Consider the following 57671-nt stretch of genomic DNA (forward strand, 5'->3'; position numbering starts at 1 on the left):
ATTTAATTGCTCGCTTATATGATGTTGATAATGGCGAAATACTAATTGATAATAAAAATATTAAAGATTTAAATTTAGATAATTTGCGCCAAAACATTGGTTTTGTTCCACAAGAAGCCTTTTTATTTTCAGACACCATTAAAAATAATATAAAATTTGGTGATGAAAATGCTTCAGATGAAAAAATTGAAAAAGCAGCAAAAGATGCTTATATCCATCATAATATTATAGAATTCAATCAAGGATATAGCACTTTTATTGGTGAACGTGGCGTTACTTTATCGGGTGGACAAAAACAACGGATTTCAATTGCCAGAGCCATTATTAAAGAACCTAAAATTTTAATTTTTGACGATTGTTTATCTGCCGTTGATACTGAAACAGAAGAAATTATTTTAAATAATTTATATAAGGTAAGCAAAGGAAAAACCACTATAATTGTTAGTCATAGAATTTCATCAATTAAAAATGCCGACAAAATTTTAGTAATAGATAATGGTGCAATTATACAACAAGGCACACACAATGAGCTGGTTAATATAAAAGGCTACTATAAAGAGTTATTTGAGCAACAACTTTTAGAAAAAGAATTATAAAAAAGTTAAAATAACCCAAATATTTTTATAGATTTGTGAATGAATCTAAATAAATACGATTAATTAAATAGAAAGTTTATTATGAGTGAAAACGAACATTTAGAACAAGAAGAGATATTCTCACAGGTTCTGAGAGCGGGAAGAAGAACTTACTTTTTTGATGTAAGAGCTACAAAAGCAGAAGATTATTACTTAACTATTACAGAAAGTAAAAAATTTACACACGACGATGGATCATTCCATTACAAAAAACACAAAATTTATTTATATAAAGAAGATTTTGAAGAATTTAATGAGATGCTAAAAGCTGCAACTGATTATATTTTAGATGAAAAAGGTGAAGAAGTAATTTCTGAGCGTCATCAAAAAGATTTTAAAAGACCTTCAGATGATGAAAGCGATGATACTGTAAGCACTGAAAGTTTTACAGACGTAAATTTTGAAGATATTTAATAAGAATTCAAACAGCATAAAAAACCCAACTTAATAAGTTGGGTTTTTTTATGAGTAAAAAAGCTATTTAAATAAAATCAAAACCGGCATTCTGAACTTGATTCAGAATCTCATCATACTGATCTTCATAATTTTGAGAACCTGAAATGAATATTCACAATTTCTTTAATAAAAAATAATAAAGGAATGAGTAATCAAGTTCAAGTTGACGAAAACTATACTTTTTAGATAACCTCTCTTTTGTTATTTTTATACTTTAATTAGCAAGTACTTGTTGTACTTTATCTGCAGCTTCTTGAAATTCAGTAGCTGAAATTACATCCAATCCACTTTCGTCAATTAATTGTTTAGCTTCCACAGCATTGGTTCCTTGTAAACGCACAATAATTGGAACTTTAATAGCATCGCCCATATTTTTATATGCATCAATTACACCTTGCGCAACTCTGTCGCAACGTACAATTCCACCAAAAATATTTACTAAAATAGCTTTTACATTATCATCTTTTAGGATAATTCTAAAAGCAGTTTCAACACGTTTTGCATCTGCAGTTCCACCAACGTCTAAAAAGTTTGCAGGTTCACCTCCAGATTGTTTAATTAAATCCATAGTACTCATAGCTAAACCAGCACCATTTACCATACAACCAACATTTCCGTCTAAATCTACATAATTTAAACCTGCTGCGTGTGCTTCAACCTCAATATCATTTTCTTCACGTAAATCACGTAAAGCAGCTAAATTTTTATGACGGTATAATGCATTATCATCAATAACAACTTTAGAATCTACTGCTAGTATTTTATCATCTGAAGTTTTTAACACTGGGTTAATTTCAAATAATGATGCATCAGAATTTACAAATGCTGTATAAAGCGATGTTACAAACTTTATCATTTCTTTTAAAGCATTACCAGACAATCCTAAATTAAAAGCAATTTTACGCGCTTGAAATGCTTGAATACCTAACAATGGATCAATATCTTCTGTAAAAATTAAATGTGGTGTTTTTTCAGCAACTGCTTCAATATCCATACCTCCTTCTGTAGAATACATAATCATATTTCTACCTGTTCCTCTATTTAACAGCACAGACATATAATATTCTTCCGGTTCATTATCTCCTGGATAATAAACATCTTCTGCAATTAAAACCTGATGTACTTTTTTTCCTTGTGGAGGTGTTTGAGGTGTTTTTAACATCATTCCAATAATGCTTTCAGAAATAGATGCTACTTCTTCTAAACTTTTTGCTAGTTTAACTCCTCCTCCTTTTCCTCTTCCACCTGCGTGAATTTGAGCTTTAACTACCCACCAACCAGTTCCAGTTTCTGTAGCTAATTGCTTTGCTGCTTCAACCGCTTTTTTATGATTATCTGCAACAATTCCACGTTGAATTCTAACGCCAAAACTGTTTAACAATTCTTTTCCTTGATATTCGTGTAAATTCATTAGAAATTAGGTTTATTTTTAATAAGTATTCGCAAATGTAATAAATCAAAACTGAACTATTATACTGATTTTTCAAAAGTTTACAATTTTGCAAGCTTTTTCAATAATCTTGTAGCCTATAATTTCAAACGATTTCATTAAAAAATATAGGAATCAACAACTCTAACCTAAAACACTTATTTGTTCTAATTTTTTGAAGTCTAAAATTTCAATTTTTCGATCATTTACATTTAAAATTCCTTCTTTATTAAATTTAGACAAGGTATTAATTACACTTTCTTTAGAATACCCTAAGATTTCAGCCAATTCCTTTCTAACAACAGGTACCGTAAAATTTGGCGATTTATAAATTGCTGCAAAATCTAACAATAAAATAGATAAAGCTCCATCAATGTTTTTTTGAGAAAGTCTGGTCATACTATGAAAGAGTCCATTTGCAATACCAGACATGTGTTTAATTAACGCTAAGGAGAATGATCCATTGGTTTTTATAAATTTTTCAAACACATCAATTTCAATAAAACTAACTTTTGTGTTTTCCAGCGCAACAGCCGTAAAGTCGAAGTTTTTAAAAGCAAAACAACATATTAATCCAACAAAACTATGAGATTGAACCAAGCCTAAGGTTGATACTTTATGATCATTCAAAACCTCTAACTTTACCAATCCTTCTGTTACATATAATAAGTTAGTTATTACCGCTCCTCTTTTAATTATTATTTCACCTGCATTAAATTCTAAATCTGTTTTATGTTGTACCAAAAGTTCTTTTTCTTCTTCTGATAACATATTTAAACATTCTTTTGCATTTAAAAAATTACATTCTAATGGTGGTTTTTCTTTTAAAAAATCAGGCATCTTTTTTCATTTACATTCTTAGCAATGTAAAATTACATCATATATCATAAATAAATACATAAAACCTCATAAAATTTACTGACCACAAATTCAAGGCAAGAGCCCTATTTCATTGTAATTTTACAGTACTATTTATAAGTATTTTTAATTCAAAAAAAAATGAAAAAATTAGCCTTAAAATCAGCACTATTAATACCTACTTTTATATTTTCCACTTTTTTAATTATGACAATTGTAGGCTGTACATCTTGTCTATTTGGACTTGATCACAACTATTTTAGTTGTGCATATTGCAATATATTTAAAGTAATTACCCTAATATCCATTGTAGCGTACTTAACCATTTTATATTTAGATATAAAATTGGTATATAAAAATTCATTTAAAAAATAAATGAAGTTATGTAAGGTAGTTTTTCAAATATTAAATAACTTTTAAAATGAAAAATTTAATTTTAAAAATAGCAATTTTAACTCCTCTAATACCAATAGCACTCTTTATTATAGGCATTTTTATACTTTCTTATGTTGAGTATGTAATTATGATTTTTAAATTGTATTCACAAGTTTTATAAAATACTTAATTTTATAAATTACAATTAGCTATTATTTTACAAAATTGTAGGTTAATAATTTACAATAAATGTTTTTATTAACATTTATTTAAGATGAATTCAGTGATATGTTAAATATTTTAGCACTCTGTATTCATACCAAAATCTACAATGAAGAAATTCATCATCCTTTTTTATATACTTTTTCAAGTAAACGCTAGTGCTCAAATAAATGTAAACCCAAAATCTATAAATGCTTTAAGAATTTCATCCCAGCCAACCATAGATGGTGTTTTAGATGAAACTTTCTGGAAAAATGCAGATACTGCTAAAGATTTTATAATGTTTAGGCCAGGAATTGGAACTATTGAACCCAGCGGTAAAAAAACCGAAGTAAAAGTAATTTATGATGATGAAGCAATTTATTTTGGCGCATTATTATATGATGATGACATAAAAAATATTCCTTTAGAATCTGCAACTAGAGATAATTTTGCCCAAACAGATTGGTTTGGAATTATGCTAAACCCTTTAAATGACGGGCAAAACGATACTGAATTTTTTATTCAAGCTACAGGAAATCAAGGAGATGCAAAAGCATCTATTAACGATGAAGATTTTTCTTGGAGCGCCGTTTGGGAAAGCGCTGTTAAAATTGACCACGAAAAATGGGTTATTGAAGTAAAAATACCTTATTCAGCTTTGCGTTTTTCAAATCAAAATGTTCAAACTTGGGGATTAAATTTTCACCGAAGAATGCAAAGCACTAAAGAGCAATATACTTGGAATCCAATAGATAAAACAAAAGGAAACATTCAACAATATGCAGGTATTTTAAATGGTATTGAAAATATATCTCCTCCTATCCGATTAAGTTTTTTCCCGTACACATCCTCATCATATTCTATGTATAACGGTGAAAATAGTTTTGATACAAATTTTGGTATGGATGTAAAATATGGAATCAGTGAAAGTTTTACATTAGATGCTACATTAATTCCTGATTTTGGCCAAACCGCATTTGATGATGTTACGTTAAACTTAGGACCTTTTGAACAACAATATTCTGAAAAAAGAGCCTTTTTTACAGAAGGAACAGAATTATTTAGTAAAGGTAATTTGTTTTATTCCAGAAGAGTTGGAAACAGGCCTTCCACCCAAATTGATGAAACTGATTTAGGTTCTAGTGAGGAAATTTTAGAAGAACCGGCTGACGTGAAAATGCTAAATGCCTTAAAAATTTCTGGGCGTACTAAAGGAGGTTTAGGAGTTGGCTTTTTTAATGCCATAACAGAGAAAGCTGAGGCTAAAATAAAAAATAATGACACTGAAGAAATAAGAAAAGTTGTGCTTGAACCATTTGCTAATTACAATGTATTAGTTATTGATCAACAATTCAATAAAAATTCATCCGTGAGTTTTGTAAATACAAGTGTTATGAGAGAAGGATCTTATAGAGATGCGAATGTTTCTGCATTACTTTTTGATTTAACCAACAAAGCAGATAAATTTAAAATTGAAGGTGGCGGTGGAATGAGCTATTTAAATGAATTTGATGAAACTACCAAAGGTTTTTTTACAGATATTGCAATAAGAAAAATTAGCGGAAACTGGCAATATGGTCTTGAACATCATTTACAAGATGATAAATTCAATAAAAATGATTTAGGCTTCCAGCGAAGAAATAATTTTAGCAATTTTGAGTCTTACCTTAGCTATCAAACATTTGAACCAACAGAAAAATTTGACAGTTATAATATGTCATTTTGGGTAGATGTAGATTATTTATACAAACCAAATACCTATACAAGTAATGAAATAGGAATGCGTTACGTTTTTCAAACTAGAAAATCTAAACTTGCATTTGGTGGAATGGCAGAAACTTCTATTGGTAACCAATTTGATTATTATGAACCAAGAGTTGCGGGTAGATTTTATAAGAAACCAGGAAGAATAGCAGGAAATCAATGGATTTCTACAGATTACAGAAAGAAATTTGCCTTTGATGCCAACTTTTTTATAGCATCTAGATTTAACGATGATAATTATTATATTGAAACTAGTTTCTCTCCACGCTATAGAGTAAACGACAGACTTTCTTTTATTTACAACTTAAATTTTTCAACAGACACTAACGACAAAGGTTTTGTAGATCTTTTAGATGATGATTCCATTATTTTTGGAAAAAGAGATTCAAAGTCATTTACCAATGCCATTTCTGGGAAATATAATTTTAGCACAAAATCTTCTTTAAACCTTACATTTCGTCATTATTGGTCGCCTGTTGAATATGATAATCAATACTATTTGTTAAATAATGAAGGATTACTTATTAAAAACCCGTATTCAGCAAATCATGACATCAACTACAATATTTGGAATTTTGATTTAAGCTACTCTTGGGAGTTTGCGCCTGGAAGCCAACTAATTGCCTTGTATAGAAATTCAATTTTCAACGAAGATCAATTGGCTGATTTAAATTTCAAAGAAAATTTAGACAACTTATTTGATGAATCTATGTTTCATAATTTCTCCTTGCGCTTAGTATATTATATTGATTATAATAAAGCTAAAAATTGGTTGTAATAAAATATAAATTGTATTTTCACCTTTTATTTTAAAGCATGATTGAAGCAAAGGAAATCCATAAATTTTATGGTGAATTAGAGGTTTTAAAAGGTGTTAAATTAACCATTAAAAAAGGTGAAGTAGTTGCTATAGTTGGCCCATCTGGAGCTGGCAAAACAACGCTTTTGCAAATCTTAGGAACATTAGATCAGCCAACCAAAGTTAAAAACGCCGAATTAAGCATAAACAACACCAATTTATTAGAATTAAAAGACAAAACATTGTCTAAATTCAGAAATAAACATATTGGTTTTATTTTTCAATTCCACCAATTATTACCAGAATTTACAGCTTTAGAAAATGTTTGTATTCCAGCATATATTGCTAATATTTCTAAAAAGGAAGCTGAAATAAAAGCCATTGAATTACTTACTTTTTTAGGCCTTTCAGACAGAGTGCATCACAAACCAAATGAACTTTCTGGTGGTGAGCAACAACGCGTGGCTGTTGCAAGGGCTTTAATTAATAATCCTGACGTTATTTTTGCTGATGAACCGAGTGGAAATCTTGACTCTGCATCCGCTAAAAATTTGCACGAACTCTTCTTTACTTTGCGCGATAAATTTAATCAAACCTTTGTGATTGTAACGCACAATCAAGAGTTAGCAAATATGGCCGACCGCAAATTAGAAATGAAAGACGGTAAAATAATTAACTAAAAACATAAAAATGGTTGCAATTATTAGTGCAATGCAAGAAGAAATTCAAGCATTACTGCATAAATTACAAAACGTTTCTACCATAGAAAAAGGAATGCGAACGTATTATACCGGAACGCTTTTTAACAAAAAAGTAGTGTTGGTATTTTCGCGCTGGGGAAAAGTTGCTTCCGCAGCAACCACAACACAACTTATTAACGATTTTGATTTAGAAGAAATTATTTTTACAGGTGTTGCTGGTGCCATTCACCCTAATTTAAATATTGGTGATGTAGTTGTTGGTAAAAACCTATTTCAACACGATTTAAATGCAAGTCCGTTTTATAAAAGATTTGAAATTCCAATTATTAAAAAATTGTTTTTAGAAACAAAAAATCCAACAAAATTAATAGAAGCTACTTCAACATTTTTAGAAAATTACAACAAGTATATTTTAATAGAAGACGCTAAATTATTTGAAATAACAGCACCAAAATTAGTATTGGGAGATATTGCCAGTGGCGATCAATTTATATCAAGCATAAAAAAAATAGCCAAGTTAAATAAACAAATTCCTTCTGCCATTTGTGTGGAAATGGAAGGCGCTGCTGTAGCGCAAATTTGCTATGAATACGCTATGCCTTTTTCCATTATTAGAATTATTTCCGATAAGGCCAATGATAATGCAACCATCGATTTTTCAAAATTTTCAAACTCAATTGCCAGCAATTATGCTTTAGGAATTTTAGAAAACTATTTTGCATAAGTTAAAATTGAATTTTATATCTTTGAAAAATCCTTTTAAAAAATGCAGTTTAAACATCCTGAAATTTTATATGCATTAGCACTACTTATCATCCCGATATTAGTCCATTTATTTCAGCTACAACGTTTCGAAAAAATACCATTTACAAACGTTCATTTTTTAAAAAATATCATTCAACAAACTCGCAAAAGTTCTAAGCTCAAAAAGTTCCTAATTTTACTTACCAGAATGGCAGCTTTTACTTGCTTAATTTTTGCTTTTGCACAGCCTTATTTTTCGGATAATTCATTACAACAAAATTTCAGTACAACTATTTTTTTAGATAATTCTTTTAGTATGCAGGCTAAAGGAGAAAGTGGAGAATTATTAAAAACTTTAGCACAACAAATTATTGAAAATACCAATTCAAAAAACAGTAAATTCTCCTTAATAACCAATGACCACGAATTTATAAATATTGACGAGAAAACGCTAAAAAACGAGTTAATAAGTTGTGAATATTCTACAAATAGATTAGATTTAAATACCATTTTATTAAAGTTAAATAGTTTAAATTCAAAATTAACTAACACTTTAAATAAAAACATCATATTATCTGATTTTCAATTTTTTAAAACGGATGACAAACTCAATTTTACAAATGTAAACAGCGCTGTAAACTTAGTAAAAGCAGTACCAAAAAAATTTACAAACATTTTTATTGATAGCATTTATACTTCTAATGAAAACACCTCTGAAATTGTACTTTCAATTGTTGTGAAAAGTACTAAAAATAGTGAACGCTCCTACCCAATTTCTTTATTGAATGGTTCAAAATTAATTGGTAAATCAACAGCTAAATTTAACAATTCTAATAGTACAATTGTTCAGTTTACTATACCAAATACGTCAAATTTTAAGGGTACAATTTTGTTAGTTAATGATGATTTAGAGTTTGATAACTCTTTCTATTTCACTATTTCAAAACCGGAAAAAATCAATGTATTTTGCATTGGTGAAAACGCTCCTTTTTTAAATAAAATTTATACTAAAAATGAGTTTAATTTCACTTCAAATCAGCTTCAAAATTTAAACTATAATATATTAAAATCGCAACATTTAATTATCATAAATGAGCTTGAAAATATTCCTATAGAATTGTCTAAATCGCTGAATGAATTTTCAAAAAATGGAGGAACTATTGTTGTAATTCCTTCAAATAATTCAAACATAAATTCATACAATAGTTTTTTTAATGAATTTAATATTGGGAAAATTTCAACCAAAATTGAAGAAGATCATAAAGTTACTTCTATTGTTTACGAGCATCCTTTATTAAAAAACGTTTTTGAAAACAAAGTGACAAACTTTCAATATCCAAACACATCTACCTATTACAAATCGCAATTTAAAAACCATGCTCCTATTTTAAAATTAGATAGTAACGAGCCTTTTATTACTTCAATTAACGGCTCTTTATATTGGATTGCTTCACCGTTGAATAAAGAAACTTCTAACTTTACACAATCTTCTTTAATAGTTCCTATATTTTATAATTTCGCTAAAAATAGTTTAAGAAGTGCTGAGCTGTATTACACTATTCAAACAGAAAATACAATTGAAATACTTACAACTATTGAGAAAGATAATGTCCTTAAAATTGCATCAGAAACATCCGAATTTATTCCGCTTCAAGAAATTTCACAAAATAAAGTTACTTTAAAAATGGATTCGGCTAATTTAAAAAGTGGATTTTACACTGTTAAAACAAACACAAATACTATAAAAACAATTGCTTTTAATTACAATAGAGAAGAAAGTAATTTAAATTATTTAGAGCTAGAACCTTTGATTAAAAATGCTGAAAACGTTTCAATTTCATCAAACCTTGACAATTTTTTTGATGAAATTTATAATGATCAGAAAATCAATTGGCTTTTTAAATGGTTTTTAGCTTTTTCTGTGCTATTTTTGTTAATTGAAATGCTGTTATTAAAATATTTCAAAATATGAATATACTCATAAAATCTGCTATCATTTTTGACTCATCTAGTCCTTTTCATCAACAAAAAAATGATATTTTAATTGAAAAAGGAACCATTACTAAAATTGCTAAATCCATCAACAACCCGAACAATTATCAAGAAATTAAACTTGATAATTTACATGTTTCTCAAGGTTGGTTTGACTCTAGCGTTTGTTTTGGAGAACCAGGATTAGAAGAAAGAGAAACCATTGCAAACGGTTTATTTACTGCTGCCAAAAGTGGTTTTACTGCTGTTGCCGTGAACCCGAATACAAATCCGGTAGCCGATAATAAATCTACCATAGAATTTATTAAGCATAAAGCTAGTGGTTTTGCAAGCAAATTATTTCCTATTGGAAATTTTACCAAAGGAGCTCAAAGTGCTGATCTGGCGGAATTATATGATATGCAAAACTCTGGAGCTATAGCTTTTGGAGATTATAACAAATCTATTTGCAATGCTAATTTGTTAAAAATAGGATTGCAATATGCTCAAAATTTTGATGGATTAATTTTAAGTTTTCCACAAGATAATTCAATTGCAACGGAAGGTTTAGTAAATGAAGAAGTTAACAGTACTAAATTAGGATTAAAAGGAATTCCTGGTTTGGCTGAAGAACTTCAAATTGCGCGCGATTTATTTATTTTAGAATATACCGGAGGAAAATTACATATTCCAACAATTTCAACAGAAAAAGCTGTAAAATTAATTAAAGACGCTAAAAAGAAAGGCTTAAATGTAACGTGCAGCGTTGCAGTACATCATTTAGTTTTAACAGATGATGAATTAAAAAGCTTCAATTCAAACACAAAAGTATTACCTCCTTTAAGAACACCAAAAGACACCAAAGCACTTATAAAAGCATTAAAAGAAGGTGTCATTGATATGGTTACAAGTGATCATAATCCCATTGATATTGAGCATAAAAAGGTGGAATATTACAATGCTAAATTTGGAACTATTGGGTTAGAAAGTTTATTTGGAGCATTAAACAGCGTACTAGATTTAGATACACTTATTAATAGCTTAACAACGAAGTCAAAAACTATTTTTAAGATAGAAACTACCACTATAGCAGAAGGACAAAAAGCAGATTTAACCTTATTCAATCCAGCCTTTGAATATGAATTTAAAGAATCTGATATTTTATCAACTTCTAAAAATTCACTTTTTATTGATAAAAAAATGAATGGAAAAGTGTACGGAATTATTGCAAACAACAATGTTGTTTTATAACATTAAAAACTTAAACATGGATAATTATACTATAAAAGAAGGAAAAACAATTGCTATTATTAGTTACATTACTTGGATAGGTACATTAATTGCCTTTTTTATGCATAATGAAAAAAGAAATCCGTTTGCAGCTTTCCATATTCGTCAATCAATAGGAATTTCTTTGTTTTCAATGGTAAATAGTGTATTTTTAATACGTTATATTGGTGTTTGGACTGCTGGACTTATAGGATTTGGTTTGTTGGTTTTATTGATTATAGGCTTAGTAGGTGCTATACAAGGTGAAGAAAAGAAAATACCATTATTTGGCGATATTTTTCAAGATTGGTTTAAAGGAATTGCATAAAACTATATTAAAACTTACTTTTGAAGTCGTGCCAAACAGCACGGCTTTTATTTTACATTTATGAAACAATTATCATTACAATACATTTCTAGAGAGCCTAATGCTATTTCAGAAAAAACATCGCTTTTAATACTTTTACATGGCTATGGAAGCAATGAAGAAGACTTATTTTCATTTGCAACAGAACTACCAGAAGATTTAATAATTATTAGTGCAAGAGCACCACAAACATTAGGGTTTGGTGGCTACGCTTGGTATACAATTAATTTCACCAGCTCGGCAGAAAAGTTTTCGGATATTCCAGAAGCAATTGCTTCAAGAGATTTAATTGCTAAATTTATTACTGAAATTCAAGAACATTACAATATTTCGCCAAATAAAACCTTTCTATTAGGATTTAGTCAAGGAACAATTTTAAGTTATGCAGTAGCTTTAAATTACCCTGAAAAAGTTCAAAAAGTTATTGCATTAAGCGGTTATATAAATCCAGATTTGTTACCTAAAGACTTAGATGCTTCTAACTACACTAATTTAGATTTCTTTATATCACACGGAAACGTAGATCAGGTAATTCCTGTTGATTGGGCAAATAAAGCGCCACAATTTTTAAATGAATTACATATAAAAAATTGTTATCAGGAATACCCTGTAGGACATGGTGTTGCACCAAAAAACTTCTTCGATTTTAAAAAATGGATTGAAGAAAGAATGTAACTATTTATTAAATAATTAAAAAAAACGAGCACTTAAATACAACAAATTAAGTGCTCGTTTTTTTTAATCTAACACATGCTTTTCTAACGAAAAACAAACAAATTCACCTTCAAAAACCAAAGTATCTTTTTTATTGAATACAGAAACAGAAACAACCGATTTTACATTGCTTATTTTTTCTTTAAAAATGGCCGTTGCAGTTAAAATATCTCCAACAATTGTAGGCTTCACAAATTTCACTTCTGCCTTACCTAAAACAACATTTGGCTCATTAATTAAAACCATTGCTGCATAATCCGCCAATCCAAAAGTAAAACCACCATGCGAAAGCCCGAATGTATCTACAATCATTTCTTCTGTTATGGTTAATTGCACCACAGCTTTACTTTCTTCAATAGAAATAACGTTTCCTACTAACTTTTTTGAAGTTTTTAAATGTGTATTTTGAGAAGTTGTCTTCATATTTCTTTATTTATTAGCAAAAATAAGTTGTTTTTATTTTAGAAACATTCTAATTAAGTATTTACAATTCAACTTAAACAATAAAGCAAAATTAAAATAGTAGGAATCAAAATGTTGTGAAGATAATTTGAATTTCAATTTAATTTCAAAATTTAAAAGGATTATTTTTTTAAACAATTTATAGCTTCTATAATTCTACATTTGATATTTTTTAATAAATTGTAACCTTTAAATAAAACATATGGTAATTTTAGGAATAGACGTTGGAGGAACAGGAATTAAAGGCGCATTAGTTAATACAGTAACTGGTGAACTTATTTCAAAAAGGAGAAGAATAGCAACACCTCAACCTGCAACACCAGAAGCTGTTGCGGAAACTATTCAAAAAATAATTCACCATTTTAAGTGGAAAGGACCTGTTGGTTGTGGATTTCCAACACCACTAAAAAATGGTAAATGTATAACTGCTGGCAATTTGCATAAAGATTGGAAAAATTTAAAGGTTGATGATTTTTTTAAAAATAAAACGGGTAATAGTTTTTCTGTATTAAATGATGCTGATGCAGCAGGACTTGCAGAAATTACCTTTGGAGCAGGAAAAGATGTGAAAGGAACGGTTATCATGATCACTTTAGGAACCGGAATTGGTTCTGCCTTATTTTTAGATGGAAAATTAATACCAAATACTGAATTTGGTCATGTACTTCATAAAAGTGGATGTATTTTTGAAAAATATGCTGCAGATTCTGTGCGAATTGAAGAAAATTTAAGTAGAAAACAATGGGGAAAACGCTTACACAAATACTTTAAACATATTAACTTATTATTATCTCCAGATTTGATTATTATTGGCGGTGGTTCTAGTAAAAAGTTTAGCAAATTTGAAGCCCAAATAAATATAGATACTAAAATTATTCCTGCAAAATCGGAAAACGAAGCTGGTATTATTGGTGCTGCTTTGGCTGCTATATAGGAAAGAATATTTAAACTTGAAAAAAGGAGAATTACTATAATTAATGCTGAACGTCTTCGTAACCCCAATTATCTAAACTTCTTAAAATATGTTCTAGAGATTTTCCTCTAGCGCTTAAATTGTACTCAACTTTAGGAGGAACTACAGGATAAACTTTTCTAAAAATAAGTCCATCTTTCTCTAATTCTCTCACTGTTTGTGTAAACATTTTATTAGAAATTCCATGGATTTTCTTTTGTAATATTCCTGAACGCATAGCGCCATCTAATAAATGAAATAAAATGAGAGGTTTCCATTTAGTTCCAATTAAATTCATGGTATAATTTAATGGACAATCAATTTTTTTATTCAAAATAAAAATTTTAAGTAACTGATAATAAATATTTTACTCTTTTAAGTCCCTATAGTACTTTTTAGTAAGTTAATGTTATAAAGGCAAATATAACTTAATTTTGCAATCAAAATATATAAAATATGAAAACTACTAATAATTATCCAAAATCTTTTTCACATATTGGACTTACAGTTCCAAATATTAAAGAAGCTGTAAAGTTCTATTCTGAAGTAATGGGATGGTATGTAATTATGGAACCTTCAACTGTAAAAAAAGAACGAGATACCGCAATTGGATTGATGTGTATTGATGTATTTGGTGAAGATTGGGAAGAATTTGAAATTGCTCATCTTTCAACTTCTGATGGTATTGGAATTGAATTATTTTCATTTCCAAATGGTGTAAAAAAAGCTCCGGAATTTAATCCTTTCAATACAGGTTTATTTCACTTTTGCATTCAAGACCCCAATATTGAAGATTTAGTTGCTAAAATTGTATCTTACGGAGGAAAACAAAGAATGCCAATTAGAGAATATTATCCAAAAGATAAGCCTTATAAAATGTGTTATGTTGAAGATCCATTTGGAATTGTATTTGAAGTTTACACACATAGCTATGAACTTACCTATTCTTCAGGTGCTTACTCAAAATAAAAATTTAAACTAAAAAGCTCATTTTAAATGGGCTTTTTAATTTCTTATTAGATAAATCCTTTCGCTTTAAATTCTAGGTATTTATTAATCACATTCACCGTTAAATGTTGTGGTTTTGTAAGTATGCCATAAATGCCTTTGCTTTCTAATTCTTTTACAATCAAGCGTTTTTCGTAGGCAAATTTTTCGGCTATGGTTTTATGATAAATGGTTTGTAAATCTTCCGCATCTTCATTAATTAAACTATCAAGCTCTGTATTTTCAAAAAATACAACTACCAATAAATGGAATTTAGAAATAGCTTGTAAAAAGGGCAATTGTCTTTTTAATGCAGAAATATGTTCAAAATTTGTATATAAAATTAATAAGCTTCTTTGTGTTACTTTTCGTTTTATAAGCGCATATAAATAACCAAAATCAGAATCGGTATATTGTGTATTTATATTGTACAGCGCTTCATTAATAGTGTTTAAATGCGTTTTTTTATTACTTGCAGCAACTATAGTATCAACTTTTTTTGCGAAAGTTAACAAACCTGCTTTGTCGTTTTTCTTAAGTGCAATATTTGAAAAAGCCAAGGTTGAATTAATAGCATAATCTAATAATTTAAGTTCTTCAAAAGGCATTTTCATAACTCTACCTAAATCTATAATAGAATAAATTGGTTGCGACTTTTCATCTTGGTACTGATTCACCATTAACTGATTTCGTTTTGCAGTTGCTTTCCAGTTAATAGTTCTCACATCATCACCGGCAATGTAATTTTTAATTTGTTCAAACTCTAGCGTATGTCCAATTCTTCTAATTTTCTTCAACCCGAATTCCGTTAACCGATTGCTCATGGCTAAAAATTCGTATTTTTTCATTTGAATGTAGGAAGGATACACTGCAACCATTTCATTTTCCTGAAATTTAAAGCGTCTGGCAACAATTCTTAAAGGTGTTGATACAAATACATTTAAGTTTCCAAAATGATATTCTCCGCGTTCAACAGGTTTTACTGAATATTCAAAATTATAATTTTCAGTACTTTTTAATTGAATAACTTTTTCAAAATCTCTTTTTTGAAATTGCACTGGCAATTCATCAATTAATTTTGCTTCAATAGTAAATTTATAATTATTTTTTACGGTGATTGGAATTGGATTTTCATCGGAATTGGAGAACTTTTCAGTTAAAATTCTTCTAGCAGAAACTCCTTTTTTTGCATTAAAAAGCATATAAATATCACCAAAAAATAACACCGCTAAAATGGTCACTAAAAACCAAGCAGCACTGTACAAAATTGGAATCCAAAAGGAGATCAAAAATGTGGCAGCTATTATGCTTATATAAACAAAAAAGCGTTGGTGAATGTATAAGTTTCTAATTATATTCATAATTAACGTGGCACTTCCACAGATTGCACAATCATTTCTATTACTTTATCTGCTGTCATCCCTTCCATTTCACGTTCTGGCGTTAAAATAATTCTATGACGCAACACTGGTGAAATTACTTTTTTAATATCTTCAGGAATTACAAAATCGCGTCCATTAATAGCCGCATATGCTTTTGATGAATTTAAAACGGCAATACTTGCTCTTGGTGAACCTCCTAAATATAAATGAGGATGATTTCTTGTTTTGGTAATAATTTGTGCGATGTAAGTCATTAATTTTTCATCAACTAAAATATCGAAAATTTTGTTTTTATACTCTAATAAATCAGCTTCAGACAGTAATGGTGAAATTAATGTTTGTGGCAACACTCCTTTTCTATCATGATGCGTTTTTAAAATTAAAATTTCTTCTTCTAAATTTGGATATCCAACATCTATTTTAAACAAAAATCGATCAAGTTGTGCTTCTGGTAAAGCATATGTTCCCTCCTGTTCAATTGGATTTTGTGTTGCCAACACCATAAAAGGTGGCTTCATTTTAAACGTATGTCCATCAATAGAAATCTGGCGTTCTTCCATTACTTCAAATAAGGCGGCTTGTGTTTTTGCCGGAGCTCTGTTAATTTCATCAATTAACACTAAGTTGGAAAAAATAGGACCATTTCTAAATTCAAATTCAGAAGTTTTCATATTTAAAATAGAAGTTCCCAAGACATCGCTCGGCATTAAATCTGGCGTAAATTGAATTCTACTAAAACCCGTATCAATAGTTTTTGAAAGTAATTTTGCCGTAATGGTTTTTGCAACACCTGGAACACCTTCAATTAATACGTGGCCATCTGCTAATAACGCAACAATTAGCAAGTCCATAAAATGTTCTTGACCCACTATTATTTTACCTAATTCAGCTTTAATTTGAATGACAGCATCTTTTAGTTTTTCTAAATCAACTCTATTATTAAAATTCAAATCGTTATTTTCTTCCATATTGAATTGTGTTTTTAAATTTTTCAATCATTTTATTTAATTTGATGAGTTCATCCATAGAAATTTGATTCTTTAAATGAATTTCATCACAAAATTTGAAGAGTTCTTCTACTTCTTCAAAATTATTTCCACTTCGTAAAGCAACATATTTATAAAAAGTTTCATCAATAGTTGTAGTTGGAATGTGTAGTTTAGTTCTTATAAACTCTAGTAAATAACTTATTTTAAATTCCGATAAATTTTTATGATCTTGATGCTCAAAATACATATTGGCAATAGTGCGAGTAAATGCCAATGTTTGGTTTTTTAAGGGTGTAAGCACTGGAATACTACGTTGCTTTCTTTTTCCTTCAAAAATTACAAAAAACAACACACCAATTAACGCCATATAATACGCCCATTTTAAATATTTTGAACTCAACAAATAATGCATTGGCGATGAAACTCCGCTTTTCCCAGTTTTATAATACGAATCCCATAATAGTGGTTTATTTGGATTTAAATACGACAACACATTTGCAGTATGCTGCTCATATTCTGGCTTTAAAATGTTATAATTTGTAAAAACTTCTGGAAATGTATGGAAATAAAAATGCCCTTTTCCATAATTAAATTTTACAAAATTAACACCTTCTTCTGTACGTTCATTTGTTGCGTTTACATAACCTGTAATACCTAAAACTGTAGTGTTTAAAGTATCTATTTTAGTAAAAACCTGATTTGTAAAAGCTCTGTCAAACGTAAATTCTTTTCCTTTAAAAGCTTTATTATAAAACTTAAAAAACACTTTTTCATCCAAATTATTACTTACCAAACGCTTGGTTTTAAATTTAAGCGTATCAATTTGAATTCCGTGCGTTGAGATAAAAACATCATTTCCTCTTTTTACAAATTGCATTAATCTATGAAACTCTGCATCTCCAAAGTTTAACGTTTCGTCTGCAAAAAAGTAAGTTCCGGTTCTTGTGGAATCTTCTAAATAAATATACGGTGAAATTTTAATTTCTTCAATAGGAGCTCCAGGCAAAAAAGTTTTTAACTCATTTCTTAAAACATACGTTCCAAGAGGAATTTTATGACTTTCTAAATAACTAGGAAACCAATTAATTGGTTGTTTTTTAGTGCTTTCAAGATATAAATATCCTAAAATTAGTACTAAAAAAACCGCAACATATATTTTAAGTGATTTATCCAACTATTTTTTATTCAATTGTTTAATTATACTTTCAAAATCTGATGAAACTTTACCAAATTCAAATTCATTAATATCAAAACTTCCATACCAAATAAAATCATACAACTTCGTTAATTTTTTAAACGTTGTTTTTAAATTGGCTTCATGAATTTCTGAAGAGTAATCTTCGTTTGTTTTTTGTAACTCCCAAACAATTAATTCTTTTTCTTCTAATTGCTTTAATAATTGCAAATAATAATAACGCACTGCTAATCGGTAATTTTTATTTTCAATAGCTTGTAAAATTAACTTAGAGAGATCTTTATTTTTAATCAATTCCTCTTCTTCTGTAATTGTTACTACAGATTTATTGGTAGCGTTGGAAATAATAGCATTTGAATTTACTCTTAAAAAGAATTTAAACAATAAAAATAATACCAATCCTGCAACAATATATGGTAGCGCCATTAATATTGTTTTAAAAATTCCCTGCGCATTTTTAGCTCCAAAAATCCATTCTAAAAAGCGCACTATTTGCCTACCAAACCAATTTAAAATCCGATCAAACATAGTAGGTTCTTTCACTTCTATGTTTTCTGTATAATCAAAATCTTTATCAGCTTTATAGGAATCTAACTTACTTTTATCGAATTTTTTTTGAGTTAATAGTTCCTGATCTTTTTGTACAGTAAGTGAATCTGATTGTGCAAAAACAGCCAATGAGATAAGTAAAAACCATAAAAAAAGAATTATTTTTTTCATAAAATTAAAAGCTTGAATCGCTTCCTATGCTATCAATTTTCTCAAAAGTTCCAGTTTGATTTTTTTGTTCATTTAAATCGTAATACACAAAAACTGTTGAAATTAATGGAATTGAATACAATACAAATTGAAAAACATACGATAAGATATTCAATGCCAAATAAATAGGATCTTTAAAAATTGAAAATACAGCTGTAGGATCTTCACTGCCAACCATGGTTCCCATTTTTATCATTTGATAAATAAATGCTGGTATTGAAAACGCTTGCCCTAAAATTACCAACAACATCCAAACAACAATTAGCACTCCAAAAGTATTCCACCATTCTCCTTTAATAAGTGTAAACGCATGTGAAAAAGTATCCCCAATACTTTTTTCTTCAAAAACCATAATTGAAGTTGCCAAAGATAAAACCGTTCCTAAGTAAATACCCGGAATGTAACAAAAAACCATTCCAACAATAGTAACTAGTGTAATTAAAAAGCCTAAACCAATAAATTTCCATATATTTTGTAAAATATTGGTTTTAATTTCAGAAAAAACTGCTTTACCATTATTAGTTATATACGATTTAATAAAGTATAAAGAAGCCATTGATAGTAATGTGTACAACAAAATATACACAAAAATTAATCCGAATACCCATGAAAATAACGTACCTAAAAATGTTCCTGGATTATTTTGAATTCCACCTATATCTGTAAACAAATCGGACATTGAAAACATATAAAAAACCAACACGGTAAGTGCAACCAATAATACGGGTCCAACAATTTTTAAAACTGTTAAAAAATACTCTTTCCAGTTTTCTCTAATAAATTTAAAAGTGTCTGTAATAATCGCACCTAAATCGCGCTCTTTTTTAAATTCAATAAAATTTTTAATTTCCATCTACAATTTGATTTTTTGATAATTTAATTGGGTATATAACATAATAGTACACAATAGCACTAAATGAAGTTAGTATGATAAAAAGTGCCAACCAATCTGGCATTTCGGTATGTCTAGTTACAAAACCTTCTAAAAAACCTGCTACAATAAAAAACGGAATGGTACTTACCATAATTTTCATTCCAGCCTTAAAACTTCTTTTAAAAGATTCTAACCTTGTAAATGTTGCGGGAAATAATAAGCCATTTCCCAAAACCAAGCCTGCACAACCAGCAATAATAATTACCGAAATCTCTATAGTTCCATGAATCCAAATAGTTCTTGAAGATTCCCAAAGCAATCCTTTATCGTAAAAAAAGTATAGAAATGAACCTAACATTATACCATTTTGTAGCATTACATACAGGGTTCCTACGGAAAGAAATATTCCAAAAACAAAAGCTGTCATAGCAACCTTAATATTGTTTAATGTAATTGCTATAAACATACTTGTTTCATCCATTTTTTTGTAAACCGCCATAGGATCGCCTTTTTCAATATTTTCAAGCGTAGTATTTACATAACTATCACTTAAAATTAAACGAACAAAATCACCATCTGTAGCTGCAGAATATGCTCCAATTATTCCAAAAAATACAAATGTTGAGAATGCAATGAGCAATTGTTTATGATATTTTACAAATTCTAAAGGGAATTCTGTTTTAAAAAAGGTAACTAATCTGTTTTTACTTTCCTTCTTAGTTTTGTAGATGCTTTGGTGCGCTCTAGAGGCAATTGAATTCAAATACAACGCGGTATTACTCTGAGGATAAAAGGTTTTAGCATAACTTAAATCATCTGTAATTTCAATGTATAAGTCCGATAATTTATTGGGGGAAACCTGTTCTTTTTTGTCGAGAACATTTTCAAACAATAACCACTTCTTTTTATTTGCTTTTACAAAGGATGCTTCGCGCATTTTTATTATTTTTGTCGTTTCAATATAACAATTTACATTATTGAAGATTCAAGTTAACGAAAGTAGATAATCAAATTGTATCAGCCAAAAAGTTCAACAATAAATAATGGATAATTTTCACATTGAAACTGCCCAAAATGTAACAATTCAACAAAATGTAGCCAATTTAAGTACACGTATTGGTGCTTTTTTTATTGATGCCTTTATTATAGGTGGTTATTACCTACTTATTTACTTAATTTTAGACAGTTTAAATTTAAATTCAGGAGGCGATTTATATTTAATTTATGGTTTATTAAGTTTACCCGTAGTTTTTTATAGTTTACTATTTGAAACCTTAATGAACGGACAAAGTCCTGGTAAATATTTAAATAAAATTAGAGTCACAAAATTAGACGGATCCAAACCAACATTTTCAAATTTTTTAATTAGATGGATGCTTAGAGTGGTTGATATATCCATGGCTTCTGGCTCTGTAGCTTTGTTAACCATTTTATTAAATGGAAAAGGTCAACGTTTAGGTGATTTGGCTGCTGGAACAACTGTTATTTCAGAAAAAAAGATTTTTTCTATTAATGATACTATTGTAGTTGAAATTCCAGAAGAATATACTCCTACATTTCCACAGGTTACTGTACTTACAGATAAAGATATTCAAACTATTAAAGAGTTGTACTTAAAAGCGAGACGAAAAGGAAATCACAAAATTATTGTAAAAATTCATCAAAAAATTGTGGATTTAACAGGTATTCAAACTGAAATGAAACCTATTGATTTTGTGGATATTGTGATTAAAGACTACAACTATTTTACCCAACAAATGTAATGACGCTTTTTAACGTATTAGATATTTTAGGAATTATTTCCTTCGCAATTTCCGGATCATTAGTTGCAATGCGCAAAAGATTAGATCCTTTTGGAGTTTTTATCATTGCATTTGCAACATCCGTTGGTGGAGGAACCTTACGTGATGTTTTAATTGGAGCGCAACCCGTATTTTGGATGAAAAATACCGACATCATATTTATAATTATGGGCTCGTATTTTTTTGCAGTTTTCTTCAGAAAAAAATTGAAGTATTTAAATAAATCTTTATTTTTATTTGATACTATTGGGCTTGGGTTATACACTATTATGGGAACAGAAATTGGATTAAAACATGGTTTTCATCCAGTTATAGTAATTTCAATTGCTACCATGTCGGCTTCATTTGGAGGGGTTATTAGAGATATTTTGTGTAATGAAGTTCCTGTAATTTTTAGAAAAGAAATTTATGCAACCGCCAGTGTTTTTGGGTCTATTACATACCTTGCTTTACATAATTTAGAGTTTAACGAAAACATTATTTATATTGCAACTTCTGCAATTGTAATATCTATTAGATTAATTGCTGTGTTATTTCATTTATCACTTCCAACATTTTACGCAAAAAAATAAATGGATTTTACGTATTTTAAAAATAATTTAAATCGCATAAATTCCTTTGAACTTGGAGGAACAGATGCACAATTTAAATTAGCCCCTAAAATAAGAACTAAATTTACCGAAGAAATTATTCATTCTAAAAATCCAAAAAAAGCGGCGGTATTGGTATTATTTTACCCTGACAGCAATAATAAAACCACTTTCTTATTAACACAAAGAGCAGATTATAATGGCACGCATGCTTCACAAATAAGTTTTCCCGGCGGAAAATATGAATCAAAAGATTTTTCATTAGAAAATACCGCATTACGTGAAACACATGAAGAAGTTGGTGTACTTATGCAGCACGTTTCAATTTTTAAACAAATGACAGATGTGTATATTCCACCAAGTAATTTTATTGTAACCCCATTTTTAAGCACCATTAATTTTAAACCTAATTTTATAAAAAATCACGAAGTAGCAGAGCTTATTCATGTTTCTATGGCAGATTTTTTAAATGAAAATAACGTTTCCTCCCAAGTTTTATCAACCTCCTATGCAAAAAACATAAATGTACCTTGCTTTAAATTAAACAATTATGTAGTTTGGGGAGCCACTGCAATGATGTTAAGCGAAATGAAAGAATTAATTAAAAAATTGTAAACATTTTTTTTACTAAATTTGTTTTAACCAAATCCAACTAAATGCCAATTTTTAAAACAAATCCGTTTGGGCACATCCTATTTATAAAAAGGTGGCTTATTCGTATTTTCGGTGTAGTTTCTCACGGAAGATATCGTCGTTTCAATAAACTTGAAATTGAAGGTTCTGAAGTTATTAGACAATTGCCCGAAACAAACGTACTTTTCATTTCCAATCACCAAACCTATTTTGCAGATGTTGCAGCCATGTTTCATGTATTTAATGCAGCATTAAAAGGGAGAGAAAATAGTATTAAAAATATAGGATACATTTGGAACCCAAAATTAAACATTTACTATATAGCAGCTTCAGAAACCATGAAGGCAGGCTTATTACCTAAGATATTTGCATATGTTGGATCTATATCTATTGAACGCACATGGAGAAGTCAAGGAAAAGATGTAAATAGGCAAGTAAAAATGTCTGACATTAGTAATATTAAAAAAGCTTTAAGTGATGGTTGGGTAATTACATTTCCGCAAGGAACCACTACACCTTTTAAACCTATTAGAAGAGGAACTGCACATATTATTAAAACATATAAACCTGTAGTTGTACCTATTGTAATAGACGGATTTAGAAGAGCTTATGACAAAAAGGGGTTAATGATTAAGAAAAGAAATGTATTACAATCAATGGTTATTAAACCTCCTATGGAAATTGATTATGAAAATGAAACTATTGAACAAATTATTGAAAGAATTCAATTTGAAATAGAACAACATCCTTCACATTTAAAAGTAATTTCTCCGGAAGAGTTTAAAAAACAAGAGGATGAATTAAATAAACAACGAAAATTTTGGAGTTAAAAACAAAAAAAGGGAAGTTAAACTTCCCTTTTTTGTTTTATTAAATTAACCTTTTTTAATTTAACCAAGAATTTAACATCCATATTGTTTTTTCTTGTTCAGCAATAAAATCGCTCATCATAGAATTTGTTCCTTCATCATTTGCTTCACCAGATTCTTCTAAAATAATTCTTTCAATTTTTATTAATTCTGCTAAAGAATTTACTACTAATTGAACTGCTTCAGTATCTTTTGATATATTTTTTCCAACTGGTACTTTTGCCATTTTGGTATAATCTTCAAAAGTATGCAATGGATGACCACCTAAAGTAAGAATTCTTTCAGCAATCATATCAATTTTTTCTTGAGAATCTGTATAAAATTCTTCAAACTTCACATGTAATTCAAAAAAAGATTTCCCTTTTATATTCCAATGTAACCCTCTTAAACTCTGATAATATACTTGAAAATTTGCTAGTAAATCATTTAAGCTAATTACTAACTTATCTGCTTTTTGTTTGTTTAAACCAATAATTGTTGTGTTCATATTTTTTATTTTTAATTTCTATATCAAATATCGTTAATAATATCTGTTATTTATTATAAGTAATATTGATTCTTTTAATATCTTTATCAAAAAAATTTATACCAATGACAATTACACAACTTAAATACGTTTTAGCGGTTGCTGAATACCAAAATTTCACTGTTGCCTCAGAACACTGCTTTGTTACCCAACCAACATTAAGTATGCAAATTCAAAAATTGGAAGAAGAATTAGATACTCAAATTTTTAACAGAAATAAAAAACCAATTCAATTAACTGAAGTTGGTGCAAAAATTGTTGAACAAGCAAAAATAATTGTTGATGAAAGCAATAGAATTACAGATATAGTTGAGCAACAAAAAGGCTTTATTGGTGGTGATTTTAAATTAGGTATTATTCCTACTATTATGCCAACACTTCTTCCTTTATTTTTAAAAACTTTTATAAAGAAATATCCGAAAGTTAATTTAAAAATTGAAGAATTAACTACAGAAGAAATAGTAAAAAAATTAAGTGATGGACATATAGATGTTGCTATAGCTGCGACACCTTTAGAAAATGAGTCAATTAAAGAACGTGTTTTATATTACGAACCTTTTGTTGCATTTGTACCTACAGAACATAGACTTTTTGTCAATAAAACCATTGATGTTGCTGATTTAAACATTGACGATATTTTATTATTAGAAGATGGCCATTGCTTTAAAGAGAATATTATTAATTTATGTAGTGCTTTGGGAAATAAAAATTCTCGTTTTCAATTACACAGTGGAAGTTTTGACACACTTATAAAACTATCTAAAGAAGGTTTAGGGATGACTTTACTACCTTACTTGCAAACCTTAGAAATTAATGAAAAAGATAAAATGTATTTAAAAGAATTTAAAGATCCTATACCTGCAAGAGAGGTCAGTTTAATTTATCATAAATCTCAATTAAAAATACATATGATAGATTCCTTAAAAAATGTTATAGATAGTGTTATTAGAGGCGTAATTGCCTTTAGTGATGTTAAAATAATTAGCCCTATACAACAAAAAAAAGGAGCTTAAGAGCTCCTTTTTGTATTTTCAATTAATGCTAAACAACTATACAATTCTGGTTTATTTAATGTAAAATCCTTTAGCCAATAAAATAATTCTTTTATTTCATAGGGTAATAATCTGTTAACTGCTTTTTCTAATTCCTTTTTAAACAAATCTGCGTTAAAGCTAACTTTTTCAAGAATCGCTTTTGTGTACTCAAACATTGCTCTTGCCATAAATTATAATAATTTTAAGGGTTATATAAAGAACGTACTAATGGGTTTATTATTGTATAAATTTAACTAAAATTAATAATAAATCAAACTAAAAAAAGCTTAAATAAATCCTAAAGTATTATAAAGAATTAATTTTTGCTAACAAAGCATTTGCAGTTTCTTCAAATTCTGAATTTATTGCTTTAAAGTGCGCTTTACTATCTGCTACCTTTTTTGCGTTTACTTTTTCAATTAAAGAATCAAAAGAACTAATGGCTTCATCAATAATTGCCTCAGCATTTTTTTTATCAGCTTTTGGGTTTAATAATTCCCACACATAACACTCTTCAATAATATCACCTAAAACGTAATTTATATCTTTCTTTAAATTTTTAACACTTGCCATAATAATAATATATTTATATTTTCAGGCAAATTTACAAGAATTTGATTCATTAATTAAATATTTTTAAAATAATGTTTGATTATTAAAAAAATATTTTATTTTTGAAACTATATATGAAAGCAGTTTTAAACATATCAGCACCTATTATGGCAACAATAGTCGATTTTAAATCGTCATATTCTGCGGCATGTAATATAGCTGTTAATATGTTTAAACAACAGCTAGTATGCAAGCATAAAGGCACTTTCTATGATTATTAATGATACCAAACTATTATAAATATATTTAAAAGGTGCTTTTTCTAAAAAGCACCTTTTTTTTTTCAATAATTATTAATTAAAAACAACTATTATGAAACAATCACAATGTATCCAACAGGTCTATTTTAACATTACAATGCTTTGTAATCAATTATTTACAAACAAAAACAGACACATTCCCATTCCCTTATTAATTCATCATTAAAAAAATTAAAAATGAAAACTTTAGAAAACACCTATACCAGTCCAGAAAGACACTTCACAGTAACCGAAAAAGATACCAATACTCAAAACGCTCTTTTAACCCATGTTTTATTTAATGAAATGGAAGATTTTGTTAAAAGCATCATAGAAAAACATGCATATATGGCGTTTCCGCTTCCTGAATTATATAAATTGCAACTTTTAAAAAATGCTTTTTTAAATGATAAATTGCTTATAAAATCTCAAATAATTAAGTACGATGCTTCTGAATTACATTTATTAGCCACAGTTCAAAACCAAGCATCAGATTTAAATGATACTATTTGTAAAGCTGTTTTTAAATTCCCTTTAAATACAACTATTTCAAAAGCTTCTTAACATCATATATAGCTATAAGGCTATTTTTATATAGTCTTATAGTTCTTTTAATTTTTCCAAAGCATTTTCAATATGCTTTTCAGCACCAAATTGGCTATTAAAAATATACCTAACAATACCCTTTTTATCAATTACATAAGTAACCCTTCCTGGTAAAAACAGCATGCTTTTTGGCACACCAAATAGTGCTCTCACCTTATTATCTATATCTGCTAATAAAGTAAATGGTAAGTTGTATTTTTCTTTAAACTTTTTATGAGAAGCTACGCTATCCGCACTTATTCCAATAACTAACGCGCCTAAATCATTAAAACTTTCAAAATCATCTCTAAATTTACAAGCTTCTTTTGTACAACCTGGAGTATCATCTTTAGGATAAAAGTAAATAACCATTCTTTTACCAATTTCATTTTCAATATTAAAAGAATTCCCGTTTTGATCTTTTAAACTAAAACTGGGTACTTTATCGCCTATTTCAATTATTTTCATTTCTTCATTTTTATTAAAAAATAACAACATAAGTAAACCAATTGTTGCAGAAATTGCTATTATTATTTTCTTCATTTATTTATTTTTAACAAATATGCTATAAAAATATTGTTTTATGTAGATTTGTATGCTAAAATTAGCTATGTTATTAGTAATTAATTTATAAAACTATAGCTGAACAATTTAAATTTAAGAATGAAATTATTTATTGAAAATTTACCCAAAGCAGAATTGCATTTACATATTGAAGGTACTTTAGAACCTCATTTATTATTTAATATAGCCCAAAGAAACAATATTGAAATCCCGTATAATTCTGTTGAAGAATTAGCTAAAGCATATAATTTTAATTGCTTACAAGATTTTTTAGACATTTATTATCAAGGAGCAAATGTTTTAATATATGAACAAGATTTTTACGATTTAACCTACAGTTATTTAGAAAAATGTGCCGAACAAAATGTGAAACATACAGAAATTATGTTCGACCCTCAAACGCATACCACAAGAGGTATTTCTTTTGAAACAGTAATTACAGGAATATCGAATGCTTGTGAAGATGCCAAGTTGAACTTAGGAGTATCTTCATTATTAATAATGAGTTATTTAAGACATTTAAGTGAAGAAGACGCTTTTAAAACATTACAAGAGTCGCTACCTTTTAAAGATAAAATTACCGCTGTTGGATTGGATTCTTCCGAAGCAGGAAATCCACCTTCAAAATTTATAAAAGTTTTTGAAGCCTCTGTAAATGAAGGTTATATTCCGTTAGCGCATGCCGGTGAAGAAGGTGATGCCGATTATGTTTGGGAAGCTATTGATTTATTAGGAATTCATAGAATTGACCACGGTAATAATTGTTTGCAAGATGAAAATTTAATAGCGGACATTATTGACAGAGATTTAGCTTTAACCATTTGCCCGTTATCTAACACGGCTTTAAAAGTTGTTGATGACTTAAATAATCATCCGCTGAAAAAAATGATGGATTTAGGTTTAAAAGTAACTATTAATTCAGATGATCCAGCTTATTTTGGCGGGCACGTAAATGATAATTATGTAGCCATTCAAGAAGCATTAAACCTTAGCAAAGAGGAAGTATATCAAATTGCTAAAAATTCGTTTCAATATTCATTATTACATTTTTCAAAAAAACAAGAATATTTAGTTGAATTAGATGCTTATTTTAATACTAAGTAACAATTCCATTCGTTAAAAATACAAATAAACTTAACCATGTTTAAACAAACATTAATTTTACTAACTTTCATTTTTTCTACTGCATTTTCTTACGGCCAATCTCCTCAAAAATTTATTGATAGCGGTTCTGTAAAAAATCAATTTGATTACTTAATAAATCAATCCACAAATTATTTTCAAGAGCAAAAAGTGGTAAAAAACCAATGGCTTTTAAAACTAAAAGCAAATGTAAATGATACTATTTCAAAAAATAAAAACACTATTTCTATTCATAAAAGCAACATTCTTAATCAGCAAAAAGAAATTGACAGCTTAAAAAATGAACTTTCTGAAATTGAACTATTAAATGAAAAATTAACTACTGAAGAGCAACAAATTTCATTTATAGGAATTCCAATGAATAAAGCATTTTATAAAACTTTAACCTATACTCTTATTTTAATTTTTATGGGTTTATTTGCCATCTATTTTATAAAATTTAGACAAAGCAATACCTTTACAAAAGAGGCTAAATTAACTATAAAAGAACTTGAAGAGGAATTTGAAGAGCACCGAACAAAAGCTTTAGAGCGCGAACAAAAAGTAATGCGTAAACTGCAAGACGAACTTAATAAACAGAAAAAAGATTAATTACATTTCTTTTTTGTACTTTTATTTAATTAACCTTTAAACACACACAACTATGAAAGCAAATATGGGTACAGCCGACAAATTTATTAGAGTTCTATTAGGAATTTTAGTTGCAGTATTATATTATTTAAATGTAATTAGTGGAACAACTGCTATTATAGTTTTAGCTTTTGGAATTATCCTTTTAATTACAAGTTTAGTTAGTTTTTGTCCTCTTTACACCTTATTTGGCATAAATACTTGTAAAAGAAAATAATATTTTAAAATAAAGAGGCTGTTTAAAAAGTGATATTTTCGTCAACCTGAATTTATTTAAGGTTGACGGTTTTCAAAACTTTTTAAACAGCTTCTTTATTATTATTCTTCACCTGAGTAGGTTACAAAATTTCTTGGTGTTTCGTATAAGGTAATAGAAAGTTCTAATTTATTATCAATTTCTGCTCGTAATTTATTCCAAATTACAACTACTATATTTTCAGCTGTTGGATTTAAAGTTTTAAACTCTGCAACTTCTTCATTTAAATTTTTATGATCAAATTGTTCTTCTACTTCCTTCTCAATCAAATATTTTAATATTTTCATATCCATTACAAATCCAGTTTCAGGATGTACTTCTCCTTTCACAGAAACTATTAATTCATAATTGTGGCCGTGATAATTTGGGTTGGAACACTTTCCAAAAACAGTGGCATTTCTGGCATCTGTCCACTCAGAATTATACAATCTGTGCGCTGCATTAAAATGAGCCTTTCTGCTAACTGTTACTTTCATCTTCTTTTTTCTTTTTTAAAATATAATATCGTTTTTCATTAAATTTCCAAATAAATTGCCAGAATAGCACAATTCCAACCAAAATAAAAAGTGCTAAATAATTTAAAAACGACTTTGAAAAATAGACTTCTTCAAAAGAATGAACAGATAATTCAAATACTTTTGTTAAAAAAGCAGTAAAAATACTCCATAAAACACCAGTTCTAAGTGCATATCTATTTCTCCCGTTCTTTCTTACAAGTTCCCAACTTTCAATAAAATTTTCTTCTATTTTTCGCATTTCACTCTACTTATTAATAAAACTGTAATAATTTTTGAAAATTATTTTAAACCATTCCGTATACATTAACGGATGCTGTTCAATATCATTTTTTACAGCTTCTAAAGGCATCCATTTATAACTTTCTACTTCATCACTATTAATTTTTGGTTCCTTATTATAATAGCCTATTAATATATGATCAAGCTCATGTTCGGTTAAGCCATTATCAAAAGGCGCTTTGTAAATAAATGAGGTAACCTCCTCTATATCACATACAAAACCCATTTCCTCCTGCAACCTTCTTGTGCCAGCTTCTATATTTGTTTCACCGTTTCTTTGATGACTGCAACACGTATTTGTCCATAATAAAGGAGAATGGTATTTATGTGCTGCGCGTTGTTGCAACATTAATTCATTTTTATCATTAAATACAAAAACTGAAAATGCTCTATGCAACACAGCTTTTTCATGCGCTTCCATTTTTGGCATTAAACCTATTTGTTCGTCTTTTTCGTTTACTAATATTACTTGTTCTTCTCTCATTTTTTTTCAATAATTACAAACTTACAAAATAGAAACGTTAAAAAAGTACTAAACTACTTTTCAACTTTTAATCTTTTTCAACATTCAAACTTTATACCCTATATTTGCACCTCTAAATTTGACAGATGAGTTTTTTAAAAGAAATACAACGCAGAAGAACCTTTGGTATTATTTCGCATCCCGATGCTGGTAAAACTACACTAACAGAAAAATTATTATTATTTGGTGGTGCTATACAAGAAGCAGGAGCCGTAAAAAGTAATAAAATTAAAAAAGGTGCCACTTCCGATTTTATGGAAATTGAGCGTCAACGTGGTATTTCTGTAGCTACATCTGTATTAGCTTTTATTTATAAAGATAAAAAAATAAATATTTTAGATACGCCTGGGCATAAAGATTTTGCTGAAGATACTTTTAGAACATTAACAGCTGTTGATAGTGTAATTGTTGTAATTGACGTTGCAAAAGGTGTGGAAGAACAAACTGAAAAGTTGGTAGAAGTTTGTAGAATGCGAAAAATTCCAATTATTGTTTTTATCAATAAAATGGACCGTGAAGGTAAAGATGCTTTTGATTTAATGGATGAAGTTGAACAAAAACTTGGTTTAACTGTAACGCCTTTAAGTTTCCCTATTGGTATGGGTTACGATTTTAAAGGAATTTATAATATTTACGAAAAGAAAATAAATTTATACTCTGGCGATAACAAACAAACGGTTTCAAAAGGTGTTGAATTTACTGATATTACAACTCCTGAACTAGATAAAATTATTGGCGCTAAAGCTGCTGAAACATTACGAGAAGAATTAGAAATTATTCATGAAGTATATCCTGACTTTGATAAAGAAGAATATTTAAAAGGTAATTTACAACCAGTATTTTTTGGTTCGGCCTTAAATAACTTTGGAGTAAAGGAATTGTTAGATTGTTTTATTGAAATTGCACCATCACCTCAACCAAAAATGTCTGAGGAACGTTTGGTAGATTCTAAAGAAGAAACTTTAACAGGTTTTGTGTTTAAGATTCACGCAAATATGGATCCTAACCATAGAAACAGAATTGCCTTTGTTAAAATTGTTTCAGGAATGTTTAAAAGAAACGTTCCTTATTTACATGTTCGCCAAGGTAAAAAGTTGAAATTCTCTAGTCCAAATGCGTTTTTTGCTGAAAAGAAAGAAATTGTGGATGAATCATACCCTGGAGATATTGTTGGGTTGCCAGATACTGGACATTTTAAAATTGGAGACACACTTACCGAAGGAGAACAACTCAACTTTAAAGGTATTCCAAGTTTTTCACCAGAACATTTCCGATATGTTAATAATGCCGATCCTTTAAAAGCTAAACAATTATTTAAAGGTTTAGACCAATTAATGGATGAAGGTGTTGCTCAATTATTTACCTTAGATATTAATGGTAGAAAAGTTGTTGGAACTGTTGGAGCCTTACAATTTGAAGTTATTCAATACCGTTTAGAACATGAATACAACGCTAAATGTAGTTATGAAAACCTTTCTGTTCATAAAGCATGTTGGGTTCAACCAGAAAATCCAAAAAGTGAAGAGTTTAAAGAATTTAAACGCGTAAAACAACGTTATTTAGCAACTGATAAACAAGGCCAATTAGTGTTTTTGGCAGATTCTGCTTTTTCAATTCAAATGACTCAGCAAAAATACCCAACAGTAAAGTTGCATTTTACCAGCGAATTTTAATAAATATTGTTTTTTATAAAATAATTACTATCTTTATAATTACCTTATTATCAGTAATATAAATTACTGTTTTCAATTTTAAGAAATTTGTACATTATTTTATTGAAACTTTTTACTAATTATTAAAATTACTTTTATGAAAAACAAGTTGCTTTATTTCGGTTTGATTATTGGAATTAGTGTTGGAGCTTTTTTACTTTCTGCTGACAAAGTAGACGTATGTCATGTGCCTCCAGGAAATCCTGAAAACGCTCATACAATTAATATTGCTCGTGTAGCTGCATATGTCCACATTGCATTACATGAAGGAGATACAATGGGTGCTTGTGGATCTAATGAAGGTCCTGAAAGATAATTTTTTTGTAAAACTTTATTTAGATTACTTTGCTTATTAATAATAAGCTAAGAATTATTGTGTCAAAATTTAATAGAATAATATATCCGATGCTTTAATAAATTGGTAATTTATGAACCTAATAAATTACAAAATTTAAAGTAATTAACTCTATTTTTTAATGCATAATAGTTAAACCTATTAAATTTTCAAAAATTCTGTCATAAAATATCATTCTTTAGCGCCATGGCTTTTTGCAATTTCTATCCAATGTTCAGAAATGCCTTTTGTATCAGCTCCTAATCCTCTAGATAAATGCAATGCTACTCCAATCATTAAAACAGATGCATTATGAAGTTCTTGAAGTGTTTGTACGTTTCCAAATTCTTCCTGCGCTTTTAACAGTAGTAATTCATTGTGTTTTTGCGCAAAAGTAATAGGGTTCTCATTTTCTTGTATTGCAGGTATCATTAAAGAGTCTATCCAATCTTGGCCTATTCTTTCTACTAATAACTCTGGAGGTTCATTTCCTATTTCTCTCCATACTTTTAGTGTTTTTGTATCTCCAGATTCTGCTAATCCTGAGTCTAAAAGTAACTCAAAACCTATATCCGCTATGTTTTGCATTACTAATAAATATTCATCTTGAGCTTTTTCAAATTGCACTGCTTCCTGTCCTTTTATATACTCGCCTACACTCAATTTAGGTAATTCTAACACTTCCGAGCAATCATTTAAACAAGGAAATTGATCTCCTTGATACATATAATGCGCTTTATTAAATTGTATGTAACGCCCTAATGGATACAATCGACATGCTAATGGGCGACCTAAGTGAACGCTACAACCCACGTTTTCAATATATTGACTACATGCTAATTGTCCTTTTTTATCTGGCTTTCCGTTAAAGCGCAATCGGATCCCTCCAAATTCACAATAAAGATCCCGAAAATCCCTAGGAGTCATTTTTTTTTCACTACTAAATTTTAACAACTCCCATGGGTTTAGCATTACGGCTTTACCAAAACAGCATGTGCCAGATCGGGAGCATGTAAGCGTCAATATACTTTGAGCACTGAGTTTAGTTCTTTGCATTTCTATATAATACTTTGTGCCTTACATCAATTTAATGATAAAATTACTGGAGTTTTTAACATAAATTAATTTTTGAAAAATAATTAAATATAACATCATACAATTGCATACGGTTTAACTGTAAATCAATTACAATTTAAACGGAACTACATATTGTATACGCCTCCATTTATGTCTAGTGTAGCACCTGTTATAAAACCGTCGTATTCAGATGCCAAAAATAAAACTGCACGCGCTACATCATCTGCATTACCTGCGCGTTGAATTGGAATACCAGCTGTTGTTGCAGCGGCTGATTCTTCTGTTGTATGCGTATTATGAAATGAAGTTCCTAAGATAAGACCTGGAGCAACCGCATTAACTCTTATGCCTTGAGGTCCTAATTCTGCAGAAAGAGCTCTTGTAAGGGTTAGGATTGCTCCTTTACTTGTAGAATAAGCTAAAGACCCTGGATGACCTCCTTTGCGTCCAGCCAGCGATGCTAAATTTACAATACTGCTATTGTCATTTTTTGCAAGATATGAAGATGCTGCCCTAGTTACAAGCATCATAGATGTAAGATTAATGTCCATCACCTTATGCCAGAAATCAGACTCCATTTCGCTTAGCATTTTACGCGCAACAAGTGAACCTGCATTGTTAATTAATATATCTAAACTACCTAATACTTCTACTGTTTTTACTACCAATGCATTCGCATCGGCTTCTTTTGTTAAGTCACCACTTATAGCAACCGCTTTTTGTCCTTTGCTAATTGCATATTTTGTTAATTCGTTTGCGGTATCTGCACTGGAAAAATAATGAATCGCAACATTGGCTCCGCTATCAATAAAGTGTTTGGTGATTGATTCTCCAATTCCTTGAGCGCCAGCAGTTATAAGAACGTTTTTTCCAGTTAATTTAATGTTTTTCATGCTTTTTTATATAAATAGAGTTGATAATTGTATTGAAAACACTACTTATGGTTATCTACAATGCAATATTTCTACAAATATAATAAAACAATACACTTATTGTTACCTATGTTATTTTATAAAATTAGCAATTTTTCAGATTTTCCAATGAAGTGAATTATTTTTAATACTGCAATTCGTTTTATTTTAGAAGCACGACAATTTGTTAAATAACGCAACTTAATTATTATTTTAATATACATTCATGAATTTACATACCCATAACTTTCTGAATTGTTTTAGGTAAATCTGTGTTGTCGAAGTATTTTGAGAATTCTTCTTGGCCTGTTCCTATAACTCTAACTGGAACTGGCATACCAGAATGATCACTTGACCCCCAACTTATTCCCGCCTTTTGATTCAATATATAAGCTGCTGTTTCGGCAATTGATTTCACTACATTTATACTTAAATAATCTGCATCTGCGTTAACTTTCTTATTTTCTTTAAACTGATGTTCATAGGCAACTTTTAATAAATCTAACTCCTTAGCATCTAACGCCAATCCTATTTCACTATTACCTAAGCCAAAATCTGTCTGTATTAAATCTAAAAGCGTCTCAAATGAAACTTCTGGATCCGTATTTTTAAGTTCTGTCATTTTTCTTTTAAATTCCTGAACCGAAATTTTCTGGTATTTCAACATTTCAGGGTGTATCGCATAGTTTATTCCTGTAAACATAGATCCAGTTTCGTGGTCAGCCGTAACTATTATTAATGTTTCATTAGGTTGTTTTTTATAAAACTCATAAGCAACTTTAATAGCGTCGTTAAAAGCAAGTACTTCATGAACCATAGCTACGCCATCATTTCCATGACAAGCCCAATCAATTTTACCGCCTTCTATCATCATAAAAAAGCCCTTATCATTATCCATCACCTCAATGCCTTTTTTTGTAAAATCAGCAAGAGCAAGAGCACCTTCTTTTTTATCAATAGCCCAATAAAACTCACCTAAAGGATACCTTTCAGGGTTGATTGCTATTATTTTTTCATCTCCATTTTTTAATTTATTAATTTCCTCTTGAGAATCTGCAATTGTATAGCCTTTATTTATTGCATTTTCATACGAATCTGGTTGGTCTCCTTTTTCCCCTTTTGGATAATGGAAACCTCCGCCCCCAAAATAATCAATATTATAATTGGGTAACTCCATGCTAATTTCATAATACATATTACGAGAGTTTTGATGTGCATAAAATGCTGCTGGAGTAGCGTGATCTATCATTACACTAGATAGAATCCCAACTTTAAAACCGGCTTTTTTTGCTTTTTCAGATATGTTTTCATACGCTATTTTCTCGTCGGGTGATTTTCCTATGATTCCATTGTTAGTTTTAAACCCTGTAGACATTGCAGTTGCCGCTGCACACGAAGCAGTAACAAAAGAATTGGCAGAAAAAGTGGTCATATTTGAGCTTACCGGAAAACTGTTCATTAAAAGTCTATCCACTTTAATTTCGTCTGCCTTTGCATTTAAATACATTTCGGTAGTATAAATTTGATTGACCCCCATACCATCTCCAATAAACAGAAATACATATTTTGCATTGGGTGTATTTTGGCTATATACCATAGCCCCAAAAAAGGCCATTGTTATTACTATAATTTTTTTAAACATACTTATTTATTTTTATATTCATTTTTTGTTAAAAAATAGGTCTTTCTGTGAGGTCCTGCTCCTTATTTGTTTTGTTTTTTTGAATACATATTTTAGGTAAATTTACAATTAATTGAAAAATTTGAATGACACTAAATAAGCTTATTTATGTTTCATTTGTTGCAGTAGTAAATTTTAATAGGTTTTTAAAAAGTATTCTGAAGATTTTTAGTTGAGAACAAATTGATAGTTATATGTCTGTTGAATATTTATCATTTAATCCATTTAACGCTTAGTTATAGAATCTGAATTAAATCTACAGGATTACTTAATAAATATTTAGCTCCATTTGAAATCAATTCTTCTTTTGGTCTAAAACCCCATAATACGCCTACTGCAAACATATTTGCATTATTTGCAGTTTGCATATCAATACCAGTATCTCCTATGTAAATTATTTCTTCAGGTTTTATTGCTAAGGTTTTACTTATTTCTACTGCTACAAATGGATTTGGTTTTTTAAGTTTTTCATTACTCAAACCAACTACTGGATTAAAATAGTTAGGAAATAAAGCATGTGTAATTTTCTTAGTAAACTCATCAGACTTATTTGATAATACACTTAGTTTAATATTGCGAGAAATTAAGTTGTCAAGTAATTCTATAATTCCATCATATGGTTTTGTTTTACGAGTACAATTATCGCGATATACTTCAATCATAGCATGGAAACAACAATCAATTTGTTTTTCATTATTATGTGCTAATGGTAGGGATTTACTTACAAGACTTCTAATTCCACTACCAATAAAACTTTGATGTTCTTCATAGCTATGAGTAGGGTAACCATAGCTTTGAAGCACCATATTCATTGAATCTGCAATATCTTGAAGTGAATTAACTAGTGTTCCGTCTAAATCAAAAATAACTCCTTTAACCTTCATTTTTCAATTTTTTATATTCATTGAATATTATAAACTTTCATATTATCCTTTTGGTATATTTCCCAATAAGATTTGTGCATTTGGAAAATCGGAGATTTTTCTGCCGTAGCAAATCGTTAGTTGAATGTTTGTCGTTAATGTTAGTTCGAATGTAAGCATAAATTATATGAGTTGTTGTGCGTAGGTTTTATTCTAAATTTTTGTTTTTAATTCATTAATTCCCTCTTTCAGCTCTCTTATAAATTTATCAATATCATCATCTGGATAAACATAATATAAAGTGCAATTATTTTCTTCACATAATTGTTTTTTCCTTTCGTCTCTTTCTTGTCCTTTTTTGAATGCGGTTTCACCTCCGAAATATTCAATTGGTTTTTGATGCTGTGTGCCTTGATATTCAATTGCAATATTTAATTCGGGAATGAATATATCAAAATGTTGCAAACCAAGCCATTTAGGTCTTCCGTGGTGAACTACAATATAATCTTTTAGAGTCTTTTTTATTTTATAATATAATAGAGTTTCTGATATCCAACCTTCTCCAATTTTAGGTAATTCTCTTTCTTCTCTAATTTCATCTTCGATACTTCTAATCTTAAATTTCACAATTTTGAAAAGAGGCGTGTGAGTTTCAGGTAAATCAATTTTATAATATTCAAAATTTTTTTGCCTATTTTACTAGGATAAAAACAAGGCAAATCATAACTATTGTAAGTTACTGCATTATGAGTATTGTTTCTATCCACTGTGGTCATATGATGACTGTCATCACCATAAAATTCCAATTTAGAATCTGTAACTCGCCAAAGATTTTTTTTATTTTTATAATCAATCGCAACTATTTTAGGAAATAGGTCTAACAAATAGTTTAGGAATTCTTTTCTCTTAAATTCTTCAAAAGTAAATTTCTCAATGTTTGGGAAAAATTTATAATAATATTCATAATAAATACTAAACCCAGGAAATTGAGTAGACTCAAAGTGCTTTTCTAATTTATCATAGATATTTGTACTTATGTCTTTTTTAGAGAATTTATTATACCAAGGAATTATCGAGCTAATATTTAGAGTATATAAGACTTCATTATTAATTACATTTTTATTATATTTTCTTTCGTACCAATGATAAAACAACAGATTATTAGTTTCTTGAAACTGACGGTTTAATAAAGTGTTTTCTAATATAATTTCAAAAGTGTCTTTTGTTTTAGAATGAAGCTGATTTATTAATTTATGCTCATCTAATAGACCAAAATATTTTAATTGTGCTTTATCGATTTTTTCAATAAAATCTTCCTCTGAAATAGCTAATCTTTTAGATGAATATTTAGGATAGTAAAATCCTTCCTTTAATTTAATTTCATCAGATATTTTTTGGTAATTAGTTGTCAATTTTATTTCATTTGAGTTTTTTTAACTTACGCACAACGTGATTTTATATGATTTGTGCGACTGGAAAATCGGAGATTTTTCTGCCGTAGCAAATCGCTTGTTGAATGTTTGTCGTTAATGTTAGTTCGAATGTAAGCATAAATTATATAAGTTGTTGGCAGCTTTTAATTTTCTTCTAGTTCTTTTAATGGAGTTCCATTTTCTGTAATCCATTCGGTATATCCGTTCGAATTTCTTCCTAAAATCATATTCGATGCGGCACTTGCGCTTGAAAAAATTGTATCCTCGACAAATTCGTAAAACTCTCCGTTGTCTCTTAAAATCTTTGTGTCTAGCAATTTTTGTCTTAAAGTTCTATAAGTTATTGTACAAGATTTTGATAAATTTTTCTTTGCTTGAGATCCTTGAGTTACAATGAAACCTTGATTGGCAATGTACATATTTGCATTTATCTTACTGCTATTTATTTTTAATAGAATTTTCTTTTGTTCTTTAGTTGGCTCTTTTTCGGTTTGTTTTACAATTGAAGATATTAAAAATCTAAAACCCATTACAGGCAAAATCAGTTTCAATTGGTCAAGAAAATATTCCATATCTGAAATATCTGCCTCGTGTAAAGTTGGTAGTGAAGGAGTTGTGTTATTTTCGATTTCGGCTGTTCTTGAATCAATCGCTAATTGAACTAATCTTGATTCTAAATATTTGATTTGAGTTTTTGTAAGTAAATCATCTTTGCTAATAAAGAAAATTAATTCTACGAAATCTTTCTTAGAATTCTGTAAATGTTGTTTAATTCTCGTTTTAACATTTTCAGCTTCTCCGATATATATTTTTTCTTGAAATGAATCTGAATCCGAATTACTTTTTAAACAATAAATTCCAGGATTGTCGAATTCAGGTCTGTCAATAACTTGTGAAATCATTGTTCTCGGAGAATAGAAAGCTTTTCCTACCCAATTTCCGATTTCTGCAATTCTCGGACCATATTCAGTTCCATCTAACATAAAAATCGTTAATTTCTTTCCTCTAGCCATTTTTTTGTTTTTGAATTTATCTTTAAAGTTACACAGTTTTTATTACTCCCAACGTGATTTTATAAGATTTGTGCGACATAAAAATCGTAGATTTTTCCGCCGTAACAATATTTTTATTGAATGTTTGCTAGTTTCTGCTAGTTCCAATTTAAGCAAAAAATTTATGCGGTATTAGTAACGTTATCTTTTATTCAGACTCGTAGTTTTCAATTGTTTTTAAAAGTCTATATATTTCAACAATGACCTCAATTGACTGTTTAATTTCTTTTTTATGCGCATCAAATAGACTTATATATTACAAACATTGAATTTATGTAATGTTATATTTATAAAATTTAAGTTTATTTATTCGCAATAAATTTTTTATCAGTTAGAACATATCTGTTTGAAATATACTCATATTAACAAACACTGTAATAAGTACTACCCAAATTATAGTAGCTAATAAAAAACCTACTATAAAACTAATCCTATTTGATTTCATTTTGTGTTTTTTTTATTTATTTTCAAAATTACTTACAACATTTTTTATATGATTGGTGCTACTGGAAAATCAGAGATTTATTGGACGTAGCAAATTGTTTCTTCCAATTTTCTCAGTTCGTTATTTATATTAAATGTGAGCATAAATTTTAGTAGGTTTTGGCAATAGTTTTTACCAATCTTTCTCTTTATTAGTTGTTTTTCCAGAGACATAATTATAAAACGAAAGGGATAATTCATTCATAGTTTGTTCTAAACTTGGAACAGCATCCACATACGATTTTCGTATTACACCGTCTTTTTTATAAAAAGTCCTGTAATCGTAAAGTACTTTTTGTCCACCGGCTATAAAAAACTGACCAACGATATATTCAAATCGATATCGACCGTCCTTAAAAGAAATTTCAATGGAATATTCCATATTATAGGAATTTTGAATTCCCATTGATTTGTACCACCAAGCATTAGAAGCAAAACCATCAATTCGAATTTTTTCGTTTTCAATATTTGCCTTTAAAACTTTGTTCGGATTTTTATAGGTTTCTTGAACCCAGTTGAGTGCTTTATTATAAAGTTCAGCAGTACTTATATCGTCAACTTCAATTACAATTGGTTCGACACCGTTTGGTGTTAATTTCAATTGAGGGATTTCTTGTCCAAATGACAAGTTTGATAAAATTATTGTTACTGTTAAAAGTAAATTTTTCATTTTTGTTTATTTAGATTGTCATTGAACCATTTCGATAAAGGTTACTATTTTTTTTCTTTTTCCCTTCATTCAACTGGACTCTTTGTTGTTTTGTTGTTTTAGGAATCACCAATTTTGGATTTTCACTTATGCTCATTTTATCTTTTTGTCAATTTTTATAGAGATTCAAATTGTTTATGGTTTTTCCCAAATTCCATTTTCTCTTATATGGCTTTCTAAGTTTTCTGATAAAATTAATAAATCATCGTTATTCAATGATTTTACAAAACTTGATTGTGTATAAGGTCTAAAACCAATTATTTTTTTATAATCTTCATTTTTATAAATCTCAAATACTTTTAATATATCTTCCTTCTTTATATTTGATGGGCTTATTCCTTTTAATTGAATTGTATTAGTTAAAATTAACCATACGTCATAGGCAAAAACATCTGTAAGCTTATTTGGTAAAGGTGTACTATTTTTCAATCTGTAATCATAAGTTTCAATTATACTATTGTCAGAATTAGCAGAAGCTTTAAAATTTTCTATTTTTAATAAAATATTTTTATTAGAACAATTAATAAATAATAAACTCATCAATATTAATAGTATTATATTTGATTTTTTCATCGCATTTTATTTTAGAAAGTTTAAATTATAGTTTTTAATTTTTCACATTGTTAGCAACTTCTACTAACCAAACAAAAATAACAGTTTACATATTTATAACTTTACGGTTATCCGTATTGTATACCTATTTATTCATTTTTATTTTTTTAAAACAAAACGTATGAATACGTATAATTAGTAAAAAAAGAAATACACCAAAATAGTAGTGGTAAAAATTAAAGTGCAGGGTGAACCTTCTTTATGTTTTGAATGTTCATAATTTTAACGGAAAATAACATGGTACCTCAGTAAAATTTAGTACTTTTTACCTTATAAAGTTTATTTTAAAAATCTACTCCTAAAATAGTCACTTTATAAATTATCTACTATTTTTTTAAATTAGTTGTACATTTATTTTAAAGTAAATGTACATATATTTTAATAATAATTGTACAATTATTATTTACAATCACAGGTGCTTTTACAAGAAAGTACGGGTGCTTTTATAAAAAAGACGAAGTGTTTTTGTAAAGTTTTATAAAGGCCTTTATATATTTTGCTAAAAAAGTTTCCTTATTAAACAGCAAAGCACCTAAATAACGTATTCATAATGAGATAATAAGCTGTATTTATTCAAACTTAATTGCTTTTACTGGGCTTATTTTAGATATAATAATTGTTGGAATTATAAGCATTAATAAACATAAAATTAAAGTACCAAAATTTAAGAGGATTATATACCCAAAGTTTAAATAAATTGGTGCTTCACTTACATAATACGTTTCAGGGTTTAAGGTTATTACACCAAAATATTTTTGAATGAATAAAATTGATAAACCTATTAAATTTCCCCAAAACAATCCTTTTACAATTAAATAAGCGGCATTGTACAAAAACACCTTTCTTATACTTACATTGCTCCCTCCTAGCGCTTTAAGAATCCCAATCATTTGGGTTCTTTCCAAAATCAGCACTAATAAGGCTGTAATCATATTAATGCCTGCAACTAAAATCATAATTACAATTATTAAATACACATTATTATCAAAAAGGCTAATCCATTCAAAAATAGCAGGATATTTTTCAACAATACTTTCACTATTTAATGTAGAGCCCGTTTGCATATAAATTTCGTGACTTTTAGGTATAATTTCATCAAAATCAGTAATTAACACTTCAAAACCTCCCACTTCATCATCATTCCATCTATTCATTTTTTGAATATGTCTAATGTCACCTATTACAAAACTTTCATCAAACTCCTGAAAACCGGAATTATAAATCCCCACAATTTTTACCACACGAATCCACGGTGCTTTTGTTGGATCATTTTTTACAAACAGAATGTTAAATTCATCTCCTAATTTCAATGCCATTCTATCAGAAATTACTTTTGATATTAACACATCATTAGAAACTTCACTGTCATAATTGGGTAATTTTCCTTCCACTAAGTACTCTTCAAAAAAGCTCCAATCGTACTCGTTGGCCACACCTTTTAAAATAATGCCTTCAAAATCAGTGGCAGTTCTAATAATTCCCGCTTTTGTAGCAAAAACCTGCACATTTTTAATGTTTGAAACTGTTTGAAAGGTTGGATAAAAATCTTGTTTTTTTGAAACCGGAATTAAGGTAATTTCAGAATTATTATTATCAAAATTAGTAATTTGAACATGTCCGTTAAAACCTGCTAATTTTTCACGTATTTTTTGTTGTAAGCCAATTCCTGTTGCAATGGCAATCATCATAATAATCATTCCTAAGGCAATTGCTATAATGGCAATTTTTATTATTGGAGATGATATGCTACTTTTATACTTTTTAGCAGCAATAATACGTTTTGCAATAAATAATTCGTAATTCAATTTTATATATGATTTCTAAACCGTTCAAAAATACATATTTCTTCTTGTTTTCTTTCGTGTTTTTTATGTTGTTTTCTTGTAAACCAGCAAAACCAATAAATTCGGATGCCGAAATGGAAAAAAATGCTGTAGAAAATGATTTAAAAGGAAAAAAAGTAATTGTAACGGGTGCACAACAAACCTTTGTTTATTTGCCTACACTACTTTCTAAAAACGTTGCTATTGTTGCTAACCAAACCTCTGTTATTTTTAAAGGTGGAACTCAACATTACACGCATTTGGTAGATTCTTTACTTTCATTAAATATTGCTATTAAAAAAGTATTTTCACCTGAACACGGGTTTAGAGGAACTGCAGATGCCAGTGAATTTATAAAAGATGGTGTGGATACCAAAACGGGCGTTCCTATTGTTTCTTTATATGGAAACAATAAAAAACCTACGCAAGAACAGCTACAAGGAATTGATGTCGTAATTTTTGATATTCAAGATGTTGGCGTTCGGTTTTACACCTACATTTCTACCTTACATTATGTAATGGAAGCGTGTGCTGAAGCCGGAATTCCTGTACTTGTGCTAGATAGGCCAAATCCAAACGGACATTATATTGATGGGCCAACCTTAGAAATGGAGCATAAAAGTTTTGTTGGAATGCATCCTGTTCCGTTAGTGTATGGAATGACTATTGGAGAATATGCAAGGATGATTAATGGCGAAAATTGGTTGAATACGCCCCAGAAATGTAACCTAACTGTTATTCCTTTAAAAAATTATACCCACAAAAGCTTGTACCGTTTACCTATTAGACCTTCGCCAAATTTACCAAATGATGTGGCTATAAATTTATATCCAAGTTTAGGTTTTTTTGAAGGAACTACTATAAATGCTGGTCGTGGAACTGAATTTCAATTTCAAAGATATGGTGCGCCATTTTTCCCTGAAAATGATTTTAGCTATACGCCACAACCCAATTTTGGTTCTAAACATCCAAAACATGAAGGAAAGTTATGCTACGGTGTAGATTTAGCAGACACCGATAGATTAAGCAAAGTAAATATAAACTGGTTGATAGATGCCTATAAAAAAACACTTGCTTCCGAAACATTTTTTGGTGCTTCATTTACTATTCACGCAGGAAATACCAACCTTGAACAACAATTAAAAGACCAAATTTCTGCGAAAAAAATACGTGAATCATGGCAACACGACATACATTCTTTTAAAAAAATAAGAGAAAAATATCTGCTGTACGATTAAATAAAACGCATTATACATTGAAAGAGATCCAAAACTTGTATATATTCAACAAAATTCCGTTCATTTAAGAAATCTACAGAATCATATAACGTAATTTATTACTCCATTACCTACCAAATACTTCTTTTTCTAGCCATTGGATTTTTTTTCTGAAATTCAATTAAATAGGTTACCTATTATTTATAGTGTTTTTTTATTTATATCTAACGCTTAAAAACTTTATGTAATTACAATGCTCAAAATTATGTAAGTAACTACACACCTCTTTTATTTCTTTTTAGAAAATTTATAGTGGTAAAAATCAATGAGAAAAATATTAATTCTTCTTATTTATAATATCCTACATTCTTATTAAAGGCTTTTAACCCTAATTTAAAAAAATAAACAAAAATATTTTAATTTTAAACACCTTGTAAATCAACTGTTTGGATTGTTTTTATAAACAAATGGTAAGTTTTTTATAACAAATGGTAGATTTTTCTTGTTTTGTATTATTTTATTTTTTACATTTGAATATCAATAATTAAATAAAAACCCAATAATTTAACCCCAAACACAAATAAATCAACCCTAATTATTTAAACCCCAAAACCCCAAAGACAAATAAATCAACCCTAAATTTCTAAACCCCAAAACCCCTCAAAAATGAAAACTTCATTCCTTAACCTCCTAGCCCTATTCGCTGTTTCTACCATTTTATTTTCTTGTTCTCCAGCAGATGATGGTATTTATTTTGAAAATAGTGAAGTTGTTAATACTACTAATGTCACTTATACTACTATGGAAAATGACATTTTAGCTTTAGTAAATGCCCACAGAACTAGTTTAGGATTAACTTCTTTAGCACCGTTAGATATCATTTCTGGCGTAGCTGATGGACATACAGAATACATGATTGAAGTAGGTAGTGTTAATCATGATAACTTTAGCCAAAGAGCTCAAAATTTAATGGATAATGCTGGTGCAAAAACAGTTGGTGAAAATGTAGCTTACGGATTCAGCACCGCTGAAGGTGTTGTAAATGGTTGGTTAAATAGCCCGGAACACAAAAGCATTATTGAAAACCCAAATTATACACATTTTGGAATTTCTACAGAAACTAATAAAGAGAACAGAAACTATTTTACTCAGATTTTTATTAAAAAATAAAACAAATTCAATTTTTAAAAGCATTTATCTCTAACCCCAAATATTCATATTATGAAAACAACCTCAACAAAAGCAACCATATTAAAATCTCATTTAACACTCATTAAAAGTGATTTTATAAGTAAAATAACAAAAATAGATAACACTACTAAAAGGATATACATAAATACATTAATGCCAGGTTTTAATTATACAAACCACTTAGGTGAATTAATTACTCCTAAAAAATGCATTTTATTATAGGTTGAGTTCTAAAGTTGTCCCCACAAAAGCAGTAATTAACTGGTGTCGTTCCCACAACGGTAGTTCTAAAATAATAGAGTTTCGTTCCCACAACGGTAGTTCTAAAAAAAAATAAAAACAAAAAAATCAAATACATCTAAAAACAACATAAGAGGAAAATTTAAGTTTAATTTTCCTCTTATTTAAAATATTTTTCTGGGTTAATTAGGGAAGTCTATAATTTTGTAAGGGGTTACAAAATTCATAAATGACTTCCCTTTTTTTTAATTATTTAAGCTCCCCTTTTTATAAACCTATTGCAGTAATTTCATCTTTAAATCTTCCACAATATAATAAGTTGCCATACAAATTTCTATGTTTTTAGTGGTTAAGCTAAAAAACTATTCAATTAAAATTGTTTTAATCCTTTATTTCAACAACGGTAACTTCCCCATATTTTTCAGCAATAGTTTTAATTTCGGTTGCTTTTCCAACTAAAACAAATTGTAAATTTTCTGTTGGAAAATAAGTAGCAATTATTTCATTGGCTTTCACCAAGTTTAAACCATTAACATTGTTTTCAAAATTATTAATAAATGAAGCATCAAAATTATACCAAAACATTTCTGTAAGCAGTCTTGCTAATTGATCGGTAGTTTCATAATCTGGAGGGAATTGTCCTTTCACATAATTTTTAGCAGAAGTCAATGCTTTTTCATCAATTCCATTTTGGTGTAAGGCTTTTAAAACTTCCAATGCTTTATCTATGGCTTCTTGCGTAGTTTCTTTCGCTGTAAAAGTGCTTATATAAAAAGTTCCTGCATTTTTTAAGGTACTAAATCTGCTACTTGCGCCGTATGTTAATCCACTATTTACACGTAATTCATCGTTTAACATAGAGGTGAATCTTCCTCCAAACAATGTGTTTACAACACTAATAGCAACATAATCTGGGTTATTTCTACTAATTCCTGTTGAACCTATATAAAAGGTAGTTTCGTTAGCATCGTCTTTATTAACTAATATCACCTTGCTTTTAGAAGGCTTTTTAACAGTTTCTACAAAAACATTTTCTCTAACACTATTGGTTTTCTTCCATTTTGAAAACAGTCTTGTTAGTATAGTTTTCATTTCTTTTTCTGAAAAATCTCCAACAATACTAATAGCACTTTCATTTGGAAAGTAATTGTTATTATAAAAATCTTTTACATCATTCACTGTTAAATTACCAACACTTGCAATTGTACCACTTATGGAATTTCCATACACGTGATTGCCATAAATTAACTTTTCAAAATACGTTCCAATAACAGCTCTAGGACTTTCCTTTTTCTGCTCTAATTCTACTAACAATCTACTTTTCTCTTTTTCAAATTCTTCGGCATTAAATGTAGGATTTAACATAATTTCTTTCAGGATAGTTAAAACTTTTTCTGAATCCTTTGCTGCAAATTTTGCTGATACGCCTGCAAATTCTTTGGATGCGTAGGTATTTATATTTGCACCAATAAAATCTATTTGTTCATCAATATTTGCTTTTGAAAAATTTTGAGTTCCGTGTTTTAAAGCCGTAGCTGTGAGTGAAGCCAATCCTGCTTTATCCGCATCATAAATTGCTCCAGCTGGAATAATTGCCGATATACTAATTACAGGAACATCGTGTTGTTCCATTAAATTAAAAGTTAAACCATTAGGCAATTTAAAGGATGTATATTTTGGTAATTTGTAATTCTGCGCAACTAAAGAAATATTTGTACTTACCAACAAACAAAATAGTGCTACTGTTTTTATATTTAAATATTTCATAACTATTCTTCTACATTTGTTTTTAATACACCAACTGTTCTATTACTTTTTGAAAAATATTTTTTTGCAACATTTTGCACATCTGCTATGGTAACTTTATTAAAATTTTCTGGAGCGTTAAACATTTTTTTATAATCGCCAAAAAACACTTCATACGTTCCAATATTGTTAGATTTTCCATCAATGGTTTCAATTTGATTATAAAACTCCATTAATTTTTGATTTTTTACTTTTTGAAGTTCAGCCTCACTAACTCCCTCATTTTTTATCTTTTCAATTTCAACATAAAATGCATTTTCAATAGCATCAGATGAAACATTATTATTAGCTACCGCATATATATTAAATAAATTAGGATCAAAACTATTTCCATAATCTGTGAAAACAACAGTTGCCAATTGCTGACGATCCACTAAAGAAGCATACAACCGTGAAGATTTCCCATTTGAAAGAATGGCACTTAAAATTTTTAAAGCATAATAATCTTGGTGTTTAGATTCTGGTGTTTTATAACCAATCATTATATACGGATTTGTTACTTCCCGTTGCACTGTAATTCTTCGTTCACCGGTTTGTTTTGGTTCTACAATATGTACTTTAGGTGGTGCTGGCTGTGCTGAAATTGGTTGTAAATACTGCTCCGCCAACCTTTTAACTTCTTCAAATTTTAATGCACCAGATACTACAACAACGCAGTTATTAGGAGCATAGTAGGTTTTAAAATAGCGTTCTAAATCTTGTTGTGTCCAATTTTTCATATCATCTTCATAGCCAATTACTGGCCAATGATATGGGTGCTCTTGAAATGCTGTAGCTTGAAGTGATTCCGATAACAATCTCCAAGGAGAATTTTCTAAACCTGTACTTCTTTCACTTAACACCACGCCTCTTTCGCTTTCAACCATTTCAGGATCAATACTTAAACTAGCAATTCTATCACTTTCTAAATCAAAAATAACTTCTGTTGCGGATGCTGGAAACCAATTGGTGTACACCGTAACATTTTCTGTAGTATAGGCATTATTTGCACCACCGTTGTATTCCATGGTCTGATCAAAAAGTTTTGGACCATATTTTTTAGCGCCATTAAACATCATATGTTCAAAAAAATGAGAAAGTCCAGTAATTCCCTGATATTCATTTCTACTACCAACTTTATAAAATAAATACATATTGGCATTAGGAATGGAAAAATCTTCCACTACTAAAAATTTCATTCCGTTTGTTAATGTAAATGTTTTTACATCATCTGCTTTCATTTGAGCTTGGCTGGTATAGACAGCCAAAAACAATATAAAAATTACTATTTTTTTCATAAAAAGTTTAATTACCATAAAACATTTAACGAAGTAACGAAATAATTTCTTTTTATTAGATAATTTTTCTAAATGAGTCAGCAATTTTATTCTAAATAATAATGCAGTCTCAATTAAATTTTACGCCATTTTATTAAATATGGAGCACTACTGACAAAAGAAAAAGGTATTATTTAGTTGTATTTATGATATAAAAACTCTTTTTAAAGACTATTTAACCCTTATTTTAATAAAATAAAGAAAAATATTTTAATTTCAAAAGCCTTGTAGATCAACTGTTCTGACGTTTTTTATAAACAAATGGTATGTTTTTTACAACAAATGGTAAGTTTTTCTTGTTTTATGTTATTTTATTTTTTACATTTGAGTATGAAAATTTAAATAAAAACCCAAATTAATTAACCCCCAAAACCCCGAAAGAAATAAATCAACCCTAATTACTTAAACCTAAAACCCCAAAGGCAAATAAATCAACCCTAAATTTCTTAACCCCAAAACCCCAAAGACAAATAAATCAACCCTAAATTTCTCAACCCCAAAACCCCTCAAAAATGAAAACTTCATTCCTTAACCTCCTAGCCCTATTCGCTGTTTCTACCATTTTATTTTCTTGTTCTCCAGCAGATGATGGTATTTATTTTGAAAATAGTGAAGTTGTTAATACTACTAATGTCACTTATACTACTATGGAAAATGACATTTTAGCTTTAGTAAATGCCCACAGAACTAGTTTAGGATTAACTTCTTTAGCACCGTTAGATATCATTTCTGGCGTAGCTGATGGACATACAGAATACATGATTGAAGTAGGTAGTGTTAATCATGATAACTTTAGCCAAAGAGCTCAAAATTTAATGGATAATGCTGGTGCAAAAACAGTTGGTGAAAATGTAGCTTACGGATTCAGCACCGCTGAAGGTGTTGTTAATGGCTGGTTAAATAGTCCTGAACACAAAAGCATTATTGAGAATCCAAACTATACACATTTTGGAATATCTACAGAAACAAATAAAGAAAATAGAAACTATTTTACACAAATTTTCATTAAAAAATAATACAAATTCATTTTTAAAAAGTATTCAATAATTAACCCCTAACATTAATATTATGAAAACAACCTCAGAAAATGCAACGATTTTAAAATCTCATTTAACCCTAATTAAAAGTGATTTTGTACAAAAAAAAACAAAAACAGATAACATTGACAGAATATATATAAATACATTAATGCCAGGTTTTAATTATACAAACCACTTAGGTGAATTAATTACACCAAAAAAATGTATTTTATTATAGGTTAATTTTATAAGTTGTCCCCACAACGGTAATATTTAACCATCCACGTTCCCATAACGGTAGTTCATAAAACAAAACGTTTCGTTCCCACAACGGTAGTTTATAAAAAAAGTTACCATTAAATCAAACGTATCTAAAAACAATATAAGAGGAAAATTAAACCTAAATTTTCCTCTTATTTAAAATATTTTTTTGGGTTAATTAGGGAAGTCTATATGCAAATGTAAGGGGTTACACCATTGCTAAATGACTTCCCTCTTTTTTTAAATTTATTTAAGCTCACCTTTTAATAAACCTATTGTGGTAATTTCAACTTTAAAGCTTCCACAATATGATAGGCAGCCGGACAAATTTCAGTATTTTTAACGGTTAAATTAGCAATCTGAATAAATTTACGTCTATCCGTATGTGGGTATTCACTGCACGCTTTTGGGCGAACATCATAAATGGTACACATATTATCTTCCAAATCTAAAAAAGAACAAGGCGCTGTTTTTAACACGTAAAAATCATCTTCATCTCTTTTTAAATATTCATTTGTAAAATCTAACACTTTCATTCTAAAATGTTTAGAAATACGTTCAATATCTTTAATTGTAAAAATTGGACTTGTAGTTTTACAGCAATTCCCACACGTTAAGCAATCTGTTTTTTCAAACTCCTTATCATGCAAATCCTGCATTATTAAGTCTAAATTTTTAGGCGTACGCTTTTTTAACTTTTGAAAGTATTTTTTGCTTTCTTGCTCTTTCTCTTTTGCTAATTTTGGCAATTCGTTTAAAAAATTTTCCATAGTGCAAATATATAAATGTTATTTGTTTGTGATACCTTTATAATTAAGTATTAAATTCGTTTTTTAAATCCATTTTTATGAAGTTTTTCAAATTCTTTTTATTTGTTTCTTTTATAAGTATCTCCGTTTTTTCACAAACAAAAGAACAAATTAACCATTTAGATGCCTATTTTCAAAAATCATTAAATGAATGGCAAGTTCCCGGTATGGCAATTGCCATTGTAAATGCCGATTCCATTGTTTTTAGTAAAGGTTACGGATTTTCGAACATTAAAAAAAACACAAAAGTTGATGGAAATACCTTGTTTGCCGTAGCATCTAATTCAAAAGCTTTTACGGCAAGTGCTATTGCAATTTTAGTAGAAGAAGGAAAACTACATTGGACAGATAAAGTAATTGATTACTTACCCTATTTTAAAATGTATGATGATTATACCACACAAAATTTTACTATTGAAGATTTATTGTGCCATAGAAGTGGTTTAGTAACTTTTAGTGGAGATTTATTATGGTACGGCACAACTTTAACTGCTGAAGAAATTATTGAAGCACAGCAATATTTAATTCCAAAATACGATTTTAGAACCACGTATGGCTATTCCAATATTGCATTTTTAGCCGCTGGAAAAATTGTTGAAAAAGTAAGTGGAAACACTTGGCAAAAATTTGTAGAACAACATTTTTTGAGTCCGTTGCAAATGAATAGAACACTAACATCCACTAACCAACTGCAAAAAACCACCAATGTTGCAACGCCTTATTATCTTGAAAATGGGACAAATAACGAAGTTAATTGGGTAAATTGGGACAATATTGCCCCTGCAGGAGCTATCATTTCATCGGTGAACGACTTTTCTAAATGGTTACAATTAAATTTAAATGAAGGTCAATTAAATAAAACCACTATTTTTAATGAAAAAAGTTTTAGAAGGTTAACTACACCTCATATAAATTTTGAAGTTGGTAAAAACACAGAAAATACACATTTTAAATCGTACGGTTTAGGTTGGGAATTGCAAGATTATGCAGGTTATAAAGTAATTTCTCATGGAGGTGGCTATGATGGTATGATTTCTAAATCATTTTTTATTCCAGAAAAACAATTAGGAGTTGTAATACTTACCAATAGCATAAACTGGGTACCTAGTGCACTTACCAATAAAATACTAGATGTACTATTAGCTAATAATTTTGAAGGTAACGACTGGTCTTCCAATTACTTAGACTATAAAAATGAACAAGCAAAAAGAGATAGTAATCAACAAGTAGCCATAGATAGTTTACGAGGAAAACAAAACAATAATCACTTAAATTTAATTGAATATACAGGTGTTTTTAAAGATAAAATGTATGGTACTGTAACTGTATCTATAAAAAAAGATATGCTCCATTTTCAAATGGATAAAACTCCTATTTTTTATGCAGATTTACAGCATTGGAATCATCATATCTTTACCTTTAAATTTCCAAAAGAATTATCATCACTTCCATCAGGAAAATTATGGTTCGATTTAAATAAAGAGGGCAAAGTTTTTAAATTACATTTAGACGTTCCAAACCCCGATTTTGATTTTACTGAATTTGAGTTTATAAAACAGTAAAAATTATATTGAATTTAGTACTTTTGCATTTCGAAATAATTTACCATAAAATATGCAAACTAGTTTAGAAAAAGCTGTAATAAAAGGATTCAAAGAAATTTATGATGTTGAAATTAATTCTGTTGAATTTCAAGCTACTAGAAAAGATTTTGAAGGAGATATCACAATTGTAGTTTTTGCGTTTTTACGCTATGTAAAAGGCAATCCAGAAGCTATTGGAACAAAAATTGGAGCATATTTAAAAGAAAATGTTGCCGAAATTTCTGATTTTAATGTAGTAAAAGGTTTTTTAAACTTAGTAATTTCAGATACTTTTTTTATATCAGACTTTAACAAAATAAAAAATAATGCCTCTTTTGGAATTGTAGCAACTAACCCAAATGAGAAAGCTGTAATGGTGGAATATTCTTCACCAAACACTAACAAACCTTTACATTTAGGTCATATTAGAAATAATTTATTAGGATATTCGGTTGCTGAAATTATAAAAGCTTCCGGTAAAAAGGTTTATAAAACTCAAATTATTAATGATCGTGGTATTCATATTTGCAAAAGTATGCTGGCTTGGCAACGTTTTGGAAATGGTGAAACTCCAGAATCTTCAGGTTTAAAAGGTGATAAATTAGTTGGTAATTATTATGTTGCTTTTGATAAGGCTTATAAAGAAGAAATTAAACAATTAATTGCCCAAGGAAAAACGGAAGAAGAAGCCAAAAAGCAAGCGCCAATTTTAATAGAAGCACAACAAATGTTGCTAAAATGGGAAGCTGGAGATGAGGAGATCGTTACACTTTGGAAAACCATGAACCAATGGGTTTATAAAGGTTTTGATGAAACCTATAAAGAGTTAGGTGTTGATTTTGATAAAAATTATTATGAAAGTAATACCTATTTATTAGGAAAAGATATTGTTGCTGAAGGTTTAAAAAAGGGCATTTTCTATAAAAAAGAAGATGGTTCTGTTTGGATAGATTTAACCGAAGAAGGTTTAGATGAAAAAATAGTATTACGTTCTGATGGAACTGCCGTTTATATGACACAAGATATAGGAACTGCCATTGAACGTTTTAAAGATTTTGACTTAAACGAATTAGTATATACGGTTGGAAATGAGCAAGATTACCATTTTAAAGTGTTGTTTTTAATTTTAGAAAAACTAGGTTTTGAATGGGCTAAAAACTGTTATCATTTATCGTATGGAATGGTAGATTTACCAAGCGGTAAAATGAAATCGAGAGAAGGAACTGTGGTAGATGCAGATGATTTAATGTTGGAAATGACAGATACAGCCAGAACCATATCTCAAGAATTAGGAAAACTAGAAGGTTATTCAACCGAAGAAAAAGAAGGATTGTATAAAACTATAGGATTGGGTGCTTTAAAATACTATATCTTAAAGGTAGATCCTAAAAAACGAATTATGTTTGATCCAGAAGAATCTGTTGATTTTGCTGGAAATACAGGTCCGTTTATACAATATACCTATGCAAGAATTCAATCCATTTTAAGAAAAGCCGATTTTGATTATGCTAAAGAAATTTCGGGAATTGAATTACATCCTAAAGAGCGAGAATTAATTAAACAAATACAATTATTCCCTGAAGTAGTTCAGAATGCAGCCAGCAACCATAGTCCTGCTTTAATTGCAAATTATTCGTATGATTTGGTGAAAGAATACAATTCATTTTACCAAACTGTGCCAATCTTAGGCTGTGAGAACTTAGATGAAAAGATTTTTAGAACGCAATTATCTAATAAAGTAGCTGAAATTATAAAATCAGCCTTCAAATTATTAGGAATTGAAGTTCCTGAAAGAATGTAAAGTTAATTTCAGTTGAAATCTTTAGTATCGATTTTAAAAAAGAAAAATAAAATAAGTAAATTTGCTGAGTAAAATCAGTTATCAAAATTAGAAAATCAAAAAACATGAAATACGACGTTATTATAATTGGTAGTGGTCCTGGAGGATATGTTACAGCTATTAGAGCATCTCAACTTGGTTTTAAAGTTGCTGTTATTGAAAAAGAAAACTTAGGTGGAATTTGCTTAAACTGGGGATGTATTCCAACAAAAGCATTATTAAAAAGTGCTCAAGTTTATGACTATTTAAAACATGTTGATGAATATGGTTTAAAAGCCGAAGCTATTGATAAAGATTTTGAAGCTGTTATAAAACGTAGTAGAAATGTAGCAGAAGGAATGAGCAAAGGAGTTCAATTCCTTATGAAAAAGAATAAAATTGATGTCATTGATGGTTTTGGTAAAATTAAACCAGGTAAAAAAGTGGATGTTACTGATGCTGATGGTAAAGTAACTGAATACAGCGCGGATTATATTATTATTGCAACTGGTGCTCGTTCTCGTGAATTACCAAACTTACCACAAGATGGCAAAAAAGTTATTGGTTACAGACAAGCAATGACCTTGCCTAAACAACCTAAAAAATTAATTGTTGTAGGTTCTGGTGCAATTGGAGTAGAATTTGCACATTTCTATAACTCAATGGGAACTGAGGTTACTATTGTTGAATTTTTACCAAATTTAGTTCCTTTAGAAGATATTGATGTTTCAAAACAATTTGAGCGTTCTTTCAAAAAATCTGGAATTAATGTGATGACAAATTCTTCTGTAGAATCTGTAGACACTTCAGGAAAAGGTGTAAAAGCTGTGGTAAAAACTAAAAAAGGTGAAGAAATTTTAGAGGCTGATGTTATTTTATCTGCTGTTGGAATTAAATCTAACTTGGAAGGAATTGGTTTAGAAGATGTTGGAATTGTGGTTGATAGAGATAAAATATTAGTAAACGATTATTACCAAACTAATATCCCTGGATATTATGCTATTGGCGATGTGGTTCCTGGTCCTGCATTAGCGCACGTTGCTTCTGCTGAAGGAATAACTTGTGTTGAAAAATTAGCTGGAATTCACACAGAGCCAGTAGATTATAAAAATATTCCTGGTTGTACGTATGCAACTCCAGAAATTGCAAGTGTTGGTTTAACAGAAGCCAAAGCAATTGAAGAAGGTTATGAAATTAAAGTTGGAAAATTCCCGTTTTCAGCATCAGGTAAAGCAAAAGCAGCTGGAACTCCAGATGGTTTTGTAAAAGTTATTTTTGATGCCAAATACGGAGAATGGTTAGGTTGCCATATGATTGGTGCTGGTGTAACTGATATGATTGCAGAAGCTGTTTTAGGTAGAAAATTAGAAACAACAGGACATGAAGTGTTAAAAACAATTCACCCACACCCAACAATGAGTGAGGCTGTAATGGAAGCTGTTGCTGATGCTTATGGTGAAGTAATTCATTTATAAAAATTCTAAATACATTTTAAAAGTCCGAGTTGAAAAACCCGGACTTTTTTATTTAAATTAACTACTGATTTTGTTGATTTTTATTATTTCAGTATATTTGAAAAAACTAAGAATTAAAACAATCAATTAAAAATTACCATGAAAAAACTACTACATATTTTATTACTCTTTTCATTAGTACTTTCGGTCTCTTGCAAAGAAAATAGGCCTAAAACACTTCCTAGTAATAACACTTCAATAAAAACAACCAAGCATTATATTTGTGCCAATAAATGTGAAAATAGTGGAGGTGATGCTGCAGGAAATTGCCCTACATGTAAAACACCATATACACATAATCAAGCATTTCATAATGACGAATTTTTAAAAAGCGGCCCTATAAAAGTAGAAAGTAATACGCCTTTACCAAACGCCAATAGCAACTCAACAAATACTGCTGTTGTTGAACCTGCACAAAATGCGAAAGGAGTATATCATTACACGTGTAAAAACGCTTGTTATGGTGGAGCTGGAACAGCTACAAACTGTGCTTCTTGTGGGGAAGTTTTAGAGCATAATGTAGCATATCACAATTAATATTTAAAAATACTATGGGATTTTCATTTTCAAACTTATTAAAATCAAAAAAAGAACCTATTTCTAACCAACCATTTCCGAAAATTAATTTTGAAGGTGGAACAAAATATGCTGAAAATGAAACCTGTGATGTATATTTAGATTTTGAAGAACTGGGTGGTTTCCCATTTATAAAAACTATTCTAATTGGTGATTTTCCAGTTAAAATTAAACGTGTTGGATGTACTTTAACTTTTCATTTTGAAAAAGATTCGTTAACTATTCATTCTGACAATACAGATATTGAATCTAATTCTATAAAAAAAACACCTTTTCATGTTTCTGAAATAGATTTTGAAGTGGATGAAAAAGATGCAGCTAAAATAAAAAACAATGCTGTTTTACGTATTGAATATGAATTTAAAAATGAAACGTATTCATTTAAAACTATTTGATAAATTAATTAATATTCAATAACACTAAACGTTAAATCTAACGGATTTAAAGCATCAAACAACATAGGAATTAAATCTTCACCTAGTTCTAAATAAAACTCCGAAAAATTTCGAGTTCGTTCTTCTAAACTTTTGCTTGGAAATAAATCGTTCTGTAAGATGGTTAAACGTGAAACTTCATCAGATAATTTACGTTTTTGTGCTTTTAATAAACGTTTCTCTAAATTATTTAATCCTTTTAACTGCTTATTTTCCTGAGCATTAACTGCACCAATAAAAGAAACATCCGTTTGTTTCGCTAATGCTTTCAAAGCTATAAATTGTTCTTGTAAAAAGAGCTTTTGATTAGAAAAATCAATATTAATTTCAGAAATTTCTTTTACTTTTTTATCAATTAAATCAGCTTGTTTCAAAAATAATTCTTCTAAAGAAACATGTAACTTTTGAGCTTTCTCAACTTGCTTTTCAGTAATTAACAGCGCTGAATTACGAAGCAACAATATTGGAAATGGTGTATGAATAGCCTTAAAATAATCTTTTAACTGA

At 29.1% G+C, this 57671-nt stretch carries 63 protein-coding genes (2 of these 63 running past the window's edge); 32 read left to right on the forward strand and 31 right to left on the reverse strand.

Going from position 1 to position 57671, the window contains the following annotated elements; translation table 11 throughout:
• Together JEY78_RS07415 and JEY78_RS07420 are read left to right on the forward strand one after the other, a co-directional pair.
• Window positions 1-596, forward strand: the final stretch of a protein-coding gene (locus JEY78_RS07415) for an ABC transporter ATP-binding protein (RefSeq protein WP_291849237.1). The gene continues 1159 nt to the left of window position 1, outside the view; only the last 596 of its 1755 coding nucleotides appear in the window; its start codon lies off the left edge, out of view; it ends in the stop codon at window positions 594-596.
• 81 nt (window positions 597-677) lie between these two features.
• Entirely contained in the window at window positions 678-1049 is a 372-nt protein-coding gene (locus JEY78_RS07420; RefSeq protein ID WP_291848919.1) for a PUR family DNA/RNA-binding protein, read from the forward strand.
• 256 nt (window positions 1050-1305) lie between these two features.
• On the opposite strand, the gene sucC is transcribed toward JEY78_RS07420, so the two are convergent.
• Window positions 1306-2502, reverse strand: a complete 1197-nt coding sequence (gene sucC, locus JEY78_RS07425; RefSeq protein WP_291848921.1) for an ADP-forming succinate--CoA ligase subunit beta — start codon at window positions 2500-2502, stop codon at window positions 1306-1308.
• A gap of 162 nt (window positions 2503-2664) precedes the next feature.
• Window positions 2665-3360 (reverse strand): Crp/Fnr family transcriptional regulator, encoded by a 696-nt coding sequence (locus JEY78_RS07430; RefSeq protein ID WP_291848924.1) that lies wholly within the window; start codon window positions 3358-3360, stop codon window positions 2665-2667.
• 724 nt (window positions 3361-4084) lie between these two features.
• Between JEY78_RS07430 and JEY78_RS07435 the strand changes: the two genes are divergently transcribed.
• The 7 genes from JEY78_RS07435 to JEY78_RS07465 are packed head-to-tail and all read left to right on the forward strand — an operon-like array spanning window position 4085 to window position 12247.
• Window positions 4085-6499: a DUF5916 domain-containing protein gene (locus JEY78_RS07435; RefSeq protein WP_291848927.1), complete on the forward strand. Its 2415-nt coding sequence runs from the start codon at window positions 4085-4087 to the stop codon at window positions 6497-6499.
• Window positions 6500-6537: 38 nt separating this feature from the next.
• Window positions 6538-7200: an ABC transporter ATP-binding protein gene (locus tag JEY78_RS07440; RefSeq protein ID WP_291848929.1), complete on the forward strand. Its 663-nt coding sequence runs from the start codon at window positions 6538-6540 to the stop codon at window positions 7198-7200.
• Window positions 7201-7210: 10 nt separating this feature from the next.
• Window positions 7211-7945: a 5'-methylthioadenosine/adenosylhomocysteine nucleosidase gene (locus tag JEY78_RS07445; protein WP_291848932.1), complete on the forward strand. Its 735-nt coding sequence runs from the start codon at window positions 7211-7213 to the stop codon at window positions 7943-7945.
• A gap of 42 nt (window positions 7946-7987) precedes the next feature.
• On the forward strand, window positions 7988-9937 hold the full coding sequence (locus JEY78_RS07450; protein ID WP_291848935.1) for a BatA domain-containing protein: 1950 nt from the start codon (window positions 7988-7990) through the stop codon (window positions 9935-9937).
• Window positions 9934-11187: a dihydroorotase family protein gene (locus JEY78_RS07455; protein WP_291848938.1), complete on the forward strand. Its 1254-nt coding sequence runs from the start codon at window positions 9934-9936 to the stop codon at window positions 11185-11187. Before JEY78_RS07450 ends, JEY78_RS07455 begins: the two co-directional genes overlap by 4 nt.
• A gap of 16 nt (window positions 11188-11203) precedes the next feature.
• Window positions 11204-11533 (forward strand): hypothetical protein, encoded by a 330-nt coding sequence (locus JEY78_RS07460; protein WP_291848942.1) that lies wholly within the window; start codon window positions 11204-11206, stop codon window positions 11531-11533.
• A 60-nt stretch (window positions 11534-11593) separates the two neighbouring features.
• Entirely contained in the window at window positions 11594-12247 is a 654-nt protein-coding gene (locus tag JEY78_RS07465) for an alpha/beta fold hydrolase (RefSeq protein ID WP_291848944.1), read from the forward strand.
• A 63-nt stretch (window positions 12248-12310) separates the two neighbouring features.
• Here JEY78_RS07465 and JEY78_RS07470 read toward each other — a convergent pair whose 3' ends face one another.
• Window positions 12311-12709, reverse strand: coding sequence for a hotdog domain-containing protein (locus tag JEY78_RS07470; protein WP_291848947.1), 399 nt, complete (start codon window positions 12707-12709; stop codon window positions 12311-12313).
• Window positions 12710-12950: 241 nt separating this feature from the next.
• On the opposite strand from JEY78_RS07470, the gene ppgK reads away from it, so the two are divergent.
• On the forward strand, window positions 12951-13682 hold the full coding sequence (ppgK, locus tag JEY78_RS07475; protein WP_291848950.1) for a polyphosphate--glucose phosphotransferase: 732 nt from the start codon (window positions 12951-12953) through the stop codon (window positions 13680-13682).
• 40 nt (window positions 13683-13722) lie between these two features.
• On the opposite strand, the gene JEY78_RS07480 is transcribed toward ppgK, so the two are convergent.
• The gene (locus JEY78_RS07480) at window positions 13723-14034 is read right to left on the reverse strand and encodes a helix-turn-helix domain-containing protein (RefSeq protein WP_291848952.1); all 312 of its coding nucleotides are present in this window, start codon (window positions 14032-14034) and stop codon (window positions 13723-13725) included.
• A gap of 122 nt (window positions 14035-14156) precedes the next feature.
• On the opposite strand from JEY78_RS07480, the gene JEY78_RS07485 reads away from it, so the two are divergent.
• Window positions 14157-14669, forward strand: coding sequence for a VOC family protein (locus JEY78_RS07485; RefSeq protein WP_291848955.1), 513 nt, complete (start codon window positions 14157-14159; stop codon window positions 14667-14669).
• Window positions 14670-14716: 47 nt separating this feature from the next.
• Here JEY78_RS07485 and JEY78_RS07490 read toward each other — a convergent pair whose 3' ends face one another.
• The 6 genes from JEY78_RS07490 to JEY78_RS07515 are packed head-to-tail and all read right to left on the reverse strand — an operon-like array spanning window position 14717 to window position 20823.
• Window positions 14717-16048, reverse strand: coding sequence for a DUF58 domain-containing protein (locus JEY78_RS07490; RefSeq protein WP_291848958.1), 1332 nt, complete (start codon window positions 16046-16048; stop codon window positions 14717-14719).
• A gap of 2 nt (window positions 16049-16050) precedes the next feature.
• Window positions 16051-17037 carry a MoxR family ATPase gene (locus JEY78_RS07495; RefSeq protein ID WP_291848961.1) on the reverse strand — a complete coding sequence of 329 codons (987 nt, stop codon included), beginning with the start codon at window positions 17035-17037 and terminating at the stop codon, window positions 16051-16053.
• Complete coding sequence (locus JEY78_RS07500) at window positions 17024-18232, reverse strand: DUF4350 domain-containing protein (RefSeq protein WP_291848964.1); 1209 nt, start codon at window positions 18230-18232, stop codon at window positions 17024-17026. Before JEY78_RS07500 ends, JEY78_RS07495 begins: the two co-directional genes overlap by 14 nt.
• Window positions 18233-18973, reverse strand: coding sequence for a DUF4129 domain-containing protein (locus JEY78_RS07505; protein WP_291848966.1), 741 nt, complete (start codon window positions 18971-18973; stop codon window positions 18233-18235).
• A gap of 4 nt (window positions 18974-18977) precedes the next feature.
• Window positions 18978-19865, reverse strand: coding sequence for a hypothetical protein (locus JEY78_RS07510; RefSeq protein WP_291848969.1), 888 nt, complete (start codon window positions 19863-19865; stop codon window positions 18978-18980).
• On the reverse strand, window positions 19855-20823 hold the full coding sequence (locus JEY78_RS07515) for a stage II sporulation protein M (RefSeq protein WP_291848972.1): 969 nt from the start codon (window positions 20821-20823) through the stop codon (window positions 19855-19857). Before JEY78_RS07515 ends, JEY78_RS07510 begins: the two co-directional genes overlap by 11 nt.
• Window positions 20824-20929: 106 nt before the next feature.
• Here JEY78_RS07515 and JEY78_RS07520 point away from each other — a divergent pair, with 106 nt between their 5' ends.
• From JEY78_RS07520 to JEY78_RS07535, 4 genes are read left to right on the forward strand one after another with little or no spacing between them, the layout of a single operon-like run.
• Window positions 20930-21649 (forward strand): RDD family protein, encoded by a 720-nt coding sequence (locus JEY78_RS07520; protein WP_291848975.1) that lies wholly within the window; start codon window positions 20930-20932, stop codon window positions 21647-21649.
• Window positions 21649-22260 carry a trimeric intracellular cation channel family protein gene (locus JEY78_RS07525; protein WP_291848977.1) on the forward strand — a complete coding sequence of 204 codons (612 nt, stop codon included), beginning with the start codon at window positions 21649-21651 and terminating at the stop codon, window positions 22258-22260. Before JEY78_RS07520 ends, JEY78_RS07525 begins: the two co-directional genes overlap by 1 nt.
• Window positions 22261-22893 (forward strand): CoA pyrophosphatase, encoded by a 633-nt coding sequence (locus tag JEY78_RS07530; RefSeq protein WP_291848980.1) that lies wholly within the window; start codon window positions 22261-22263, stop codon window positions 22891-22893.
• Window positions 22894-22934: 41 nt separating this feature from the next.
• Window positions 22935-23741, forward strand: a complete 807-nt coding sequence (locus JEY78_RS07535; protein ID WP_291848982.1) for a 1-acyl-sn-glycerol-3-phosphate acyltransferase — start codon at window positions 22935-22937, stop codon at window positions 23739-23741.
• Window positions 23742-23796: 55 nt separating this feature from the next.
• Here the strand turns inward: JEY78_RS07535 and JEY78_RS07540 are convergent, their stop codons facing one another.
• Complete coding sequence (locus JEY78_RS07540) at window positions 23797-24267, reverse strand: Dps family protein (protein ID WP_291848986.1); 471 nt, start codon at window positions 24265-24267, stop codon at window positions 23797-23799.
• 104 nt (window positions 24268-24371) lie between these two features.
• On the opposite strand from JEY78_RS07540, the gene JEY78_RS07545 reads away from it, so the two are divergent.
• Window positions 24372-25319: a LysR substrate-binding domain-containing protein gene (locus tag JEY78_RS07545; protein ID WP_291848988.1), complete on the forward strand. Its 948-nt coding sequence runs from the start codon at window positions 24372-24374 to the stop codon at window positions 25317-25319.
• Here JEY78_RS07545 and JEY78_RS07550 read toward each other — a convergent pair.
• Window positions 25316-25528: a hypothetical protein gene (locus JEY78_RS07550; protein WP_291848990.1), complete on the reverse strand. Its 213-nt coding sequence runs from the start codon at window positions 25526-25528 to the stop codon at window positions 25316-25318. The genes JEY78_RS07545 and JEY78_RS07550 overlap by 4 nt on opposite strands.
• A 118-nt stretch (window positions 25529-25646) precedes the next feature.
• Entirely contained in the window at window positions 25647-25913 is a 267-nt protein-coding gene (locus JEY78_RS07555) for a hypothetical protein (protein WP_291848992.1), read from the reverse strand.
• A 476-nt stretch (window positions 25914-26389) separates the two neighbouring features.
• Here JEY78_RS07555 and JEY78_RS07560 point away from each other — a divergent pair, with 476 nt between their 5' ends.
• The gene (locus JEY78_RS07560) at window positions 26390-26755 is read left to right on the forward strand and encodes a hypothetical protein (RefSeq protein WP_291848995.1); all 366 of its coding nucleotides are present in this window, start codon (window positions 26390-26392) and stop codon (window positions 26753-26755) included.
• Window positions 26756-26791: 36 nt separating this feature from the next.
• On the opposite strand, the gene JEY78_RS07565 is transcribed toward JEY78_RS07560, so the two are convergent.
• Window positions 26792-27244 carry a peroxiredoxin gene (locus JEY78_RS07565; protein ID WP_291849240.1) on the reverse strand — a complete coding sequence of 151 codons (453 nt, stop codon included), beginning with the start codon at window positions 27242-27244 and terminating at the stop codon, window positions 26792-26794.
• A 195-nt stretch (window positions 27245-27439) separates the two neighbouring features.
• Between JEY78_RS07565 and JEY78_RS07570 the strand changes: the two genes are divergently transcribed.
• The 3 genes from JEY78_RS07570 to JEY78_RS07580 are packed head-to-tail and all read left to right on the forward strand — an operon-like array spanning window position 27440 to window position 29330.
• Window positions 27440-28444 carry an adenosine deaminase gene (locus tag JEY78_RS07570; RefSeq protein WP_291848998.1) on the forward strand — a complete coding sequence of 335 codons (1005 nt, stop codon included), beginning with the start codon at window positions 27440-27442 and terminating at the stop codon, window positions 28442-28444.
• Window positions 28445-28480: 36 nt separating this feature from the next.
• Window positions 28481-29074, forward strand: coding sequence for a hypothetical protein (locus tag JEY78_RS07575; protein ID WP_291849000.1), 594 nt, complete (start codon window positions 28481-28483; stop codon window positions 29072-29074).
• 52 nt (window positions 29075-29126) lie between these two features.
• Window positions 29127-29330 (forward strand): DUF2892 domain-containing protein, encoded by a 204-nt coding sequence (locus JEY78_RS07580; protein ID WP_291849004.1) that lies wholly within the window; start codon window positions 29127-29129, stop codon window positions 29328-29330.
• Between the two features lie 101 nt (window positions 29331-29431).
• Here JEY78_RS07580 and JEY78_RS07585 read toward each other — a convergent pair whose 3' ends face one another.
• Genes JEY78_RS07585 through idi form a run of 3 tightly spaced genes read right to left on the reverse strand, consistent with a single transcriptional unit; the run spans window position 29432 to window position 30650 of the window.
• On the reverse strand, window positions 29432-29845 hold the full coding sequence (locus JEY78_RS07585) for a 6-carboxytetrahydropterin synthase (RefSeq protein WP_291849007.1): 414 nt from the start codon (window positions 29843-29845) through the stop codon (window positions 29432-29434).
• Complete coding sequence (locus tag JEY78_RS07590) at window positions 29829-30125, reverse strand: hypothetical protein (protein ID WP_291849010.1); 297 nt, start codon at window positions 30123-30125, stop codon at window positions 29829-29831. The genes JEY78_RS07585 and JEY78_RS07590 overlap by 17 nt, the downstream gene beginning before the upstream one ends.
• Window positions 30126-30131: 6 nt before the next feature.
• Complete coding sequence (idi, locus tag JEY78_RS07595; RefSeq protein WP_291849013.1) at window positions 30132-30650, reverse strand: isopentenyl-diphosphate Delta-isomerase; 519 nt, start codon at window positions 30648-30650, stop codon at window positions 30132-30134.
• Window positions 30651-30775: 125 nt separating this feature from the next.
• On the opposite strand from idi, the gene JEY78_RS07600 reads away from it, so the two are divergent.
• Together JEY78_RS07600 and JEY78_RS07605 are read left to right on the forward strand one after the other, a co-directional pair.
• A complete protein-coding gene (locus JEY78_RS07600) occupies window positions 30776-32362 on the forward strand; it encodes a peptide chain release factor 3 (RefSeq protein ID WP_291849016.1) in 1587 nt (528 codons plus the stop codon).
• 136 nt (window positions 32363-32498) lie between these two features.
• Window positions 32499-32717, forward strand: coding sequence for a hypothetical protein (locus tag JEY78_RS07605; protein WP_291849019.1), 219 nt, complete (start codon window positions 32499-32501; stop codon window positions 32715-32717).
• Between the two features lie 210 nt (window positions 32718-32927).
• Here the strand turns inward: JEY78_RS07605 and JEY78_RS07610 are convergent, their stop codons facing one another.
• From JEY78_RS07610 to JEY78_RS07655, 10 genes are all read right to left on the reverse strand, one after another.
• Complete coding sequence (locus tag JEY78_RS07610; RefSeq protein ID WP_291849022.1) at window positions 32928-33791, reverse strand: YkgJ family cysteine cluster protein; 864 nt, start codon at window positions 33789-33791, stop codon at window positions 32928-32930.
• 146 nt (window positions 33792-33937) lie between these two features.
• Entirely contained in the window at window positions 33938-34705 is a 768-nt protein-coding gene (locus tag JEY78_RS07615; protein WP_291849025.1) for an SDR family NAD(P)-dependent oxidoreductase, read from the reverse strand.
• Window positions 34706-34955: 250 nt separating this feature from the next.
• Window positions 34956-36365: an alkaline phosphatase gene (locus tag JEY78_RS07620; RefSeq protein WP_291849027.1), complete on the reverse strand. Its 1410-nt coding sequence runs from the start codon at window positions 36363-36365 to the stop codon at window positions 34956-34958.
• A gap of 275 nt (window positions 36366-36640) precedes the next feature.
• Window positions 36641-37288: an HAD family hydrolase gene (locus tag JEY78_RS07625; protein ID WP_291849030.1), complete on the reverse strand. Its 648-nt coding sequence runs from the start codon at window positions 37286-37288 to the stop codon at window positions 36641-36643.
• Between the two features lie 192 nt (window positions 37289-37480).
• Window positions 37481-37894, reverse strand: a complete 414-nt coding sequence (locus JEY78_RS07630; protein ID WP_291849033.1) for a hypothetical protein — start codon at window positions 37892-37894, stop codon at window positions 37481-37483.
• Window positions 37891-38679 (reverse strand): hypothetical protein, encoded by a 789-nt coding sequence (locus JEY78_RS07635; protein ID WP_291849037.1) that lies wholly within the window; start codon window positions 38677-38679, stop codon window positions 37891-37893. Before JEY78_RS07635 ends, JEY78_RS07630 begins: the two co-directional genes overlap by 4 nt.
• 164 nt (window positions 38680-38843) lie before the next feature.
• Window positions 38844-39713: a GIY-YIG nuclease family protein gene (locus tag JEY78_RS07640; protein ID WP_291849039.1), complete on the reverse strand. Its 870-nt coding sequence runs from the start codon at window positions 39711-39713 to the stop codon at window positions 38844-38846.
• A 655-nt stretch (window positions 39714-40368) separates the two neighbouring features.
• Window positions 40369-40905 carry a DUF4468 domain-containing protein gene (locus JEY78_RS07645; protein WP_291849042.1) on the reverse strand — a complete coding sequence of 179 codons (537 nt, stop codon included), beginning with the start codon at window positions 40903-40905 and terminating at the stop codon, window positions 40369-40371.
• Between the two features lie 174 nt (window positions 40906-41079).
• Window positions 41080-41517 (reverse strand): hypothetical protein, encoded by a 438-nt coding sequence (locus tag JEY78_RS07650; protein WP_291849044.1) that lies wholly within the window; start codon window positions 41515-41517, stop codon window positions 41080-41082.
• 608 nt (window positions 41518-42125) lie between these two features.
• A complete protein-coding gene (locus JEY78_RS07655; protein ID WP_291849047.1) occupies window positions 42126-43361 on the reverse strand; it encodes an FtsX-like permease family protein in 1236 nt (411 codons plus the stop codon).
• 8 nt (window positions 43362-43369) lie between these two features.
• On the opposite strand from JEY78_RS07655, the gene JEY78_RS07660 reads away from it, so the two are divergent.
• From JEY78_RS07660 to JEY78_RS07670, 3 genes are all read left to right on the forward strand, one after another.
• Window positions 43370-44617: a DUF1343 domain-containing protein gene (locus JEY78_RS07660; protein ID WP_291849051.1), complete on the forward strand. Its 1248-nt coding sequence runs from the start codon at window positions 43370-43372 to the stop codon at window positions 44615-44617.
• 645 nt (window positions 44618-45262) lie between these two features.
• Complete coding sequence (locus JEY78_RS07665; protein ID WP_291849054.1) at window positions 45263-45766, forward strand: CAP domain-containing protein; 504 nt, start codon at window positions 45263-45265, stop codon at window positions 45764-45766.
• Window positions 45767-45817: 51 nt separating this feature from the next.
• Window positions 45818-46009, forward strand: a complete 192-nt coding sequence (locus JEY78_RS07670; protein ID WP_291849057.1) for a hypothetical protein — start codon at window positions 45818-45820, stop codon at window positions 46007-46009.
• A 399-nt stretch (window positions 46010-46408) separates the two neighbouring features.
• Here JEY78_RS07670 and JEY78_RS07675 read toward each other — a convergent pair whose 3' ends face one another.
• Both JEY78_RS07675 and JEY78_RS07680 read right to left on the reverse strand, forming a co-directional pair.
• Window positions 46409-47794, reverse strand: coding sequence for a pitrilysin family protein (locus JEY78_RS07675; protein WP_291849059.1), 1386 nt, complete (start codon window positions 47792-47794; stop codon window positions 46409-46411).
• Between the two features lie 2 nt (window positions 47795-47796).
• On the reverse strand, window positions 47797-49110 hold the full coding sequence (locus JEY78_RS07680; RefSeq protein ID WP_291849061.1) for a pitrilysin family protein: 1314 nt from the start codon (window positions 49108-49110) through the stop codon (window positions 47797-47799).
• 551 nt (window positions 49111-49661) lie between these two features.
• Between JEY78_RS07680 and JEY78_RS07685 the strand changes: the two genes are divergently transcribed.
• Both JEY78_RS07685 and JEY78_RS07690 read left to right on the forward strand, forming a co-directional pair.
• Window positions 49662-50165 (forward strand): CAP domain-containing protein, encoded by a 504-nt coding sequence (locus JEY78_RS07685; protein WP_291849054.1) that lies wholly within the window; start codon window positions 49662-49664, stop codon window positions 50163-50165.
• A gap of 52 nt (window positions 50166-50217) precedes the next feature.
• Window positions 50218-50406, forward strand: coding sequence for a hypothetical protein (locus JEY78_RS07690; protein WP_291849064.1), 189 nt, complete (start codon window positions 50218-50220; stop codon window positions 50404-50406).
• 295 nt (window positions 50407-50701) lie between these two features.
• Here the strand turns inward: JEY78_RS07690 and JEY78_RS07695 are convergent, their stop codons facing one another.
• Window positions 50702-51199, reverse strand: a complete 498-nt coding sequence (locus JEY78_RS07695) for a YkgJ family cysteine cluster protein (RefSeq protein ID WP_291849067.1) — start codon at window positions 51197-51199, stop codon at window positions 50702-50704.
• Window positions 51200-51276: 77 nt separating this feature from the next.
• On the opposite strand from JEY78_RS07695, the gene JEY78_RS07700 reads away from it, so the two are divergent.
• The 5 genes from JEY78_RS07700 to JEY78_RS07720 all read left to right on the forward strand — a co-directional run bounded on the left by JEY78_RS07700 (window position 51277) and on the right by JEY78_RS07720 (window position 57125).
• Complete coding sequence (locus tag JEY78_RS07700; protein WP_291849070.1) at window positions 51277-52800, forward strand: serine hydrolase; 1524 nt, start codon at window positions 51277-51279, stop codon at window positions 52798-52800.
• A gap of 52 nt (window positions 52801-52852) precedes the next feature.
• Window positions 52853-54622 (forward strand): arginine--tRNA ligase, encoded by a 1770-nt coding sequence (argS, locus tag JEY78_RS07705; RefSeq protein ID WP_291849073.1) that lies wholly within the window; start codon window positions 52853-52855, stop codon window positions 54620-54622.
• 104 nt (window positions 54623-54726) lie between these two features.
• Window positions 54727-56115 carry a dihydrolipoyl dehydrogenase gene (lpdA, locus tag JEY78_RS07710; RefSeq protein WP_291849076.1) on the forward strand — a complete coding sequence of 463 codons (1389 nt, stop codon included), beginning with the start codon at window positions 54727-54729 and terminating at the stop codon, window positions 56113-56115.
• A 138-nt stretch (window positions 56116-56253) separates the two neighbouring features.
• Window positions 56254-56691, forward strand: a complete 438-nt coding sequence (locus JEY78_RS07715; protein WP_291849079.1) for a hypothetical protein — start codon at window positions 56254-56256, stop codon at window positions 56689-56691.
• 14 nt (window positions 56692-56705) lie between these two features.
• Complete coding sequence (locus JEY78_RS07720) at window positions 56706-57125, forward strand: hypothetical protein (RefSeq protein WP_291849082.1); 420 nt, start codon at window positions 56706-56708, stop codon at window positions 57123-57125.
• An 8-nt stretch (window positions 57126-57133) separates the two neighbouring features.
• Here the strand turns inward: JEY78_RS07720 and bshC are convergent, their stop codons facing one another.
• Window positions 57134-57671 carry the 3' portion of a bacillithiol biosynthesis cysteine-adding enzyme BshC gene (gene bshC / locus JEY78_RS07725; RefSeq protein WP_291849085.1) on the reverse strand. 1061 nt of this gene lie beyond the right edge of the window, so the window shows 538 of its 1599 coding nt (coding positions 1062-1599); the start codon falls outside the window, past its right edge — the gene reads right to left on this strand; it ends in the stop codon at window positions 57134-57136.

The sequence above is a fragment of the Lutibacter sp. genome (genome assembly GCF_016342705.1).
Taxonomy (GTDB): Bacteria; Bacteroidota; Bacteroidia; order Flavobacteriales; family Flavobacteriaceae; genus Lutibacter.

Excerpts from the sequence above, each read along its gene's own strand:
- JEY78_RS07440 (WP_291848929.1), top strand. The coding sequence starts at position 6,538 with ATGATTGAAGCAAAGGAAATCCATAAATTTTATGGTGAATTAGAGGTT.
- JEY78_RS07690 (WP_291849064.1), top strand. The coding sequence starts at position 50,218 with ATGAAAACAACCTCAGAAAATGCAACGATTTTAAAATCTCATTTAACC.
- JEY78_RS07445 (WP_291848932.1), top strand. The coding sequence starts at position 7,211 with ATGGTTGCAATTATTAGTGCAATGCAAGAAGAAATTCAAGCATTACTG.
- JEY78_RS07585 (WP_291849007.1), bottom strand. The coding sequence starts at position 29,845 with ATGAAAGTAACAGTTAGCAGAAAGGCTCATTTTAATGCAGCGCACAGA.
- JEY78_RS07695 (WP_291849067.1), bottom strand. The coding sequence starts at position 51,199 with ATGGAAAATTTTTTAAACGAATTGCCAAAATTAGCAAAAGAGAAAGAG.
- JEY78_RS07545 (WP_291848988.1), top strand. The coding sequence starts at position 24,372 with ATGACAATTACACAACTTAAATACGTTTTAGCGGTTGCTGAATACCAA.
- JEY78_RS07720 (WP_291849082.1), top strand. The coding sequence starts at position 56,706 with ATGGGATTTTCATTTTCAAACTTATTAAAATCAAAAAAAGAACCTATT.
- JEY78_RS07605 (WP_291849019.1), top strand. The coding sequence starts at position 32,499 with ATGAAAAACAAGTTGCTTTATTTCGGTTTGATTATTGGAATTAGTGTT.
- JEY78_RS07470 (WP_291848947.1), bottom strand. The coding sequence starts at position 12,709 with ATGAAGACAACTTCTCAAAATACACATTTAAAAACTTCAAAAAAGTTA.
- argS (WP_291849073.1), top strand. The coding sequence starts at position 52,853 with ATGCAAACTAGTTTAGAAAAAGCTGTAATAAAAGGATTCAAAGAAATT.
- JEY78_RS07700 (WP_291849070.1), top strand. The coding sequence starts at position 51,277 with ATGAAGTTTTTCAAATTCTTTTTATTTGTTTCTTTTATAAGTATCTCC.
- JEY78_RS07625 (WP_291849030.1), bottom strand. The coding sequence starts at position 37,288 with ATGAAGGTTAAAGGAGTTATTTTTGATTTAGACGGAACACTAGTTAAT.
- JEY78_RS07465 (WP_291848944.1), top strand. The coding sequence starts at position 11,594 with ATGAAACAATTATCATTACAATACATTTCTAGAGAGCCTAATGCTATT.
- JEY78_RS07645 (WP_291849042.1), bottom strand. The coding sequence starts at position 40,905 with ATGAAAAATTTACTTTTAACAGTAACAATAATTTTATCAAACTTGTCA.
- JEY78_RS07525 (WP_291848977.1), top strand. The coding sequence starts at position 21,649 with ATGACGCTTTTTAACGTATTAGATATTTTAGGAATTATTTCCTTCGCA.
- JEY78_RS07455 (WP_291848938.1), top strand. The coding sequence starts at position 9,934 with ATGAATATACTCATAAAATCTGCTATCATTTTTGACTCATCTAGTCCT.
- JEY78_RS07620 (WP_291849027.1), bottom strand. The coding sequence starts at position 36,365 with ATGTTTAAAAAAATTATAGTAATAACAATGGCCTTTTTTGGGGCTATG.
- JEY78_RS07615 (WP_291849025.1), bottom strand. The coding sequence starts at position 34,705 with ATGAAAAACATTAAATTAACTGGAAAAAACGTTCTTATAACTGCTGGC.
- JEY78_RS07580 (WP_291849004.1), top strand. The coding sequence starts at position 29,127 with ATGAAAGCAAATATGGGTACAGCCGACAAATTTATTAGAGTTCTATTA.
- JEY78_RS07640 (WP_291849039.1), bottom strand. The coding sequence starts at position 39,713 with ATGGCTAGAGGAAAGAAATTAACGATTTTTATGTTAGATGGAACTGAA.
- JEY78_RS07435 (WP_291848927.1), top strand. The coding sequence starts at position 4,085 with ATGAAGAAATTCATCATCCTTTTTTATATACTTTTTCAAGTAAACGCT.
- JEY78_RS07520 (WP_291848975.1), top strand. The coding sequence starts at position 20,930 with ATGGATAATTTTCACATTGAAACTGCCCAAAATGTAACAATTCAACAA.
- JEY78_RS07420 (WP_291848919.1), top strand. The coding sequence starts at position 678 with ATGAGTGAAAACGAACATTTAGAACAAGAAGAGATATTCTCACAGGTT.
- JEY78_RS07660 (WP_291849051.1), top strand. The coding sequence starts at position 43,370 with ATGATTTCTAAACCGTTCAAAAATACATATTTCTTCTTGTTTTCTTTC.
- lpdA (WP_291849076.1), top strand. The coding sequence starts at position 54,727 with ATGAAATACGACGTTATTATAATTGGTAGTGGTCCTGGAGGATATGTT.
- JEY78_RS07685 (WP_291849054.1), top strand. The coding sequence starts at position 49,662 with ATGAAAACTTCATTCCTTAACCTCCTAGCCCTATTCGCTGTTTCTACC.
- JEY78_RS07600 (WP_291849016.1), top strand. The coding sequence starts at position 30,776 with ATGAGTTTTTTAAAAGAAATACAACGCAGAAGAACCTTTGGTATTATT.
- JEY78_RS07715 (WP_291849079.1), top strand. The coding sequence starts at position 56,254 with ATGAAAAAACTACTACATATTTTATTACTCTTTTCATTAGTACTTTCG.
- sucC (WP_291848921.1), bottom strand. The coding sequence starts at position 2,502 with ATGAATTTACACGAATATCAAGGAAAAGAATTGTTAAACAGTTTTGGC.
- JEY78_RS07550 (WP_291848990.1), bottom strand. The coding sequence starts at position 25,528 with ATGGCAAGAGCAATGTTTGAGTACACAAAAGCGATTCTTGAAAAAGTT.
- JEY78_RS07430 (WP_291848924.1), bottom strand. The coding sequence starts at position 3,360 with ATGCCTGATTTTTTAAAAGAAAAACCACCATTAGAATGTAATTTTTTA.
- JEY78_RS07460 (WP_291848942.1), top strand. The coding sequence starts at position 11,204 with ATGGATAATTATACTATAAAAGAAGGAAAAACAATTGCTATTATTAGT.
- idi (WP_291849013.1), bottom strand. The coding sequence starts at position 30,650 with ATGAGAGAAGAACAAGTAATATTAGTAAACGAAAAAGACGAACAAATA.
- JEY78_RS07570 (WP_291848998.1), top strand. The coding sequence starts at position 27,440 with ATGAAATTATTTATTGAAAATTTACCCAAAGCAGAATTGCATTTACAT.
- JEY78_RS07560 (WP_291848995.1), top strand. The coding sequence starts at position 26,390 with ATGAAAACTTTAGAAAACACCTATACCAGTCCAGAAAGACACTTCACA.
- JEY78_RS07485 (WP_291848955.1), top strand. The coding sequence starts at position 14,157 with ATGAAAACTACTAATAATTATCCAAAATCTTTTTCACATATTGGACTT.
- JEY78_RS07530 (WP_291848980.1), top strand. The coding sequence starts at position 22,261 with ATGGATTTTACGTATTTTAAAAATAATTTAAATCGCATAAATTCCTTT.
- JEY78_RS07670 (WP_291849057.1), top strand. The coding sequence starts at position 45,818 with ATGAAAACAACCTCAACAAAAGCAACCATATTAAAATCTCATTTAACA.
- ppgK (WP_291848950.1), top strand. The coding sequence starts at position 12,951 with ATGGTAATTTTAGGAATAGACGTTGGAGGAACAGGAATTAAAGGCGCA.
- JEY78_RS07490 (WP_291848958.1), bottom strand. The coding sequence starts at position 16,048 with ATGAATATAATTAGAAACTTATACATTCACCAACGCTTTTTTGTTTAT.
- JEY78_RS07565 (WP_291849240.1), bottom strand. The coding sequence starts at position 27,244 with ATGAAAATAATTGAAATAGGCGATAAAGTACCCAGTTTTAGTTTAAAA.
- JEY78_RS07590 (WP_291849010.1), bottom strand. The coding sequence starts at position 30,125 with ATGCGAAAAATAGAAGAAAATTTTATTGAAAGTTGGGAACTTGTAAGA.
- JEY78_RS07505 (WP_291848966.1), bottom strand. The coding sequence starts at position 18,973 with ATGAAAAAAATAATTCTTTTTTTATGGTTTTTACTTATCTCATTGGCT.
- JEY78_RS07575 (WP_291849000.1), top strand. The coding sequence starts at position 28,481 with ATGTTTAAACAAACATTAATTTTACTAACTTTCATTTTTTCTACTGCA.
- JEY78_RS07680 (WP_291849061.1), bottom strand. The coding sequence starts at position 49,110 with ATGAAAAAAATAGTAATTTTTATATTGTTTTTGGCTGTCTATACCAGC.
- JEY78_RS07535 (WP_291848982.1), top strand. The coding sequence starts at position 22,935 with ATGCCAATTTTTAAAACAAATCCGTTTGGGCACATCCTATTTATAAAA.
- JEY78_RS07450 (WP_291848935.1), top strand. The coding sequence starts at position 7,988 with ATGCAGTTTAAACATCCTGAAATTTTATATGCATTAGCACTACTTATC.
- JEY78_RS07665 (WP_291849054.1), top strand. The coding sequence starts at position 45,263 with ATGAAAACTTCATTCCTTAACCTCCTAGCCCTATTCGCTGTTTCTACC.
- JEY78_RS07540 (WP_291848986.1), bottom strand. The coding sequence starts at position 24,267 with ATGAACACAACAATTATTGGTTTAAACAAACAAAAAGCAGATAAGTTA.
- JEY78_RS07610 (WP_291849022.1), bottom strand. The coding sequence starts at position 33,791 with ATGCAAAGAACTAAACTCAGTGCTCAAAGTATATTGACGCTTACATGC.
- JEY78_RS07495 (WP_291848961.1), bottom strand. The coding sequence starts at position 17,037 with ATGGAAGAAAATAACGATTTGAATTTTAATAATAGAGTTGATTTAGAA.
- JEY78_RS07515 (WP_291848972.1), bottom strand. The coding sequence starts at position 20,823 with ATGCGCGAAGCATCCTTTGTAAAAGCAAATAAAAAGAAGTGGTTATTG.
- JEY78_RS07675 (WP_291849059.1), bottom strand. The coding sequence starts at position 47,794 with ATGAAATATTTAAATATAAAAACAGTAGCACTATTTTGTTTGTTGGTA.
- JEY78_RS07510 (WP_291848969.1), bottom strand. The coding sequence starts at position 19,865 with ATGGAAATTAAAAATTTTATTGAATTTAAAAAAGAGCGCGATTTAGGT.
- JEY78_RS07650 (WP_291849044.1), bottom strand. The coding sequence starts at position 41,517 with ATGAAAAAATCAAATATAATACTATTAATATTGATGAGTTTATTATTT.
- JEY78_RS07555 (WP_291848992.1), bottom strand. The coding sequence starts at position 25,913 with ATGGCAAGTGTTAAAAATTTAAAGAAAGATATAAATTACGTTTTAGGT.